This is a genomic window from Cardiobacteriaceae bacterium TAE3-ERU3, assembly GCA_019218315.1.
Lineage (GTDB): Bacteria > Pseudomonadota > Gammaproteobacteria > Cardiobacteriales > Cardiobacteriaceae > JAHUUI01.
The window spans coordinates 1-57,671 of the sequence record JAHUUI010000007.1 but is presented as its reverse complement, the minus strand read 5'-3'; the positions used below and the strand labels follow the sequence as shown (position 1 = coordinate 57,671).

Below are 57,671 nucleotides of genomic sequence, written 5' to 3'. Positions count from 1 at the left end.
TTCACCATTCCCGATCACCGACCCGCTTGCCTACCGTCAATCACTGGCGCGGATTCGCGCCTTGCCGGTGCGTGATTACCTACTCGCGCACCACGACACATTGCCCGCTGACGAGGTTGACTGGTCGCTATTTTCAGCGCAAATACCCGATCAGCGGCGCACGATTCGCGAGCTCATCCGCAGCAAATTACGCTTTCGCATGTGAGGCAATTGGCTGCACGGTCGGGTCGATTTTAAAGCGACGCTGGCTGAGCAAGGGCATGCTGTGGCGGGCTTGCGCAATCATGTCGGGATCGATGGTGCCGATCAGGTCGGCAGGCGTACTGCCAACTTGTGCAGTCGTCACGCCGTAAGGATCGACCAGGCGGCTGAGGCCGATGCGCTTGGTGCCACAAGCATCTACGCCAAGTACATACACGCCGTTTTCCAACGCCCGCGCGGCGCAGAGTACCTGCCAATGCCACTCTTTCAAATCACCGGCAAACCACGACGTCGGCAGAATAATGGCATCCGCACCTTGTTCGGCGAGCAGGCGGGCAAGTTCGGGAAAGCGCAAGTCGTAGCAAGTCATCACGCCAAAAGTCAGCCCTTGATGGGTGAACGTGACCGGCGCATTGTCGCCGGGGATGAAGCTGTCCGATTCCTTGAACGCAAACGCATCGTATAAATGCAGCTTGCGGTACGTGCAGCTCAGTGCGCCGTTTTGGATGACGACCGCGGTGTTATAGATGCGTTCTTCGTCGCTTGGTTCAGTGATGCCCGCGACGATACACACGCCGAGCTCGGCCGACAATGCACACAATGCACTGACAAATTCGCCATCGAGTGGTTGTGCGTAGAGCGTGGTTTCACCCGGTTCACGGGTATGCAGTGCGCATTCGGGCAGGACAATCAGGCTTGCGCCTTGTGCGGCGACGCGGCGAATGGCAGCGCTGCAATAGTCGAGATTGAGCTGCCAATTGCTGCTGGCAGCGAACTGGATGCCGGCGACTTTCAGCGGCAGTTTGTTACGGTCTTGATGGTCGTCTTTGTGCATTTTTGTTCCCTGAGATGATGGCTATTGCTCGGCATTATAAAAATTTAGTGTAATGAGAAACAGTCAACACCTGATTATAAGCATTGCTTATATGATTCTAAGTTATTGATTTATTATTTGATGGCTAGATGAAATGGCTTCTTTAAACCATTCCGTATTAGATGTGTGTGCGGTACGTCTTGCTAGTGCCTTGTTATATACTCGCAAATATGCCGTAGTGATTGGCTGGAAGGTTCGCATTAATTGGAGGGGAGAATGAAAGCAATCGTCGTACGTCAGGAGGTAGAAAGCCGCAAAACGCGGGCTGTGCTTGAGGAAATCAGCGAGTCACAATTACCGCAAGGTGAGGTGCGGGTCGCGGTTGACTATTCAACCCTGAATTATAAGGATGCGTTGGCAATCACTGGTCGCGGCAAAATTATTCGCCACTTTCCAATGGTGCCGGGGATTGATTTTGCTGGTCGTGTACTGGAATCCACAGATCAGCGCTATCGGGTCGGTGATGAAGTGGTCTTGACCGGCTGGGGCGTGGGTGAAAAACACTGGGGTGGGCTTGCTGAGCAGGTGCAGGTAGCCGCCGATTGGCTGGTGCCGTTGCCTGCTGGCTTGAATACGCGCCAAGCAATGGTGCTCGGTACGGCTGGGTTCACTGCGATGCTATGCGTACAAGCATTGCAGCGCCACGGTATTGAGCCGCAAGATGGTGCGGTGCTGGTGACCGGTGCGAGTGGTGGGGTTGGCTCAGTTGCCGTAGCACTTCTTGCAGCACTTGGGTTTGAAGTCTGTGCGGTGACGGGGCGTGTGGTTGAAAATGGTGATTACTTATGTGAGCTTGGTGCGCATGAGGTGCTTGATCGAGCGCAGTTCGATGAGTCAGCCAAGCCGCTCGAAGCAGCACGCTGGGCGGCGGCTGTCGATACGGTTGGCAGCACGGTGCTCGCCAAAGTATTAGCGCAAATACAGGAAGGTGGCGCAGTGGCGGCTTGTGGTCTGGCAGGTGGTGCAGATTTGCCGACGACCGTGATGCCGTTTATTTTGCGCGGAGTATCATTACTCGGCATCAATTCAGTGACCTGCCCGTATGAGCAGCGCGTGGCTGTGTGGTCTGCGCTGGCTGAGCTGTTACCTGCATCTTTTTATCAGCGTATCAGTCGAGACATTAGCCTCGATGAGGCAATTCCCAGTGCGAAAGACTTACTCGCAGGGCGTATCACTGGGCGTGTAGTCGTGTGCGTTGGAGCGGCTAAGTAGCCTGAGGATTTTGCGTCAAAGTGCCGAGAATGTGGCAGTTGGCAACTGTGCCATCGTCACTTTGGCAGCCATCGTTAATCGCGCTTAACTCCTTTTCTAATTGCTGTAATTGCGAGATACGCTCGCGTACATTGGCGAGTAGGTCACCCGCGAGTTGTGCGGCTTCGGCGCAGGATTGATCCGGATAATTTTGCAGTTGAATGAGGTTGGCAATTGCGTCGATCCCAAAGCCCAAAGCTCGAGCATGGCGAATGAATGCAAGGCGAGCGATGGCCGATTGTGGGTAGCGGCGCTGGTTGCCGGCGCTACGCTCGGGCGCATCGAGCAAGTTAATGCTTTCATAATAGCGAATAGTGGTGGCTTTGACGCCGCTCAGCTTCGCGAGTTGTCCTATCGTGTACATGGCACTTGACCCTCCAGTCACTGGAGGTTTTAGCATAGCGGCTTTTGTGATGGGAATAAACATGGCCGGATGTTGTAATCAAAATGCGTGCTTTGATGGCGTTTCAGCCAGCTATAAGCGTCGCCTTTGGGCTGTCATTGCGATTAATGCGCTGATGTTCGCCTTTGAAATTGCGGCGGGGCATCTTGCCGGTTCGCAGGCGTTGCAGGCCGATGCACTGGATTTTCTCGGTGATGCGCTGACTTATGGCTTGTCGCTATGGGTGATTGGATCGTCGATCCGCGTGCGTAGTAATGCTGCGTTGTTCAAAGGCGCAAGCCTTGCATTGATGGGGATGTGGGTGCTCGGCGATACGCTCTATCAAGTGCTGGTGCTCGGTGTGCCGGAAGCAAAGATCATGGGCGGCGTTGGGCTGTTGGCACTGGCGGCAAACTTGCTCAGCGTGGCACTTCTTCTGAAATACAAGGATGGTGATGCCAATGTGCGCTCGGTGTGGCTGTGCTCGCGCAATGATGCGATTGGTAATATTGCGGTGATGGTTGCTGCTTTTGTGGTGTATCAGACGCGCAGCGCATGGCCGGATATTGCCGTGGCACTACTGATGGCAAGTTTGTTTTTGTCCTCCGCGCTGCGCATTGTGCGTCAGGCACTTGATGAACGCCGTGTTGGCTCAGTTATGTAGATGGCGTAGGTATTTGACGCTCATCAATATCTCTCATTGTGATGCGGTATAAACCATTACCAATTATGGTGCGTTTGCAAAAAACGTTATATCAGTGAAGGTTTATCTGATCACCAGAGCTACTATGGAGGCATTACGATTCATAATCAGGTAAATAAACCTTGAGCTTGCACGGAGCACAGATATTGGATAACCCGGCCCCGAAAGGGATTAAGTTGATAGCTCACCCAACCTAAAGTAAATAAAAATTAACTATTTCAGTAAGGTAATCAAGTTGTCGAACGATTTTCGTCCTATATAATATGCGCCCCGCCGCTCTCTGGCGGGGCTATAGCGACCAAGTTTGAGCCTGATGCGAATGATTGTTCAGGTTTCATTAAAACAATTGCACTTGTGTCAAAACTATAGTTTAAGAAACCCCACTAAACTAACTCAGGAGTTAACTTGATGAAAAGCATCATTTCTGCGCGTGCCTCACGCCCATTCAGCTGGGGCGCGGTTTTTGCCGGCGTTGTCGTCGGTGCAGTAGCATCTATGGCCATCCTCGCTATTGGTGCATTTATTACTTTCTTATTCGGTCTGTCTTTTAGCCTGACCGGTTTCATGGGGTTATTCTGGTTTGCTTTGTCTGCAATCGTTGGCGCATTTGTTGCGGGTAACGTTGCTGTTAATGCCCAAGCTCCAGCTCGTGATGACAATTTTGCCTATCAAGTCGTTTCTAAAGCGCACGCTACTCTGACTGGCGGCGTAACTGCTGCGCTGTTGGTTCTGTTCACTACGTTTTTCACTGTTAGCAGCATCGGCGCAATCGTCGGTACGACAGCTAACGCCGTTGGTGGTGCTATAGGTAATGCCGTTGGTGGTGCTGCACAAACTGCGGCAATTGCTGGTTCAAATAGCGACTTCAGCATGGATGATCTGCCTAATGTGAAAAATGCGCTGGGTAACGTCAGTGAAGAAGATATTGCCAAGTTTGTTGCCAACAACAACGACGAACTCAACGAAGAGCAGATTCAGGCTATTGCCGGAGTTGTTAAGAGCACGATTGAGCAGAGCAAAGAGCAAGTTTCCAAGGATTTCAAAAATAAAGAAATCACTTTGGATAACGCACAAGAATACGTCAAGACCCGTTATGAAGCAGTGAAAAACCAGCTGACTGATGATGAATTGATTACTCGTTTGCAGCGTGAAGGCTTGACTCGTGCTGAAGCGGTTGACGTTCAGCAGTACTTGGTTAAGCAGGCAAATGAGATCGAGAAAGAAGCTGAGCAAGCAGTTGCTAAAGCGAAGCAAGCTGTTGAAGAAGCAGAAGCTGCTGCTCGTAGTGCAGCGCGTTGGGCTGCGTTAAGCTGGCTGATCAGTGCGTTCCTGACTTTCATGGCGACACTTGCCGGTGCACACAGTGCTGCAGGTCGTATCCGCGATTAAGTTCACGATACGCATAGTGCCACTGTTTGGCATTGGAAAAAGCGCGGTTCTACCGCGCTTTTTCTGTATATTAAGTGCAATAAAGCTGGGCTATTTCAGTGTATGATATGCGACCTTATACGGTTAAAACCCGGTAAGACAGATGTTGAAATAAAAGAATAAGACATTGTCTTGTTTCATATAATTTGATTGTTTGCATCTGTTCTTTGGGGTTGGCTGCGAACAGATAATCATCGCTTGGAGGATGTTATGTTATTTGCCGTGATCGGTCTTGGTGTACTCGGTCGTAGTGCAGCGTTGGAGCTGCAGCGCATGGGCAATACAGTGATTGGTGTTGATATCGATAGTAAAGAAATCGACAAAGTCAGTGATATTTTGCAGTATTCCGCCATCGCTGATGCGACGGATAAAGGCATGCTCGAAGAGTTGAATTTGACCCGCTGTGATGGGGTCCTCGTCAGTATTGGTGATAACCTCGAGGCGAGCGTATTGTGTACGCTTAACTTGCGCGAGATGGGTATTCGCAACGTGTGGGTAAAAGCGAAAACAGAATCTCATGGTGCGATTCTTTCAGCGCTGAAAGTACGCCACATCATCCAGCCAGAGCACGATATGGGCATCCGTATTGCGCAGGCAATGAACTACCCAATCGTTGTAGACCATATGGCACTCGGTGATGATTTGTATCTGATTCAGGTTATTGCCAATGATATTTTAAATGGTCAGACCATTGAGCAGGCATTTACCGGGCACGATTCTATTGAGGTCTTTATGATTAAGCGTGGGGCAAGCGTCATGCGCTGCGATCAGCGTGATTTTGTGATTGAGCAGGGCGATCGTCTGGTGCTTTCAGGGCCGCTTGAAGCGCTCAAGCAGCTAAGCAAGGCATTTAAAGTGATTGAGCGCAATCGTGAATCAGGCGATCAGTTGTCGTCATGAATTTCTTTAGTAAACACCCGCCAGCAATTCTGACGCTGGGTTTTTTGGCGCTGGTTCTGGTCGGCGCTTTTTTGCTGTCGATGCCATTTGCTGCGATTCGCGACATCAGCATTATTGAAGCCATTTTTACTGCAACTTCTGCGGTAACCGTCACCGGCTTGGCTGTGGTGAGTACTGATGAGTACACCGTATTCGGGCAAATGGTGATTGCGGTGCTGATTCAGCTTGGCGGGCTTGGTTTCATGACTTTTGCGGTCTTGGCGGTGATGAGCTTGCACGGCAAATTCAGCATGACCGGGCAGATGGCAGCGCAAGAAGCATTGGGCAATGTCGGGCTTAACAAGATATTTAGTACCGCTAAGTCGGTGGTGGTATTTTCCCTGATCTTTGAAAGTATTGCCTTTGTCATTATGACGCTCTACTGGTGGGGAGATGTCGGGCTTGGCCGGGCAATGTATCAAGCGCTTTTTTATTCTATTTCTGCATTTAATAACGCGGGGTTTGCCCTGTCGTCAGATAGCTTGATCCCCTACGCTGGCAGCTTTGTGATCAATATGACGGTGACGTTGTTGATCATCATCGGCGGCTTGGGCTTTTTGGTTCTGGTCGATATTCGCGATCAGCGCCGTTGGTCGAAGCTTAGCCTCAACAGCCGCTTGGTGATCATGGCCACTGTGGGGCTGAACCTATTTGCATTTGCCGCTATTTGGCTGATGGAGCGTAACAACATCAATACCATGGCCGATATGTCGTGGTACGATCAGGCATTGCGCTCATGGTTCCAGGCGGTCACACCACGTACTGCGGGCTTTAATACCATCCCGACGGACTTAACTACTGATGGCACGACGTTCCTGACCATCTTGCTGATGTTCGTCGGTGGTGGTTCACTCTCAACTGCCAGTGGTTTGAAAATAGGCACATTTGTCGTGCTGCTTTTAACCACATGGTCGTATTTGCGCCAGCAGGAGCAAGTCACGGCAATGGGGCGCACTATTCCTGAGCGCTTGGTGAAAAAAGCACTGGCAGTGACGATTATTTCGTTGTTTATGATGGTGATTGCAATCTACACTTTGCTGGTGATTGAGGATGAGCACAACTTCCTTGATGTGACTTTTGAGGTCATTTCAGCACTGAGTACGGTTGGTTTGTCACGCGGGATCACCGGTAGCCTCTCTGAGCTGGGTGAGTTTGTCATTATCATCATGATGTTCGCCGGGCGATTAGGGCCACTAACTCTGGCGTACTTCATCGCTCTTCCTAAAAAACGTCGTATAAAATATCCGGATACCAATGTTCAAGTCGGTTGATACAGCGCTGTTGCGCAGCAAACTAGGGCGGACGGTCAGCTTAGGGCTGCCGCTGATTTTTACCCAGTTGCTCGGCTATATGCCGCAAGTGGTTGATACGGTTATGGCAGGTTGGCACAGCCCATTGACTCAGGCGAGCGTTGGGCTTGCCAGTCAAGTCTATGCGCTGGTATTCCTGCTCATGATTGGGGTGACGATTGCTATTTCCGCGACCGTCTCCAGCTACCACGGCGACGACAACGCTAAAGGCATTCGCCGCAGCTTCCAGCAAGGCTTGTGGATGTCCGGTATGCTCGGTGTAGTGACTTTTATCTTGACCATCATCAGCGCCTATATTCCGGGCTGGATCGGCAGTGCACCGGATATCGCCCACGAAGCGAAAATGTATTTGCTCACTTTAGCGCCGGGTGCTGCGGTATTCGTCTTTGCCCTTGGCGGGCGCTATTTCCTCGAAGGCATGGCGTGGCCGCGCAGCAATATCATTATTCAGGTCGCGCTGATACCGGTCAATATTCTCGGCAACTACGCATTCCTCACCGGCTGGTGGATTTTCCCACAGCTTGGGGCGCAAGGGATGGCAATTGCGACAAATGTCGCGAGCTTTCTCTACGCGATTTTGTTGTTTGCCGGCATTTACCGCAATCCACGCTGGCGGCGCTATCGCTTGTTCACCCATTTTGGCGCACCGGACTGGGTCGATTTACGCCTGTTCTTACGCCTCGGTATTCCCATTTCCTTGGCGATCGTCATGGAAGCGGGGCTATTTAATGTCATCGGTATGATCGTCAGCCGTACTAATGAAACACTGACCGCAGCTAATCAGATTGCGATCAACTTCTCGGCGATGGTCTTTATGTTGCCATTGGGGCTGTCGTCGGCAATGACTATCCTTGCCGCCAACGAACGCGGGCGCAAGGACTGGCGCGGCGTGCGCTATGTGTCGTTTATCGGGCTTGGTTTGTCGGTGTTGCTGATGTTGGTTACCGCTACCGTGATTGCGGTATTTAGTCGCCAAATTGCCGAAGTGTATAGCGACGTGCCGGAAATTATCGAGATTGCCTCGACTATCCTGCTCTTTGCCGCCGTGTTCCAAATTGGTGATGGCATACAGGTCGTTGCGGCTGGTGTGATGCGTGGGCTAAATGACAGTAAGATGGCGATGATCTACGCTCTGATCGGCTATTGGATGCTCGGCTTTCCTTCTGCATTGATTCTCGCCTACGTCTTTGATTATGGTATCTATGGATTGTGGTCGGGCTTGGTGATCGGGTTGAGCGTCAATGCGATCCTTGGCGCGCGGCGCGTGTGGCAGCTGGCGCATCTTGATCGCAGTGTTCCGCAAGCATAGACGCGAATTAACGCACAGACTAATATAACCCCTTTGTATATTGGAGCCGTCATATGATTCATCATCGTCATCCCGTCGTATTCCTGAGCTTGCTGCTGTTTGGCTGCGCGACCGGTGCGCCGACGGTGGTTTCTGATGGTGAAAAATTACCCGTCAGCTCAGCTTCAGTTCCGGTTGTAACACAGCAATACAGTAGTTTTGCTGATTGGCGGCAAAGCTTTATCCAGCGGGCAATCGCGCGCGGCATCAACCCGCAAACCGTCAATGCCGTCATGGCTGGCGCGGACTACCAGCAAAGTATTGCCAATCTCGATGGCAAGCAGCCAGAATTCAGCAAGCATATTTGGTCGTATCTCGATAGTGCCGTGTCCGATAGCCGTATCCGCCAAGGGCAGCAAAACTTTAATCAGCAGCGCAACCTGCTCAATAATCTCGCTCAGCGCTATGGGGTACCGCCTGAAATCGTCACAGCTATTTGGGGCTTGGAAACGTCGTATGGTGCGAATACCGGCAATAGCGATCTCGCTTCGGCACTCTCGACGCTCGCCTATGATGGCCGCCGCCGTGATTTTGCTGAAAATCAGCTGATTGCGATGATGCAGCTGGTCGAATCAGGGGATATTGAGCCGCAACAATTGCGTGGTTCATGGGCAGGTGGCATGGGGCAAACCCAGTTTATCCCGACCACTTACGCCGCGCATGCCGTTGATGGCGATGGTGACGGCCGCCGTAACCTGTGGACGACCGCAGATGCACTTGCCTCGACAGCCAGCTATCTCAGTGAGTCTGGCTGGCAACTTGGCTTGCCGTGGGGGATTGAAGTCAGTTTGCCCATAGGGTTTAGCGACCAATATGTCGGTGCAACGTTGCCTTGGTCTAGCTGGCAAGCACTCGGTGTTCAAGCCACGAGTGGCGGATTACCAGCCAATGCCCAAGCCACGCTGTGGCTACCGGGTGGTGTGCATGGTCCGGCATTTTTGACCACTAAAAACTTCGATGTCATCAAGGTTTATAACAACGCATCGAGTTACGCGCTTGCTGTTTCGCTACTCGGGGATGCCATTGTAGGGCGCGCATCGCTACATACGACATGGCCACGCAGTGCACAGCCGCTTTCCACTGCGCAAGTCACCGCTTTGCAGCAACGTTTGCAAGCACTTGGCTTTGATCCCGGTAAAGCTGATGGCATCCTTGGTGCCAACACGCGTAGCGCTTTTCAGGCATGGCAACGCAGCCAAGGCATCTTTGCTGATGGCTTCGTCGCCGAGCAAACCACACAAGGACTTTTCTAATGACCACCACACTTAACGTCAACCTACCCGTCGGGCAGGCACGCACTTACCCCATCGTCATTGATGCGGCGATACTTGGTGACAGCAGCGTAGTACAGCAGCACATCAAAGCGCAGCAAGTGTGCATCGTTAGTAACGATACCATCGCGCCGTTGTATCTCGATACGCTCAAATCCGCACTTGATGGCAAAACCGTGATTGAAGTTATTCTCAAAGACGGCGAACAATACAAAAACCTCGACGCAGTTAGCGCTATCCTCGACGCACTGGTCGATGCACGCTTTAACCGCGACGCAGTGATTGTCGCGCTTGGCGGCGGGGTCGTCGGCGACATATCCGGCTACGCGGCAGCGAGCTATCAGCGCGGCATCCATTGCGTGCAAATCCCGACCACCGTACTCGCGCAAGTTGATTCTTCGGTTGGCGGCAAGACTGGCGTTAACCATCCACGCGGCAAAAACATGATCGGTGCATTTCACCAACCACAAGCGGTGCTGATTGATCTCGATGTGCTTGAAACTTTGCCACCGCGTGAATACAGCGCCGGGCTCGCCGAAGTGATTAAGTACGGCTTGATCAACGATCCTGATTTTTTCGTTTGGCTTGAGCAAAATATCGACGCGATCATGGCACACGACCGCGCCACGCAAATTGAAATGATTGCCCACTGCTGCCAGAACAAAGCTGATGTGGTTGCTGCTGATGAGCGCGAAAGCGGGCAGCGCGCTCTGCTTAACCTCGGGCATACGTTTGGCCATGCGATTGAATCACTGACTCACTATCAGCGCTACCTGCACGGCGAAGCGGTTGCCATCGGCATGGTTATGGCCGCACATTTGTCGCGCAACCTTGGCTATATCACAGATGCCGATATTGAGCGTATTGTGGCGCTGTGCCAGCGCGCCAACCTGCCTACGGTTCTCGACGCGAACCTCAGCAATGAAGCCGTTTACGATGCAATGCTGCTCGACAAAAAAGTTGCCAAAGGTCAGTTGCGCCTCATCGTCATGCAGGGCTTTGCCGATTGCACCATTATGGGCGCGGATAAAGAGCATATTCTTGCCGCCATTGCCGCAGTAAATGCGATGTAAGTAATTATTTCAAGAGTGGTGCGGTTTGCGCCTCAATCTTGGCAACCAATTCAGGAGATGCTATGGGCTTATTTGAACGCTGGCTGAGTATGTGGGTGGGGCTGGCGATGCTCATCGGCGTCGTGCTGGGTTTGCTTGCACCCGATACGATTGGCGTTGTCGCGGCGGCAGAAGTCGCGCACGTCAATCTTGTTGTTGCCATACTGATTTGGCTGATGATTTTTCCAATGATGTTGCAAATCGATTGGTCTGCAATGAAGGATATTGGCAGCAAGCCTAAAGGACTACTGCTCACGGTCACGATTAACTGGCTAATCAAGCCATTCACCATGGCGCTAATTGCGTGGTTGTTTTTCCGTGGCCTGTATGCGAACTGGGTCAGTGCGGACGACGCACAAGCCTATATTGCCGGTATGATCCTGCTCGGCGTTGCACCATGTACCGCGATGGTGTTTGTCTGGAGTCAGCTGGTTAAAGGTGATGCCAATTACACCCTGATGCAGGTCGCGGTGAACGACGTCATCATGATCTTTGCCTTTGTACCAATCGCCGGATTATTGCTTGGGATCAGCGACATCCATATTCCGTGGGCGACTTTGTTGCTCTCGACGCTACTGTACGTAGTCTTGCCGCTGGTTGCAGGCATCTTGACCCGCAACCATTACCTGCGTCGTGGCAAATCAATTAATGAACTGGCAGCACAACTTAAGCCTTGGTCCATCGGCGGCTTGATGCTGACCGTGGTGCTGCTGTTTGCCTTTCAGGCACAAACCATCATTGCGCAGCCGCTTTTGATCGTGCTGATCGCCATTCCTTTACTGCTGCAAACCTATGGTATTTTTGCCGTTGGTTGGTTGGCCGCCAAAGCCTTGCGCTTGCCGTTTAATATCGCAGCCCCAGCTTGCCTGATCGGCACCAGTAATTTCTTTGAGCTGGCAGTTGCGGTTGCTATCTCGCTCTTCGGTCTGCACTCTGGCGCGGCGCTTGCAACCGTAGTCGGGGTACTGGTTGAAGTACCGGTGATGCTGTCGCTGGTTTGGTTACTCAATCGCACGCATAAGGAGGCATGATCATGACTGAGCGTCACTACCCAAAAGCTGATAGCCGTGAGGCACTTGCAGCCAATTTTGCCGACATTCAACAGCGCATCGATGCTGCCTGCGCCAGTGCAGGGCGTGATCCAAGCAGCGTGCGCCTGTTGCCGGTGAGCAAAACCGTCGATGCCGCCATCATTCGTGAGGCTTACGAACTCGGCTACCACGGCTTTGGTGAAAACAAAGTGCAGGAAGCATGGGATAAATACAACACCATGAATGATTTGCCGATTCAGTGGTCAGTAATCGGGCACCTGCAAACCAATAAAATCAAATACGTCGCGCGCTTTGCCAGCGAATTTCAGGCGCTCGACAGCCTGCGCGTCGCGGAGAAACTCGACGAACGCTTAGGCGCAGAAGGGCGGACGCTTGACGTGCTGGTTCAAGTCAACACCTCTGGCGAAGAAAGCAAATACGGCCTCGCACCTGCTGATGTACACGATTTTGTGCAACAACTCGCACGATATCAAAACCTCAATATCAAAGGATTGATGACGCTGGCGCTACTGTCGAATAACAATGAAAAAGTACGCGATTGCTTTGTCCTGCTGCGCCAATTGCGCGATGAATTGCGCCGTGATTTACCCGCAGGTATGAGCATGGATGAACTATCGATGGGCATGTCTGGTGATTTTGAAATGGCGATTGCCGAGGGCGCAACCATCGTCCGTATTGGGCAAGCAATCTTCGGTGTGCGCGATTTACCGGACAGCCACTATTGGCCGGAACAAAGGTGAACACATGAAAACTGCACTCGTTATCCGCCATCTCCATTTTGAAGACCTCGGCATCATTGCTGGTGTCCTGCACGAACAAGGTTATCAAGTCCGTTATGTCGAAGCCGGGTTGTGTGATTTTTGTGCGCTAGATCCAGTTGCCGATGATTTGCTGATTATCCTTGGTGGGCCGATTGGCGCGTATGAAGAAGCAGCTTACCCATTTCTGCGTGATGAACTCGGTTTTATCGAGCAGCGCCTGCAAGCGAATAAAGCCATGCTTGGCGTGTGTCTTGGTGCGCAGTTGATTGCGCGGTTGCTCGGTGCAAAAGTAAAAAGTATGGGGCATAAGGAAATTGGATTTGCGCCTTTGCAACTGAATGAAGAAGTGCAGAATAATCCCTTGGCTGGATTGGCAGATGTACCAGTATTGCACTGGCACGGCGACCAATTTGCCATTCCCGATGGTGCCGCCCACCTTGCAGCCAGTGCTGCTTGCCCAAATCAGGCATTTAGCTATGGTGAGAATGTACTTGCACTGCAATTTCATCTCGAGGCTGACCCGCACAAGCTGGAGCAATGGCTCATCGGCCACGCCTGTGAACTCGCGCAAGCGGGTATTGACCTACAGCGATTACGCGACGATGCACAACAGTATGGCGCGGCGCTTACTGCAGCTGGTGAGCAAGTGATGATGAGCTGGTTTGCAGGTATATAAAAATATTTTCGTAAAACGGGTATGAATTAGGGTAAATAAAGCAGAATTTTGCTTTAGTCGTTATAACAAAAATGCCGCAGGATGAGTATCCTGCGGCATTTTTGCTAATAGTGTAGTGTAGACTTACCAGCTATGGCGAATACCAACCTGACCAGTAATACCACGACGGGTATTGTTGTTCAGGGTGTGTAAGTATTGTGCACTGCCATAGATATAGGTTGACTTATTGATTGGGAATTGACCACCAGCGCCAATTTCAAGCCAGGTATCTTTACCTATATCTTCTTTGATGTCGGTACCACCAACGGTTACTTGTGTAGGAGCAATCAGTTCGTGAACGATACTGGCTGTGAGGTGGAAGTCTTTTGCTGCTTCCCTATCAGCTGGCTTGTCGTTATATCCAAAGCGTAAGCCAAGGCGAGGGCGCAGGCTGTGGCTGTTGTAACCATCAATTTCAGTGATGCCGTCTTTGAAACTATGGTAGTTGGTCATTTGCCAAGTCAGCTCAGCTTGTGGCTCAATAAACCAGTTACCATGATCACTGTCGCTAACAGTTATCGGCATGCCGGCTTCTGCTGATGCAGACAAACCCCAACCTTTTTGGTTACTGTTACCATTGAGTACATCGCTGTATTTGTTATTGATGAAGTGTATGCCACCGATCAGATCAACGTAATTGCCATCTTCATCATAGCGAGTATGGTAGCCACCAACGCCGTAGATATCGCCTCTGATCTTGCCAGTGAAACTTTGTTGCCCCAGAGTGATACGTGCACGATCAGAAATATCGGCATTGGCGTGTGCATAGGCTACGTAAATACCGCTATGTTGGCGACTGTTCTGGTTGTCGCGATTGATATCTAAATCCCAGCCAAGTTGTGCATATTGTGTTTTCTGATCCAAATCAAAACGCTGTTTTCCATTGAGAGAGAGTGACTCATGGCGAATACGACCCCATATCTGTTGATCATTGTGGTCATCATTCCAGTTTAGGACTTGCTGTTCATCGACGCGTTGGTGCAGGTGATTGCCCAACATACCTATAACAGCATTACGGTTGGCGAGTTGGGCAACGCTATAGCCTGCTACAGCTGGGCGATAGACTTCGGGCTGATAGGCACCATGATTACTATCATTGCTGTTACCTTTGCCAGATTTTTGTCCTTCGTCGGGGGTTTGTCCTTCGTCGGGGTTTTGTCCTTCGTCGGGTTGGATAGAGTTGTCATCAGAAGGCTTACGCTTACTTTGTAGATAGAAGCCTTCATTCTTTTTATAAGCTAATTTATTGTAAAGATACGCACCTGCTTCAACATCACTAGATAAAGTGAAAGATTTATCCGCATCAGTTATTGGCATTGTTGCTGTACTTGTATCAATTAGCTGAATACCATTTGTATCGGCTTTTGTAGGTTCTTCACCTGGTTTGTTTACTTTAACAACTTCAACTTCTGTCTCGCCGGATACGTTACCTTTCAGAATAAGTTTATCTGTTTGTGGATTATCAGTAAGTAGCGTATGTAGCTTAACTTTGCCACCGCCTTCGTAGTCACCATCAATAGTTAGAGTGTTAAACGTAGGGGAAGCAGCACCTGAATCATTATCGAGTTCGATAGTACCTTGGTTGGAAACATTGCCGACAATGGTAGTGCTATCGCCTTTGGAAATAAGTGTTGTATTTTGATCAATAAATAGGCCGCTGTCATTTTGTTTATCACCAATTTTCACTGGATCTGGCCCAGTTAATGCAAGCGTGGCTTCTTCTGTTAACTCAATTTTTTCCCAATTTGTAAGTTGGCTACCATTAAAACCATTTGCTGGGTTTATGATGTTGCCAATAAGCGTTAGGGTGTCAAATTCGTTGTTACTATTAGAATCAAGGCCTCCATTAAGTTCAGTTAGTTCAGAGATATCTACAGCCTTTGTCGATCCATCGAATTTGACTGTATCCCAACCATTTTGCATATCAATTTTGCCAACTAGTTTGCCACCATTTGAGGTGAAACTCTCATTGTAGTTGCTGCCATATAAAGAATAGCCACTTTGGGCACTGAGAGTAGCACCATTAATGATATTAATGGTACGAGCTGCAGTTAGCTGTGCTTTATCATCTTGTATACTTGGATCTGGCTCTAACAAACTTAAATCAATTGCATCTCCGTTTTCTGCGGTGATTATTCCAGTATTATTGATATTGATGTGTTTGATATTGTCTTCGGGTATATTGGCAATGTTGATACCATCACCATTGTTAGTAGTAATCGTGGTATTTTCACCAAGCCCGATAGTGAGTTGATTTGGTGCATCTGACTGAGTCTTGCCGTCTACAAAAGTGAGCGCACCACCAGCAAGTTGAATCCAGTTGAACTTGCTTTTTGTTGTATTATCAGCAAGTAATCCACCTGCTTCATCAGTGATTGCAATGCCATGACCGTCACCACTAACATTAATGGTTGCCTTGCTACCACTTTGCTCAATTTTGCCATGAGTAAACTGAATAGCAGCGCCATTGTGGGTATTAATGGTTAGGTCTTTGTTAAATGTGCTTTGAGGTATTGCGTCGTCACTGCCTTCACCGGTCCCTCTAGCATGCCCAAAAAGGCTTTTTTCATATTCATAGGCATGTGATATTAGGCCAGCACCTTCACTAGGTGTCTGTGTGAGGTCGCTGATGTCCGTATTAATTGTAACTTTTCCAAACTCAGCAGTACCACCGCTAATAAGGATAGCTGCATTTTGACGTTTTATTGCTCCGAGGGAGTCAAGTTGGCTTATTTGACTATTAATAGTGAGATCTTGCTCAAATATCAGCTTACCATAGTTTTGGTTAATACCATTGACTGTACCAGTGTTATTGATTGTTGTTTTATAATCTGAGTTTAATGCCGCAAAATAATTGTAATTGGCTATAGCAGCACCTGTATAAAAATATGGCGTTGCATTAGCAGCAATACTCAGTATGTTGTTATCCCCTTTGAATGTTACGCCTGAATTTTCTTTTTCAACTCCTCCATAATTATCCTTTTTATTACGTATAAGAATTAAACGAGGACTTCTTTGGCGATCAGCGTTCTCTGTATCTTGAATGGTTACGGTGTCATTAAAAATGAGGTTGCCGTGGTTGCCAGACGTGATAGCGCCTTTGCCTCTACCTGGAACATTAGGTGCGTTAGCAATGCTTGTAACAGTTAAAGGTGTATTAAACTCTATGGTTGAATAGTCTAAATTCATATAGAATCGACCATTATCAATGGTGCAGTTTCCTTCGTACTCTCCATTATTTATATGAAATAAGGAAAAATTAGAGGGAGAGTTGAGAGAACAAGAATAAGCTTGGATATCTGGTGTATAAATTGCTGCAGTAATGACGCTGGCGAGTAGTGTAGGTTTGAGATTAGGTATGTGCATGATTGCTCCAAATATGCAATGGATTCTTTGTAGAAAAAGATTGCCAGCTTGATTGCTGGAAAATTCGTATTTTATAGTTATTTTTTAAATTACTATAAAACGGTAATGGTTACCTGATTTTTGTTAAAAAGTTCGCTTATGTGATGTAATTTTTATACTAAATTTATTTTCTCAGTGGTAAAATTTTTTAAAAAAGTTGAACTGATATTAAGATGTTGCCATCTAGATAGCTATTTTAGCTTACCTGGCATAACTTGCAAATATTTAGTTTAATTTAATTTGTATAAATTTTATAATGCATACTATAGTTGTATTATTTGTGGCAGTGACGATTTTGCCGCTGTTGTGCTAGGATATTACGAATATTATTCTAAAAACGATAGCAGTCTTCATGAAGCCAAATATTGAATTACTCGCGCCCGCCGGGTCGCTAAAAACCATGCGCTATGCCTTTGCTTACGGTGCGGATGCGGTTTATGCCGGTGCCGCGCGCTACTCTTTGCGCATGCGCGGCAACGAGTTTAACGACGACAACCTGAAAACCGGGATTGATGAGGCGCATGCGCAAGGCAAGCAGTTCTTCCTCACCGTCAATACCATGCCGCATAACTACAAGTTGCAAACGGCGATCCGCGACCTGACGCCATCGCTATCAGCTAAGCCGGACGCGGTGATTATGTCCGACCCCGGCTTGATTATGCTAGTGCGCGAAGCATTTCCTGACTTGCCGATCCATTTGTCGGTGCAGGCCAATACGGTCAACTGGGCGACGGTCAAGTTCTGGCAGCAGAACGGTATTAGCCGCGTAATTTTGTCGCGTGAACTGTCGCTCAAGGAAATCGCTGAAATCCGTGAACGTTGCCCGGACATTGAGCTGGAAGTCTTTGTTCACGGCGCGCTGTGTATCGCTTATTCAGGGCGCTGCCTGCTTTCGGGTTACTTCAATAACCGCGATCCCAATCAGGGCACTTGCACCAATGCTTGCCGCTGGCAATACAGCACCCACGGCGCGCAAGAGGAAAGCGACGGCAGCTTTATTCCTACGCCTGATCAGATCTTCTCCCCTGATGCACTGCAAGGCATCACGGACAGCCGCGAGCGCCATCCGGCAGCAGATGGCGTGTATTTTCTCGAAGAAAAAGAGCGCCCCGGTGAATACATGGAAATCAGTGAGGACGAGCACGGCACTTATATTATGAACAGCCGAGACCTGCGTGCCATTGAGCACGTTGGTGAACTGGTGCGGATTGGCGTGGATTGCCTGAAAATAGAAGGGCGCACCAAGTCGTATTACTACGCCGCGCGTACCGCGCAGCTCTACCGCCAAGCAATAGATGATGCACTGGCGGGGCGTGAATTTAATCCCATACTTAATGACAAGCTCGAAGGGCTGGCGAACCGTGGTTATACCGATGGCTTTTTTGTGCGCCGTCAAATCAAGGCACAGCAAAATTACGCCAATGGTTCATCCAATGCCGCGACACAGCAGTTCGTCGGTGAAATTACCAGCTATGATCCGGCAAGTGGTCGCGCGACGATTGAAGCAAAAAACCATTTTGCGATTGGCGACCGCCTCGAAGTGATTACGCCAAGTGGTAACCGCGAAATTACCCTTGATCAATTGTGGCTGGCAAAAAATGGTGAAGCAATTGATGCAGCCAAAGGCAGCGGCTGGATCGTGCAAGCCGATATTGGTGAGATTGATCAATACGCGTTGTTGGCAAGGAATTTGTGAGGAAAGCATGAGTCAAATCACCATTTACCACAACCCGAAATGCAGTAAATCGCGCAATACGCTGGCGGCTATTTGTGAGCGTGGTATCGAGCCGCAGATTATTCACTACCTCGACAATCCGCCGGATGAGGCAACATTGCGCAAGTTGATTGCCGACAGCGGCATCAGCGTACGCGAGGCTATGCGTGAAAATGAAGCGCTGTATCAGGAGCTCAATCCACAAGGGCGTGAATTAGATGACGGCGAGCGCATCGCGATGATGCTCGCCCATCCTGTGCTGATTCAGCGCCCGTTTGTGACGACGGAGAAAGGCACGCGCCTGTGTCGGCCGGAAGCGTTACTTAACGAGATCCTTTGATCGATATTTTCTACAGTTCTTTAGCACCTGCTGTAGAAAAGCACTTGCCAGTTTCAGGTATTGCGATGCGATTACCTTCCTCGTCGCGGATATCGCTCAGCTGAAAGGGTATGCCGGCTGCGGAGGCGGCGTACTTGCGATCCATCAGCTGGAAGTGCAAATGCGGTTCCGAGCTGTTGCCGGTATTGCCAATTTCGGCTATGACTGCGCCTTGCGAGATGCTGTCGCCAATCTTGACCCATGCGCTTCCTTTGCGCAGGTGTGCATAGAGCGAGTACACGCCATTGCCGTGATCGATGACGATATGGTTGCCGAGCGTGAAGCGTGGCGGCAGTATGCTGCGCACCAGTGCTTCCAGCGTCATCATAAACAGCAGTGCAGGATAGCTGCTGCGGCTGCGATGGTCGTTGAGCTGTTGATCGCAACTGACCACCACACCATCAGCAACGGCGTAAACCGGTTCACCGAATGAGGAGAAAGACGTGGCGGGTCTGAAGCCGTTGCACCACGGTACTGTGCCGAAGTCTTCGCGTCTATGCAAAAAATCAATGCCCCAGGTTTGCCCCAAGTGGCGGGTGCCGTGGCTGGGTACTTTATCAGCCGGGCTGTTTAATGCCATGAATGTGCCTTGCACGGGAGATGTAATCTCGACAGGGTCATAATCTACTTTGCGCGGCTGGATGAACATCATCGCTAGCAGCAGGACAAATACGGTAAAGAACGGTGCATGTGGTGGTATGTTCAAAGCTGCTGCCAAGCCTATCCAGCCAATAAACAGCCAGAATGGTAGGGGCGTTATGCCGGAGATGGCACGTCGTGCGCGGTCTATGACGGTTGGCTTTTGCATAATCGTTCTCCTCAGTGAAGAAATGATGATGGTGATGAAAGATTAGCGCTGCGCAGCAAGTAGAATAACCAGCAGCGCAATCATGCGCTCTGCCGGGACGTTATAGCCTTCGGCTACAGTGCGGCGAATCCAGCCGGCACTCTGTAGCGCGTTGAGATGGTGATAAACCTGCCCCGTCGAGCCTAGCCCGAGCTGGGCTGCCAAGTTTGCGGCTGTGGTTTCGCCTTGAAAAATCCCTTGCAGTAAAGACAAACGCACCGGATGAGAGAGGGCGGCCAGCGGCTCGGCTAATGATGCCCAGTCACTAGCTAGCAGTTCGCTGTTTTCCACCGTATATTGCCATTCGGCTTCATTTTTACTGCCTGCATTCTGGCGGTAATAGCCGCTGAACATCACAGCGCCTTGTGCTGCATCTGCTGTTTGTTGCTGTAGGTTATTGAGTGCGGCAAATGTCTTGTCGGTTGCTTTAGTTGTTGGCGCAGGTGTATTGAGTTGTGCCAGTAGTTGCGCAACTTGATCTTCGAGTATCCGTACGCGTTCGTCAATATTCTTAACTTGCATAAAGTCTCCTATACCTTCTCTGATTTTGTTAAAAATAATATCGTAATTCCAAAATTCTATAATTACGGAATAATTAAACCGGTTTGGAGGGGGCGTTATTTGCTGTATCTGCTCGTGGTCATGGGGTGAAATGGGTAATGGTTGCCTGAGGATATCTTCGCCTCGCCCTAAATTGCGCTGTTCTGCTATGATGCAGCCTGTTTATTTGTCAATAACTAAGGAGTTGGCATGGCTTATACGCTTGTTTTATTGCGCCACGGGCAGAGCACCTGGAATCTGGAAAACCGCTTTACCGGTTGGCATGATGTTGATTTGACTGATCAGGGTCGTGAAGAAGCAAAGCGCGCCGGTCAGCAGCTTAAGGAAGCTGATCTGGGGATTGATACCGTATTCACCTCGGTACTCAAGCGCGCGATTCGCACCATGTGGATTGCGCTTGATGAAATGGGCTTGATGTATCTGCCGGTTGAGCGCAGCTTCCGCTTGAATGAGCGCCACTACGGTGCACTGCAAGGCCTGAATAAAGCTGAAACGGCTGAAAAGCACGGCGAGGATCAGGTGAAAATCTGGCGCCGCAGTTTTGACGTGCCACCTCCGTTCCTTGAAGATGGCGACGAGCGCCTGCCGCAGAATGATGCGCGCTACGCAAAAATGGACGCTAAATCGTTGCCACGCGGGGAAAGCCTGGAAATGACCATCGAGCGCGTATTGCCTTATTGGCAGGATCGCATCGTGCCAGCACTGCGCAGCGGCAAAACGCCACTCATCGTCGCACACGGCAACAGCCTGCGTGCATTGGTTAAATACCTCGACGATATGAGCAACGAAGAAATCCTTGAGTTCAATATCCCGACCGGCGTGCCGATCGTTTATGAGCTCGACGACAACCTGCGCCCACTGAACTGCCGCTTCCTCGGTAGTGAGGAAGAAGTGGCGAAGTTGATGGAGGCGGTGGCTAATCAGGGCAAAAAATCTTAATTTAGCTAAATGCCTTTAAAGTTCAGCTATTGCTGAATGAGAGAAAAACGCTCCGTCGTAAATGACGGGGCGTTTTTTTATGGCTTGACGATTAATGTGTGTGCGCCGTGCTCATCTTCATCATGGCTGATGTGGCAAGGCAAAAACTGGCTGATGGTGTTGATCTGCGTGCGGGTATGTTCGCTGATGAAGCGCGAGCTGAATTGTCCGCCACCAGTGAGTGCAAGAGGCAATAGCAACTGATCGGTTAGGTACTCATCGACGCAGGCATTTTGCTGCAAATAGCGTTTGACCTGCCCGGCGAGGCGTTTGCCGACGTTTTCAGCACGAACTTTGGGGTCACCAAGTACGGTAAATGCTTCGCGGTGATGCTCACTCTCGACCGTAGCGCTGGCGACGATGCCTTGCCCAATGCCTTTGAAATGCACAATGTCGTATGTTGCTTCGATATGGTTGAGATGCTTGCTTGCGCTTTTAATGATGCGCTCGGCAATCTTGCGCTCAAGGTTGAGTGCCCCAACGCAGATGCGTACGTTGCGTAAATTGCCGCGTTCACGGCGATCAAAAGGTATTTTCGTGGCACTGCGTGGCTTGATATGTGCGGTTAACGTACCGCCACCGAGTGGATAAAATCCCGCCTGCGAGCAATCGAGGTCGACGTGCAACCCCATGTCCGCAATAGCAGGCGCAAAGGCGTCAATTAGAAAATCGGCAGTAGGTGCAAACGGGTTGTGCGTGCCGCCTTTGATGTTGACGCTGCTGGCATCCTCAGCGCAAAGCAGGGCTGGCAATATGGTTTGTAGTACGAGGGTAGTGCTGCCCGCGCTGCCAATATCAAATACGTAGTCGCCGCCGCGCAGAGCATGCGGATGGAAGTGCAAGGTCTGGCTGTCCAATTCTCCGCCAATGACGTCTGCATCGCTGATGGTTTGTGCGGCGCGGACGCAGGCGAGATGCTGACGCATCAGGCCCGGCTTGGCACGCCCGGCACGGATGTGGTTTAGCGTGAACGGCGTACCGGTGATGACCGATAACGCCAGCGCAGTGCGTAGGATTTGCCCGCCACCTTCGCCGTGGCGGCCATCGAGGATTAGCTTGTGCATGGTTGGTTCCTGAATAAAGAGGGGACACATCGTCAGTACATGGTAATGAATAATAACAAGTATGCAGCCGGGAAGACCGTTTTGCCTTGTGCATGATATTGAGCCTGAGTAGTGAGTGCCTTTTTGCACATTGCACGGCTCACATGCATCGTATTTGCCACTGCGATATATTTTCAATGCCTCGCTTGTGGCGGCAACGGCATCTTTGTACTCGCCCGATGTGTCCGAAAACGTAAAAATACTATTCCATCAGCTCGACTTGCCAGTTCGCAGCTTGAATTGTCATATTCAGGTTGCGCAGCTTGACGGCAATGTCATCGGCCTGCTTTTGCAAAGCAGCGATGTCGAGCATGGTTTGCCAGCGGATTTCGCGGTAGCTATAGCGCCCGTTGCTGGTGTCGCAGCTTGCAATGGCGTGTTGCAGCAAGGCGTGGCGGTCAGCCAGCGTATCACGCTCAATCAACAGATCAAGCATACTGCGCCCATCAGCAGCTTTGGCTTCGGCATTGGTGCGGTGAATACGCTGGATCAGCGTACCGAGCTCGCCAATGACGCGCTGCGCTTCAACCAGCAAATCCTGTGGTGATTCAGCTGGCAGTTCGCCTTCCTGCACTTGGCAGTTGGCGGTAAGGCGCTGCTTGAGCGCGGCGCGCTTTTTTTTGCAAATCCGCGCGGATAATCAGGGCTCCAGCAAGTTTCATGGTTTACTCCGTTTATGGTTAGTTGCCAGTCTTTATTGGTTGGCATCGCGTCGTTATTGCGGTAATTCAGGTGGCAATTGGCGGGCTTGTCAGTTAACAGCTCGGCGAACACATTGGCGGCGTATTCACCGCATAGGGTGACCGTGCCGCGCTGGGTATTGATCCAGTCGCGCAGCAGGGCGATGTCGCTTGGTTGTGGTTCGTGCTCAAAGTGGCAGTAAACGATACTGCCGCTTCCGGTGAGAATAATCGTCATATTTACCTCCTGTTTTATTGCCGCATAAGCTTCGCTTTCAGGCAAAATTCATGATTGAAAGCGAAAGGGCTCGGCAATCATCCTTTAACGCATACGACTTGCTTTAGCGTATGCACAATTTCGACAAGTTCATTCTGCGCCTGCATGACAGCATCGATGTCTTTGTATGCTGCGGGGATTTCATCAATCACCGCAGCATCCTTGCGGCACTCGACGCCTTCGGTCTGCGCAATTTGGTCGTCAATGCCAAAGCGCTTTTTCGCTTCGGTGCGCGACAGCACCCGTCCTGCGCCGTGCGAGCACGAGCAAAACGATTCGGCGTTGCCTTTGCCGCGCACGATGAACGACTTTGCACCCATCGAGCCGGGAATAATCCCGTATTCACCAACTCTTGCACGCACCGCACCTTTACGTGTGACGAGTATTTCCTCGCCGTAGTGTTCTTCGCGCGCCACGTAGTTGTGGTGGCAATTCACCGCTTTCACCGCAGCGTCAAACGGCTTATCGATCACCTTGCGCAGTGCGGTAATCGCGCTTTCCATCATGATTTCGCGGTTGGTGTAGGCAAAGCGTTGTGCCCAGCCGACCGCAAACCAGTAGTCGTCAAAATGCTCAGTACCTTCGGCAAAGTAAGCCAAATCTTTGTCTGGCAAATTGATGAACCATTTGCGCATGTCTTCCCGCGCCAGCTCGATAAAGTAGTTGCCGATCGCGTTACCAACTCCGCGGCTGCCGGAATGCAGCATGATCCATACTTGCTGATGCTCATCGAGGCAGACTTCAACGAAGTGGTTACCCGTCCCCAGCGTGCCGAGATGCTTGCGGTTGTTGGTGTTTTTCAGGCGCGGATGCTTGTCGCAAATCAGCGCGAAATCATCGGCCAGCTTTGCCCAGCCGTGATCGACGCGCTCGGTCGGGTTTTCCCATGCACCTTTGTCGCGCTTGCCGCCGCGTCTGCCGGTGCGGCCATGTGGGATCACGCGCTCGAGTTCGCTGCGCAAACCGTGCAAGTTGTCGGGTAAGTCATTGGCATGCAGGCTGGTTTGCACCGCCATCATGCCACAGCCAATATCAACCCCAACCGCTGCTGGAATGATCGCCTCTTTGGTCGGGATGACACTGCCAATCGTCGCACCAATGCCGACGTGTACATCCGGCATCACCGCCAGCCATTTGTAGATAAACGGCATTTGTGCGGCTTTGGTGAGCTGATCTTTGGCTTTTTCATCGACCGGCACACCATTCGTCCACAAGCGGATTGGGTGTGCGTTGTCCGGTTGTAAGATTGAGTGTCCGATTGGTTGTGTCATGTTGTGTTCCTTCTTTTTATCGTCAATTTCTTTCGTTATTAGCGGATTTGGTCTTTGCCAGAGGCATTATGTGTTGCTTGGCATAAAACCAACTCGGTGCTTACTTTGCTGTGGATGTGCCAAAAAGCGTAAAGTAGCAAAATAAATTCATATCTATTTGAATATTATTTTATTTTGCAAAAATAAATTTTATGAATGGAAATCTGTTTTTGTTGGTAAAATAGAAATTAATCTATCAATATAGAAAAATATCTCGATGAAAACCTGTGTGATTGGCTTTCTTGGCACAACGCTTGATAACGGCTTTAGTGATAACCGCTGGTTGCGCTGGCGGCCAAATGTCGGCCTGTGTATGCAGGATGATTTATTGATCGATACGCTGTACTTACTCCACCAACCGGAAGCACAGCGGCTGTTTAAGCAAGTTGCAGAAGATATTGCTCTGGTTAGCCCGCATACGCAGGTTGTCTCGATCCCCGTGCGAATGCCCAACCCGTGGGATTTTGCTGACGTCTATCAGCTGCTTTACGACTTCTGTGCGGATTTTACTTTTGAGCGCGATGCGCGCTACTTGCTGCACCTCACCACCGGCACGCACGTGGCGCAGATTTGCTGGTTTATGCTCGTCAATGCCGGTTATCTTCCGGCGCAATTGATTCAAAGCTCACCAGTGCCGCGTAATCGTAGCGACATCCGCGGTGAGTACCAGATTATCGACCTCGATCTATCGCGCTACGATCAGCTTACCGCCAGTGTGCAGGCGCGCTTGGAAGAAAACTGGCAGACGCTGAAAGCCAATATTGCGACCGAAAATCCGGCGTATAACCGCATGATTCGCGAATTGGAAACCGTCGCGCAGCGCTCCACTGCACCAATTCTGCTGATTGGTGCGACTGGTGCGGGTAAGTCCCAGTTGGCGCGCCAGCTTTACCGGCTCAAGAAAAGCCGCCATCAGCTGAGCGGTGAGTTGGTTGATATTAACTGCGCAACTTTACGCGGCGATACCGCAAGCAGTACGCTGTTTGGTCATGTGCGCGGTGCATTTACCGGCGCAGTGCAGGCACGCGACGGTTTGCTCAAAAAAGCCGATGGTGGCTTGCTGTTCCTCGATGAAATTGGTGAGCTGGGGTTGGATGAGCAGGCGATGCTGCTCACTGTACTGGAAGAAAAGCATTTTTATCCGGTCGGTAGCGACAAGCCGGTCAAGGCGGATTTTCAACTGATGGCCGGGACGAATAAAGACCTGCGCGACGCAGTACGCGAGGGCAGCTTCCGCGAGGATTTGTTCTCGCGCTTGAATACATGGACGTTCTTCTTGCCCGCGCTGAAAGACCGCCTCGAAGACTTACCGGCTAACCTCGACTTTGAGCTGGCGCGCCTGAGCCAGCTCGATCAGCGCAATTACCGCTTTAACACTGACGCACGCGCTGATTATCTTGATTTTGCCACCAGTGCGGAAGCAACTTGGCGCGGCAATTTCCGCGATCTGGCCGCATCAATGACACGCATGACCACGCTTGCTGACAAGCAACGCATCACCCGCGATGACGTCGCCGCTGAAATTGCACGATTGCGCCGTCTGTGGGCTGGAGATGTGGATAGGAGAAATCACGATGAAGCCGAGCAGCTGGGTGAATTACTCGGTGCTGAAGCCGTTGCGGCTATGGATGAATTTGAGCGCATCCAGCTGGCCGGTGTGGTGCGCGTCTGTCGTCAGTACCGTAGCCAAGCCGAGGCGGGGCGTGCATTGTTTGCCGAGTCGCGTAAAAAGCTGAAAAACCCCAACGACAGCGACCGCCTGCGCAAATATTTGGCTAAGTACAATTTGACGTTCAGTGATTTGGCTAGATAGTAAAAGCCCTGCGTAAAGCAGGGCTTGGCGGGTAGTCACTGTGCATTATGTGTTACAGATCAATTGAGCGGGTTTCACCAAGATCATCGGCGGTTTTGTCGCCGGTTAATGCTGCTTTGGCGAGTTGGAAGGCGCTATTTACTTTGCCGCCGCTTTTCCAGTATTGCGCGCTGTTTGCTTCGATGCAGACCAGCTGGATGTCTGAGTCGTGGGCGCCGTCAAAAAAGGCTTCATAGGCATCGCTCCACAATACATCAATTTTTGCTTGATCATTGAGCAGGGATGCTGTGCCGCTGATTGAGAGATAGTCACCGCCATCTTGATAGGCGAGGTTCACTTGTGGGCGTTCTTGCATGTGCTTGACCGCGTCGCTGCCTTTGCTCATCAAAAACCAAAGCTTGTGTGGCTGGTCGTCGGTTTTTTGAGTGGTCATTGGGCTGGCGTGCAGATGGCCTTTGTCACATTGCGTCGTGAGCATGGCAAACTTGGCGTCTGCAATGATGCTGCGGATAATTTCGATCGTGTCGTGATTGCTCATGTCTTTATCCTCAAAAATATGAAAGATTTATCTTCACATAGCCAACGCTGTTTGACTATGAACATTGTGCAACACGCTTTACTTCTTCTCCGTTGTAATTGGCTTTGGGGCATGCTGTTTTTCAGTGAGGTAGCGCCAGTAACGCAGCGGCATATGCTGGATGTGCAGGCGGCGGTTGGCGCGCTCTGCAATGTTGGTAGCGCGGAAATAGTCTTGCCACAGGCGCTGGTAGAAAGGTTCTTCGGCATCAACATTTTGCTGCTCCCAGCCTTGAATAGCCAGCTCATCTAGCGCAAGTAAGGTTGTGCTGGTGAGGTCGTAGTAAACGGCGTATTGGCGGCGCATGTCGGCAATTAACCAACGCTGATCTGCGTAGCGGCGGGCAAAGAAGGGCGCGATCAGGGGCAGGACGTCAAAATCCGGTGCAACGGGGGCGCAATAAATGCCGTCTGCGGCTTTGGCAAAGCGGACAAAGGCTTTCATGCGGTGCATTTCTCGCTGGACGCTTTTGACCCACTGGCTGAGGGTCAGGATGTCGTCGTGGGCGTAATCAGTAAAAACGCTGCGCGGTGCATTGGCAATACTGTGGCGGATCACGCCGAGCAGTACGGTGTCGCGTTCGGTGCAGTCGTAGAGTGCGCCTTTGAGAAAATAGCGTACGCCTTCTGCGCCCCACAAGGCATGGAGCCGACGCCATACACGCTGCGCTTTTTCAGGGTCGGTTGTGAGCTCAAAGCTACGTGCAAAGAGGTCTGCTGGCGCGTTTGTATTGGTGATGCGCAAACGTATGTCACTTTTGATGAGTTTGCGTTCGTAGGCGGTGAATACGGCGCTAAGGAATCCGTCGAAGCTGCCGTCGTGGCGCAGGATGACGTCTTTCATGTGAACAGCGGCATTTGCCCGGATAATGCCTGCTTGTATTTACTGTGGCTGCCAGTTGCGAGGCGCTGCTTGAGGTCGAGGTCGTCAAGCTGGTGCAGGTGCGGATTGTGTTCGTTGGTGATGATGAAGTATTTTGCGCGATTGACTGCAGCGCCCATTTTGCGGATGTGCTCAAGGGTGAGACGTTCGTTACGCCGCGCGGCGACGATCTTATGTGCGCTTTTGCTGCCGATGCCGGGGACGCGCAGAATCATTTCCAGCGGCGCGTATTGGATGTGGATGGGGAATTGGTGGCGGTGGCGTAGTGCCCACGCAAGCTTGGGGTCTATGTCGAGGTCTAGAAACGGGCTTTGTCGGTCGAGAATTTCATCAGCCTGAAAGCCGTAAAAGCGCATCAGCCAGTCAGCTTGATAGAGGCGGTGCTCACGCACTTGCGGTACGGCAGTGCCGATGGCCGGCAGGCGACTGTCCTCAAGTACAGGAACGTAGCCGGAATAATAGACGCGCTTGAGCTGTAGCTTTTTGTAGCAGTTATTGGCGACGTCGATAATTTGGCGGTCGGTTTCCGCAGTTGCGCCGACGATGAGCTGGGTGCTTTGCCCGGCCGGGGCGAATTTTGGGGTGGATTTGATCGTCTTGCGCATGTCTTTGAGTGCGACGATTTCATCACGCACGGTTTTCATTGGTGCGATCATGTCTTGATGGTCTTTTTCCGGCGCGAGTTTGGCAAGACCTGAAGGAGTGGGAATTTCCATGTTGATGCTGAGGCGGTCAGCGTAAAGCCCGGCTTCGCGGATCAGCTCAGGCGCAGCTTTGGGGATGGTTTTTAAGTGGATGTAGCCGTGGAAGTTTTCCTCTTCGCGCAGCTTTTTGGCGATCAGGATCATGCGCGACATGGTGTGATCAGGATTTTTGAAGATGCCTGAGCTGAGAAAGAGCCCTTCGATGTAGTTGCGGCGGTAGAAGTTGATGGTTAGCGCGACGACTTCTTCGACGGTGAATGCAGCCCGCTCGACATCATTGCTGCTACGTGAGACGCAATAGGCACAGTCGTAGATGCAGTGATTGCTGAGCAGAATTTTCAGCAGGGAGACGCAGCGGCCGTCTTCGGTGTAGGTGTGGCAAATGCCGCTTTTTGAAGCATTGCCGAGGCCGCCTTTATTATCGCGCTTGCCGCCGCTGGATGAGCATGAAACGTCGTATTTTGCTGCGTCGGCGAGGATGGTGAGTTTGTTTTGCAGACGGTCGTGATTAATCATCTGCGTCAGTCGTCTTGCTGATCGTCGTCTTTATGGTTCTTTCTGTTGCAAGCGCGGGCAGCGCGCTCAGCGATGAGGCTTTTCAGGCGTTTTTGTTTGCCGCGGCGGTAGAACCACCAGTAAATAATGGCGACAGCGATCAGTGCAAAAATAGCCCATTTGAATTCGTGAATGACTTTCAGCAGCCAGTCGTGGTTTTCTGCGCCGTAGTCACCGATATAGACCCAGACAGGCACGGAAATCAGTGCCGCGAGGCCGTCCATGACCAGAAAGCGCCAAAATGAAATGTGCGGATTCATCCCCGCCATGACGAATACAGGTGCGCGCAAGCCGGGCATAAAGCGCGCCATGAATAGCACGCGGTTGTTGTAGCGGCCGTAAAGGCTGTCGATTTTCATCATCCGCGGCGGGCTGAGAATTTTTGCGAACCAGCGGCTTTGGCGCAGGCGATCATTAAAGAAATAACCAAGGCCAAACATGATGGAGTCCCCGGCCATGACGCCGAGATAGCTGACCAAGACCATGATATGCACATTCGCTGCGCCAAGCCCGGCAAGTACGCCGCCTGCAACGAGGGTAACGTCCTCAGGGATAGGAACGCCCATGCCGCATAGCAGCAGTATCGAGAATACTGCAACGTATCCGTAGTCCATGAAAAATGACAGCAGTGAGTCGAGCATAAATTAATCGCTGAAAAGGATTTATTTTACAAAATTTATCAATTTAATACCATTAAAGCACGATAAATGTTACGAATTTTCGATCTTGATAATGTCATTATATATTTGATGGTGAATTACTTTTCCGTTGATTCTGGCGTTGATGCAGTAGCCTCACTTTGTGGTGCTTCAATGATATTTAGTGTGAGCTTGCCGGATTCAGCCCACAATTCACTTTCCTCTTGCAAGTCGGCCATGGTGAGTGGGTGTGCATCGAGGTAACCAGCCGGGAAGGTGAGGGTGTAATTCTTGTGTTCATCAACGCTGAAAGTGGGGTAGTTTGCCGGGTCAAGGTCGATGCGGCTGCGGTAAATCAAGACAGCAAGGCGCAGGCACAGGCAGAATTGCCAAGTGAACTTACGCTGAGCTTTGGGCAGTTTGTCGAGATACTTGCCAGGTAGTTTTTTACGCTGACCTTTGACCAGCAGAGCCATGATCTGCTGCATGAGGTGGGAGAAGCCGGGCATGTCGAGATGGCGGATCAGGTATGCACCGTGGTTTTGGTGCTTGCCGAGAGAAACAGCAAGGCCAATCTCGTGTAATTCACCGGCGTATTCGAGTAGTGGATCAAAGCGTGGTGGCGCGTTGACGCCAAGACTGCGGCTTAAATGGCGAGCGAGAATGGTTACGCGTGCTGCGTGCGTGGTGTCGATATTAAAGCGTTGCTGCAAAGCCGTGACGGTACGCTCGCGTTCATCGCCGTAGCCGTCGGTGCGCCCCATCAGTTCGAGCAGGACACCTTCGCGCAAGGCTTCCTGTGAGACGACGGCAGCCTCTATATCAAGATGCTTGAATAATGCTGCGAGGATACAGACGCCGCCAGTAAAGCCATAGGCACGCGCGGGGTCGATGCCGAGCGCCGCACTGATTTTATCTGCATGGCCGATCATTTGCAGGGTATCGAGCAGGCGGTTTAAATCTTTGGCGGTGACGTGGTTGGCTTCAGGGCGTTCGTTTTGAATGACGCGCAGTACGCTTTTGGCTGTGCCGGAGCTGAGGATAACGCGCTGGCGCGGGTAATTTTGATAAGCGAGAATGTGTGGCTCGACAGTTTGCCCGACGTGATTCATCGCTTTTTTGATTGCCCCTTTGTTGATTCGGCCTTTGTGGAAAAAGCGTCGTGCCATATTGGCGCAGCCAATTTTCATTGAGCGCAATAGTTCGGGCTGGCTGTTTTGCCCGGCGATCATCTCAGTTGAGCCGCCGCCAATGTCGATGACGAGGTTGTGGTCTTTAAAGTGGTTGTGCTCTGTGATGCCGAGATAGATCAGGCGTGCTTCTTCCTGCCCACTGATGATTTCGATGTTGTGCCCGAGTACGGCTTCACCTTTGGCAAGAAACTCTGCGCCATTCTCGGCGACACGTAAGGTATTGGTGCCGACCGCGCGGACCTGCTCACGCGGAATATTGCTGATCAGCTGCCCCATTTGCGTGAGTGCTTCGAGGCCGCGATCAAAGGCGTCGTGGCTGATGACGCCGTCTTTGGTCAGACCTTCGCCGAGGCGAACCATGTGCTTGACCTTGTCAACTTCCTGTATGCCACTGTCGGTGACTTTAACGATGATCAGGTGGAAGCTGTTAGAGCCGAGGTCGAGTGCTGCGTAATAGGGGTTTATTGAAGTCATGATGATTATTTCGCGGTTGTGACGGCGATGATGCCGACAAAATCAGGCCAATGAAAAGTACTGCTGACGCCTGGGATGTACCAGTTCGAGATTGAGCCATCGAGGTAGAGTGCTTGATGGCAGCCAATGTCTTGTAGAGCACTGGCTAGGCGGTAAAAGCTCGGCCATTCGTCTTGGCGCTTTTCAGTGAGAATAAAGAGCAGCTTGTTGTCTTTGGTCGTGCAGACGGCATTGCGTGAATAGGGGCTGGATAGGCCTTTGATGAAGCGGCTGTTGATTTTACTGTCGATGACGAGCATTGGGCCAGATTGCACAGCGTAGTCGGGCTTGGGTGCGTATTTCGCGTAAGCCGCGGTGGTGTTGATGTGCGCACGGCCATTCTTGAGCCAAAAAACACCGTTGGGCTGGATGTGGAAGTTGCCTTTTCCGGCGTTGCGGTTAAGTGGCGCGATTAACTTGCCGTGCTCAACCCATAGCCCGGCGGGGGTGTAATCCTTACTGTAAATACCGGCATTCATCAGCATTAAAACTTGGCGGTTTTCTGCCGTCAGTGCCGATTTCAGCTTGCCAAGGCTACGGTAGGCTTGGTCGTTGCCATCGCGCCAATGCAGCGATACTTGTGCCGGTTCGGCTTGAAAAATGCCGTAGGTGATGCCGTCAATGGTTTGTTGGCTGTAGTTGGCATAGGCGAGGTTGCTTGCGCCCAGCACGATTGCGCTGAGCAATGCGCAGAGGCTGTTGCGCAGTGTGATAAGAAGAGTAGATATCAGATGGCTATTAATCGGCACGTTTCACCAAGAGTGTGAGGCTGTCGATATCGGTGATGATCACTTTAGTGCCAGCGGGTAAGTCTTCTGCGCAGTGGATCGTCCATAAGCTGTCGTCAATATGCAATTGCCCGTATTGCTGCTCAATCGGCTGGCGCAAGATAAAGGTACGCCCAAGCAAGGCGCGGCCACGATTGTTAAGCTTGCCAGCTTGGTCGTTCGGGTTTTTCTGCCAGTGGCGGGCAAAAAGCCACCAAAAGCCGATGGCGAGTAAAGACAATACCGCGAAGATCAGCCCTTGGTTTTGCCATGATAATGTCGGCCACATGAGCAGGATCACAGCCATGATGGCTGCGGCAGTTGCCCATGTGAGGAAGAAGAACGTGACCGTAAAAATCTCCATCAACATGAACAGCCCGCATAAAATCAGCCAATTCCAAAATACGGGCTCAATCAGCCAGTGGCTCATGATTTGTCTTCCTTGCTGGCTTGCTTGAGCATTTCAGCCATGCCGCCAAGTGCGCCAAGAATGCCGTTGGATTCCATCGGCATGAAGAAGGTTTTTTGCTGATCGCTGTCAGCAAATTTGCCCAGTGCCTCGACGTATTTCTGCGCGACGAAGTAGTTGATCGCGTTCATATCACCTTCGGCAATGGCACGAGAGACCATGGCAGTTGCGCGTGCTTCAGCTTGCGCCATGCGTTCACGCGCCTCTGCATCGAGAAATGCTGCCGCTTTGCGGCCTTCGGCTTGCAGGATTTCAGATTGTTTTTCACCTTCTGCTGCGAGAATTTCTGATTGACGGCGGCCTTCGGCTTCGAGAATTTCTGCACGCTTGATACGCTCGGCTTTCATTTGGCGAGCCATGGCTTCGGCGAGCTCAATTGGCGGCGAAATATCCTTGATTTCAACGCGGGTCACTTTGACGCCCCAAGGGTTGGTGGCATGATCGATGGTTGATAGCAGGCGGATGTTGATGTCGTCGCGTTTGGAAAGCAGGTCGTCGAGTGCCATAGAACCCATTACCGTACGCAAGTTGGTCATGCTCAAATTTAAAATGGCGTATTCGAGCTCATCAACGGCGTAGGCCGCTTTTGCTGCGTCCATCACTTGGAAAAAGACTACGCCGTCAACGCTGACGATGGCATTATCAAGCGTAATGACTTCTTGGCGCGGGACGTCAAGGACGCGCTCTTTCATGTTGATCTTATGGCCAATTTTTTCGTAAAAAGGCACAAGAATATGGAAGCCTGGCTCTAAAGTGCGGTTGTATTTACCAAAGCGCAGGACGGTGTACTCCATCCCTTGGCTGACGATCTGAATGGCTTTTTTACCAAGCCAAAAGACGAGAAAAACAATAATTATGACGAAAATCGGAAAGCCAATTTCTGCGCCGCCGAGTAAATCCTGCATGGTCAAACCCTCAACAAAAATGATCAGGGCGAGTATAGCAAAATTCGTGCCTATAGAGCGTGCATAAGGGTGTATGCAGTACAGGAATTGTGATGTGGGTTCCAGTTTGTTTCGGAAGGAGAAACATTAAGTAATGTATATGATTGTTGTACTTGTACAACAGCCAAAGTGTGCGATAATTCGCGACAAGAGGCCACTGTGGCCTTGATCATCAACCTCGTAGGAGATCATTATGCGTAAATTACTTCCTGTTGTTGCTGCTTTGAGTGCATTCGCAATGTTTGGCTGCAACACTGTTGCTGGCGCTGGTCAAGACGTCCAGAAAGCTGGTGAGAAAGTTACTGAAGCTGCAGTCAAAACAGAAGCAAAAATGTAATTTTTGCTTGCTTGACGCAAAAAAGCCGGGAATCCCCCGGCTTTTTTTGTGCGCTGGAAATGCTTTAATTGGCTTTATTGTGTTCGTGGCTACTGGTCTTGCTCAGGTGCAAGAAAGCGCCCAGCCCGACGAGTAATATTGCAGCCGCGACGATCACTAATATTGGATAGATCAGATTACCGGCCATATCGAGCTGGCTGTACTTGATGATCATGATCAACCCTTCGAGTACCAAAGCAATAGTCACCGTGCCGACGAAGCGGGTAATGGTGCGGCGAATATCGCGATAAATATTGCCTTCTTCGCTGTTGGTGTACTCTTTGCCAACCCCGATGCCGAGCTCGAACATCGCAAGCGCAATCACCAGTGTATTGATCGCTTTGAGCAGTACGGCAATCAATTCTGCAGTGCCATCACTGTATAGAGTCAGCACAAACGAGTGCAGGGTCAAGATGACCATCAATAGTGAGATGCCATGAAAAATAGCAGAGAAAATAATGGCAAGGACTTTGCGGTAGAGGCTCTTCATGTGCAGTTCCGTAAAAAATGCGCGAGTATAACCCAACAATTATCAATTATGTCTGATGAGACGATAATTAACTCTTAACCTATTTTGCGTGATTTTAAATCCTCGGATTTGGTTGGATTGGGCATAGAGCGGGATGTTTTCATGAAGTACTTGTAATGCTGTTGCCGATGTTGATTTGCTTGATAAGCATGATTTCTTTCGGTTATTTTGCTGTCCTGTATTGCTGCGGTTTTGGTCTTTTACCCTTTGCCGTTACAATAGCCGCTTTCTTTTTAGCCGGACAATAAATAATGGCCGATGTGCTCAATTTTCAGGACATGATTTTCACCCTGCAACGCTACTGGGCGGAGCAGGGCTGCGTTTTACTGCAACCGCTGGATATGGAAGTCGGTGCGGGCACGTTCCACACTGCAACTTTCCTGCGTGCGCTGGGGCCGGAGCCGTGGAATGCGGCTTATGTACAGCCTTCACGCCGCCCAACGGATGGACGTTACGGGGAAAACCCTAACCGCTTGCAGCGTTACTACCAGTTTCAGGTGGTGATGAAGCCATCACCGCCGAAGTTTCAGGAACTCTACCTTGGCTCGCTGAAAGCCATCGGTATCGACCCTGCGGTACACGATATTCGCTTTGTTGAAGATAACTGGGAGTCGCCAACCCTCGGCGCATGGGGACTTGGCTGGGAAGTATGGGCAAACGGCATGGAAATTTCGCAGTTTACATACTTCCAGCAGGCTGGCGGTTTGGAATGCAAGCCGGTGATGGGTGAGCTGACTTACGGCCTTGAGCGCATTGCGATGTATTTGCAGGACGTTGAAAGCGTTTACGATTTGGTGTGGACAGAAACGCCGCAAGGCACTGTTTACTACGGTGACGTTTACCAGCAAAACGAGCGTGAACAGTCGACCTATAACTTTGAATATGCAGACGTTGACGATTTGTTTGCGCAGTTTGACGCGGCGGAGAAAATGTCTCTTCGTTTGGCGGAAGAAGGCTTGCCATTGCCAGCGTATGAGCAGGCGCTGAAAGCATCGCATTTGTTCAACCTGCTTGATGCACGCCGCGCAATTTCTGTGACCGAGCGCCAGCGCTACATTTTGCGCGTACGCACCATATCGAAAGCTGCCGCCGAGGCATTTTATGAAAGCCGCAAGGCACTGGGCTTCCCGCTGTGCCGTGAGCAAAAGGAGGCGCAAGCATGAGTGATACAACCAATCTTTTGATTGAACTCGGCATTGAAGAATTGCCGACCAAAGCCGTTACTACTTTATCGACTGCTGGTGAACAACTGTGGCAGCAAGTGTTGAATGATGCTGGCGTGCCATTTGCCAAAATCGAAACCTTTGCCAGCCCACGCCGCCTCGCATGGCGTTTGCGCGATGTTGCGCTCAACCAACCTGATCAGGAAATCGAGCGCAAAGGCCCGGCACTGAAAGCTGCCAAAGATGCAGACGGCAACTGGACGAAAGCGGCACAGGGCTTTGCCGCTTCATGTGGTGTCGCACCAGAAGATCTGACCGTGGCTGATACGCCGAAAGGACAATGGCTGATGTATTACGGCACGGAGAAAGGTCAGGCATTGCGTGACTTGTTGCCAGGTATGTTTGCCGAAGTAATGAACAAGCTGCCGATTGCCAAGCGTATGCGCTGGGGCGACTATGATCAGCCGTTTGTGCGTCCGGTATTGACTTTGGTGGTGCTGGCCGATGATGAAGTGTGGCCATTGTCGTTCTTTGGTGTGGAAGCCGGTCGTGAATCGCTTGGTCATCGCGTACACCATCCTGATGCCGTCGTTATTAATAATGCGCTCGACTATGAAGCCGCACTGGAAAAGGCGTATGTCATTGCGTCATTGCCAGCGCGTGAAAGCAAAATCCGCGCGCAGGTTGGCGCAGCAGTTGATTCACTTAACGCCAAGGCAGTCATGCCGGATGCGTTGGTGACAGAAGTTGCGTCATTGGTCGAATGGCCGGTTGCGGTCATTGGGCACTTTGAAGCGCGCTTCCTCGATGTGCCGCAAGAAGTACTGATTACGACGATGCAAGATAATCAGAAAACTTTTGCGGTTACCGATCACGACGGCAAGATGTTGCCGCACTTTATTGCGATTGCCAATATCGAATCGAAAAAGCCTGATGTGGTACGCGAAGGTAATGAAAAAGTTATCCGCCCCCGCTTTGCTGATGCAGAATTTTTCTGGCAGCAGGATTTGAAAAAGCCACTGTCAACGCATTGCGACAAGCTTGCCAAGGTGGTTTATCAAGAGCAGCTTGGCTCACTGGCTGATAAATCAGCCAGTGTCGCGCAAGTTGCTGGTGAACTTGCGCCGCTGTGTGGTGCTGATAGCGCACAGGCACAGCAGGCCGCCAAGCTTGCCAAGTGCGACTTGCTCAGTGAAATGGTGATGGAATTCCCTGAGCTGCAAGGCTTGATGGGGCGTTACTACGCCAAGCATGATGGCTTGGGCGACGAGATTGCCGCCGCACTGGAAGAGCAGTATTTCCCGTTGAATGCTGGTGGCGCATTGCCGGAAACCCGTACCGGCTTAACCCTCGCATTGGCGGAAAAATTTGATACTCTGGTCGGTGGCTTTGCCATCGGCGCGAAGCCAACCGGTAGCCGAGATCCGTACGCACTGCGTCGTATGGCGATTGGTGTGATTCGTTTGGTGGTTGAAAATGACCTCAAGTTGCCACTTACTGAATGGTTGGATAAAGTCGCCGAGACTTTCCCAGCCGAGCTCAATGCCAAGGCGCAAGTCAGTGAAGTCCGTGACTATATTCTTGAGCGCTTGCTTGCCTATTATCGTGAGCAAGGCGTTGCTGCTGAGGTTTATCAGGCTGTCAGGGCACTTGAAATTGACGATCTGCGCGATTTTGATCACCGTGTTCAGGCGCTCAATCGCTTCACTCAAGACAGTAATGCGCATAGCTTGCTCGACAGTGCTAAGCGTATCCGCAATATTCTGAGAAAGAATGGCGGTGGTGATGCACAAGTCGATGAAGCAGTGTTTGCCGAGGCTGCAGAGAAAGATTTGTATCAGGCATGGCAAGGTGTGGCTAGTGATATTGACGCAGCGGTTGCTGATGGCGACTACGATGCAGCACTCAAAGCCCTTGCAACCCTTGCTGCACCATTGGCGAGCTTCTTTGAAGATGTGATGGTCATGGCGGATGATCCTGCCTTGCAGCGCAATCGCCTTGCTTTGCTCGCAACGCTACAAACCGGCTTTGATCAGATTGCTGATCTGTCGCTGTTGTCCGGTTGATTTCAATGCTGATGGGATTGCGTACCATATTGTTTAAACTTGCCTTTGTGGTGTTTACGCTGCTGTGGGCGATTTTAATTATGCTAATGATCGTGCTGCCGTTTCGCGTACGTCACCGTTTGGCAACGGGATGGGGCGATACGGTGGTATGGTTGGCACGGATTATTTGCGGTATCCGCTGGGAAGTTCACGGGATAGAAAATTTACCGAAGCAGGCTTCTGTGATGGTGCTCAATCACCAATCGACATGGGAAACTGTATTTACGCCGCTGTTGTTACGCGATCAGGTCTGGGTATTAAAAAAGGAATTGATCCATATTCCTTTTTTTGGCTGGGCAATGGGTTCGCTGCGCCCAATTGCAATTAATCGCAATAAGCGCAAAGCGGCTATGGCGCAAGTGATAGATCAAGGGCGGCAACGGCTCTCGATGGGCTTTTGGGTGGTGATGTATCCGGAAGGAACGCGCAGCCTGCCTCACCAGCCACGACCATTTAAAACCGGAGCGGTTAAATTGGCGAATGAGCTTGGTGTGCAAATTGTGCCAATTGCGCACAATGCCGGTCAGTTTTGGCCCAAGCGCGGCTGGATGCATAGTGGTACGGTTCAAGTCGTGATTGGCGAGCCTGTTTTGGCTGTTGGCAAACCAATTGAGGAGCTAAATGACGAGATTGAACAGTGGGTGCACACTACTGTAGCCATGCTGGAGCAGCGCGAAGATCAGCGCAGGGAAAGTTAATCAATGATGATGCTCAGAAGTTTGGTATTTAAAGTGGCTTTTATACTGGCTACGTTTTTTTGGTCTACGTTGATCTTAATGATGTTGGTTTTGCCATTTAAATGGCGGCATTATATTGGTACTTTTTGGGCTGATACGGTCATCTGGTTAGCGCGTGTCATTTGCGGGATTCGCTGGGAAGTACACGGTCATGAGCATATTCCTGATCAGGCGTGTATTTTGGTGGTCAATCACCAATCGAATTGGGAGACTTTTTTTACGACGCTTTTACAGCGCAAGCAGGTATGGCTGCTGAAAAAAGAACTGGTGAAAATGCCTTATGTCGGTTGGGCGATGCATGCGATGGGTCCGGTTGCTATAGACCGTAAGCAGGGGCGTGAAGCGTTGAAAATGCTGATGGAAGAAGGTAAGCAGCGTCTCGATAGTGGTTATTCATTGGTGATTTATCCTGAGGGTACGCGCAGTGCCGTTGATGCGCCACAGCCATTTAAGGTTGGTGCAGGGCGTTTGGCGCATGATGTGGGTGTGCCGGTTATTCCCATTGCACACAATGCTGGTCAGTTTTGGCCAAAAAAAGGGTGTATGCATAGTGGTACGGTTCAAATCATCGTTGGTGAACCAATCAATATTGAAGGAAAATCCGCTAAGGAAATTAACCAAATGGCCGAAACCTGGATCAGTACTGAGCGAGCCAGAATCGTCAATGCAGAAAAAGCCAGACGTGGAGAAGCCATTGCCAGCATCTAACCCATGGACGTTCAGCGTTGCACCCATGATGGACTGGACGACAAGTGAGTGCCGGCAGTTGCACCGTTGCTTGAGTAAGCACGCCAGGCTTTATAGCGAAATGGTGACGACAGGGGCGCTGATTTATGGTGATGTCGCGCGTCATCTCGAATATCAATCCAGTGAGCATCCGGTTGTATTGCAGCTCGGTGGTGGAGACCCTGAGCAATTGGCGCGCGCGACAGCAATAGCACAGCCCTACGGCTATGATGAAATTAACCTGAATGTTGGCTGCCCCAGTGATCGCGTGCAGAATAACCGTATCGGCGCGTGCTTAATGGATGATGCTGATCTGGTGGCGCGTTGCCTTGCGGCGATGCAGCGCGAAAGTGATGTGCCAGTGACGGTTAAGCACCGCTTGGGTATTGATGAACAGCCTGAGCGTGGCGTGCTTGATTTTGTCGATACTATTGCTTCGAATAGTGAATGCCGCGTGTTTATCGTTCATGCGCGCAAGGCGTGGCTGGAAGGGCTTAGCCCAAAAGCGAACCGCGACGTGCCGCCACTCAATTATGAACTGGTCTATGAGATCAAGCAGCGTTTCCCGGATTTAACCGTGGTGATTAATGGCGGGATTGATACGATTGCACAAAGCAAAGCCCACTTGCAGTATGTGGACGGCGTGATGCTTGGCCGGGCTGCCTACCAACAGCCTGCTTTGTTGCTTGAAGCTGATGCGCTATATGATGCGCCAGTTGTGCCGATGGCAGATGCTTTGGCTGATATTCGTGCGTTGCTCATTGCGGCATTGGCTCAAGGAGATGCGTTGAGTCGTTACACACGACACATTCTGGGGCTCTTCAATGGTTGCTCTGGTGCGCGCCGTTTTCGCCGTGTGCTCAGTGAGCAAGCACGTATTGATGGCGCTGGTATTGAGGTGTGGGACGAAGCACTGTCAGCTGTAAGCCAAGGTTGATATAACGGTTGGTAATAAAGCCTTTTTAGCAGCAGTTAAGATAGGCCTATTATCAAAAATTTGTTACTATATGTGGTGTAGGCTAATGCTGTGATGGCTATGATATAAATTATTAAAGCGACAACAATCTGCATCATTAGCATTGGTTTCAACCGTTTTCTAATCACATAGAGGCCACAGCCATGAGTCAGGACACTCGCCATACACTTAATCTTTCCAGTTACGGCATTGATCACACTGCATTGCGAAATCTTCCACCAGCAGTTCTATATAAGGAAGCTTTGGAGCGCGATAGTGAATCTGTCATTTCTTCAGCTGGTTCTTTGATTGCTTATTCAGGTGCTAAAACCGGGCGCTCACCAAAAGACAAGCGTGTTGTTGAGCATCCTGATTCAAAAGACAATATTTGGTGGGGTAACATCAATATTCCTTTCCCTGAGGCGTCTCATATCAAGAATCAGGAACTGGCGGTCAAGTACCTGAATGAAGCTGAGCAGATTTATGTGTTTGATGGTTTTGCCGGTTGGGATAAGGAGCACCGCATCAAAGTACGCGTGATCACGACTCGCCCTTACCACGCACTGTTCATGAACAACATGCTGATTCGTCCAACTTTGGAAGAGCTCGATCAGTTTGGTGAGCCAGAGTACGTTATTTATAACGCGGGTCACCGTCCTGCTGATACCTCGGTTGAAGGGGTTGAAAGTGAAACTTCTGTTTCGCTGTCTTTCGAGCGCGGTGAAATCGTCATTCTCGGCACTGAATATGCCGGGGAAATGAAGAAGGGTGTATTTACGGTAATGAACTACCTGATGCCGCTTAAAGGTGAGTTGTCGATGCACTGTTCAGCGACAGCTGAATCCGGTGGTGAGCGCTCTGCGATTTTGTTTGGCTTATCCGGTACCGGTAAAACCACGCTATCTGCGGATCCAAACCGTGAATTGATCGGCGATGACGAGCACGTATGGACAGATAAAGGTGTGTTCAATATCGAGGGTGGCTGCTACGCCAAGGTGATTGATTTGTCCGCAGAAAAAGAGCCGGACATCTTTGCTGCACTCAAGTTCGGCGCAGTACTCGAGAACGTCGTGTATAACGAAGAGCACGAAGTTGACTACGAAGATACTTCGATCACTGAAAACACCCGCGGTAGTTACCCGATTGAACACATCGGCAATGCGCGTATTCCATGTGAAGCTGGCCAAGCCAGCGATGTGATTTTCCTCACTTGTGATGCCTTTGGCGTATTGCCACCAGTTGCTAAACTCAGCCCTGCACAAGCGATGTTCCACTTTATTTCCGGTTATACCGCGAAAGTTGCCGGTACTGAAGTTGGCGTCACTGAGCCTGAAGCTACTTTCTCAGCCTGCTTTGGTGCGCCATTTATGGTTTGGCACCCAACTAAATACGCAGAATTGCTGGCTGATCGTATCCGCAAGCACAACGTCAATGTATGGCTGGTCAATACAGGCTGGTCCGGCGGTGCGTATGGTGTTGGTTCACGAATCAAGCTCAAGTACTCGCGTGCGATTATTGATGCGATCAATAGTGGTGAGCTGGCGAAGGCTCCAACCAAAGAGGATCCACGCTTTGGCTTTGAAATCGTGACTGAATGCAGTAATGTGCCTGCAGAAATTCTCGATCCACGCAATGCTTGGGCAGATCAAGATGCGTATGATAGCCAAGCTAATGCGCTAGCTAAGATGTTCAGCGAGAACTTCTCCAAGTACCGTGATCAGGCAAGCGATGATATTTGTGCTGCTGTGCCGGTAGAAGTATAAATAGCGTTTGGTGCGGCAACATAATGCCTGCGCCAACAGTTAAAATAAAAGCAGGTGTCTAGACATCTGCTTTTATTTTTGTATGATTAAAAATCCATGACGTATAATCTTTTAATGATTGGTTATGATAATGGTAATTGCAGCGCCTAGGGGAACACGTTGCGCCCTGATACAATATGCCCATTATTACAGAGACACGTTTTAAATCGCATGAGACAACTTCCTAATACAGCAAAAACTGCTGTCCTACTCATTAATTTGGGATCGCCTGAGGCTCCGACGAAGCAGGCTTTGCGCCCATATCTCGCTGAGTTTTTATCTGACCCACGCGTTATTGATTTACCTCGGTGGCAATGGCTGCCTATTTTGCACGGTATTGTGCTCAATGTTCGTCCGAAAAAATCGGCACATGCCTATGAGCAAATTTGGTGGGATGAGGGATCGCCACTGATTGTGATTACTGAGCGACAGGTCAGTGCATTGCGTGAGCAATTGGCTGCATGTGGCTTGGGTGAGGTGATCGTCGATTATGCGATGCGCTACGGTCAGCCTTCGATTGCGGATAAGCTAAAAGCACTTGCGGCGCAGGGCGTCGAGCGGCTGATGGTGGTGCCGATGTATCCGCAGTACGCTGATGCAACGACGGCAAGTGTGTTTGATGGTGTGGCGCAAGCATTGGCCAAGCAGCGATTTATTCCCGAGCTGCGAGTGATACGAAATTGGCAAGATCATCCGCAATATATAGCAGCGCTGGCTGAGAGTGTGCGCAGACATTTTGCTAAATACGGCAAGCCGCAAAAATTGCTGATGTCATTTCATGGTGTACCCAAGCGCTATCTGGATGAAGGCGATCCATATTATTATCATTGCCAGCAAACAGTAGCTCTTCTGGCAGAAGAGCTTGGGTTGAGTGCTGATGAATACCAGCTTGTTTTTCAGTCGCGCTTTGGTAAAGAAGAGTGGTTGCAGCCTTACGCGGATAAGACAATCGAGGCCTTGCCTGGTCAAGGTGTTAAGTCAGTCAGTGTGATTTGCCCGGGCTTTAGCGCGGATTGCCTAGAGACATTAGAAGAAATGGCAATGGGTAATCGCGATTTATTTATGGCAAATGGCGGTGAACGCTATGACTATATTCCGTGCTTGAACGAAGATGCTGCGCACATTACATTGTTGCGCGATTTGGTGCGTCAGAATGGGCAAGGTTGGCCTGAATTTAATGCATTTGATCAACATGCTAATGAGCGCAACGATCATGGATTATCTCACCACCAAGACCGGACAAACAATACCGAGGCTTTAAAATGAATGCCGCAGAGCAACCCCTTAAATCAGACAAGCAACGCAGTATTTTAATTACCGGCTGCTCCAGCGGCATTGGTTATACAGCGGCACACACATTGCATGATCGTGGCTGGCAGGTTGTTGCTAGCGCGCGCGATGCGGCTGATGTTGAGCGGCTCAAGGATGAAGGGTTGTCTGCTGTACAACTGGATTTGGCATCGCCGGATTCAATCACCATAGCCCTTGACTGGACGCTTAAACACACTGGGGGGCGACTTGATGCACTGTTTAATAATGGTGCTTTTGCCATTCCCGGGGCGGTCGAGGATTTGCCACGTAATGCACTGGCTTATCAGCTAGATAACGGCTTGCTTGGCTGGCATGACCTGACCCGTCGTATCGTGCCTTTGATGCGCTACCAAGGGCATGGTCGAATTGTGCAGAATAGTTCGGTGTTGGGGCTTGCGGTGATGCGTTATCGTGGCTCGTATTGTGCGATGAAATTTGCGTTGGAAGCGTTGTCTGATGCACTGCGTTTGGAATTAAATGGCAGTGGTGTTCATGTCAGCTTAATTGAGCCCGGCCCGATTGTCAGTAAGTTTCGCGAAAATGCTTTTGTGGAGTTTCAGGATTGGATTGATGCCTCAGGTAGCGTCCATAAGCAGCAATATTTGAATATGATCCAACACTTGGAAAGTGATAAGCGTGAGCCATTTACGCTGGGGCCTGAAGCCGTTGTCGATAAGCTGATCCATGCGCTTGAAGCCAAGAAACCAAAGCCGCGTTATTACGTGACTAGAGCAACGTGGCTCATGTCGCTCGCACGTCGTCTTTTACCGACGACGATGATGGACCGCGTAGTATTGCGACTTGCCGAAAAAGAAAGGAGCCGTTACAGCAAGTAATTGCTGGTAATGGTGGATCATGGGCAGCCAACAGATTTGCTGTATAATGCCCGCCATTTTTATTTGCCAGAGTGCTTTTCATGACAGAACACCATCCTATACCCGACGTACAGGGCAGCCCGGATACGCGCAAAATTGCGATTACACGAGTTGGCGTCAGTGATATTACTATTCCTCTATCTGTACAGAGCGAAAGCGGCATACAGCATACGGTCGCTAAGGCTGAGATGACAGTTGCGTTACCGCATGACCAGAAAGGAACGCATATGTCGCGCTTTATTCAGCTGATCAACCGCGAAAAAGCGCTGGATTTGGCGAGCTTCGCTGAGTTGCATGCTGAAATGCTTGAGTTGCTACACGCTGAAGAGGGAACTATCTCCTTGAGCTTCCCATTTTTTATCAATAAGCCTGCACCAGTCAGTGGTGTGCCTGGCTTGCTGGATTACGAAGTCAGTTGGATCGTTGATGGTTCGCGTGAAGATGCTGAGCTGAGTGTTGAGGTGACTGTGCCGGTAACCAGCCTGTGCCCGTGTTCAAAGGAAATTTCTAAATACGGTGCACATAACCAACGTTCTCATGTCATCATTATGGCAACATTTGATCCTCAGAAGCCGTTTTCGACAGAGGATCTGATTGTTATTGGTGAAGAAGGTGGCTCTTGCCCAATTTGGTCAACATTAAAGCGACCGGATGAAAAGTACGTTACCGAGCGCGCTTATGAAAATCCGAAATTTGTTGAGGATATCGTGCGTGATGTTGCCGCTGTATTGAATGCAGATGAGCGTATTTCGGCATATCGCGTCTCATCAGAGAACTTTGAATCCATTCACAGTCACTCTGCTTATGCCATGATTGAACACGTCAAGATCAGCTGATGACTATTCGCAGTTTTGTACTTCGTCAAGGGCGAATGACGCCCGGGCAAGAGCGTGCTTTTACCGAGTTATGGCCAAAATATGGCATTGATCTTCAAGAAGGAGATGTCATTAATGCATCAACTGTCTTTGGTGATGATCGTGATTTGGTTATTGAAATAGGCTTTGGCAATGGTGAAACACTGGTTGAAATGGCCAGTGCTGAACCGGAAAAAGGCTTTATTGGTATTGAAGTGCACCGCCCTGGTGTTGGTCATGCTTTATTAAAAATAGAGCAGGCTGGAATAGAGAATTTACGCCTGATTTGCCATGATGCAGTAGAAGTGCTGCGTGATTATGTTGTGGAATCTTCCTTGTCTCGTGTTCAAGTATATTTTCCGGATCCATGGCCAAAAGCACGGCACCACAAGCGACGGATTATCCAGCAGCCTTTTACTGACTTGATATATGCAAGATTACGTGATGGGGGAGAGCTGCATTGCGCGACAGATTGGGAAAATTACGCAGAGTGGATGCGTGATGTCTTTGTTGCAGATGAAAAATGGGTTAACCTAGGCGGTGAAGACGGATTTGCACCACGCCCATCGTGGCGTCCGCTAACCAAATTTGAGCAACGTGGCATCAATAAAGGCCATGGTGTTTGGGATTTGCGTTATGGTAAAACCCTAAATAACTAGCTAGACCAAGCATTGCTTGTAAATGGTTATTTGTTTTCGATTTTAATCTGGAGGAGAGTATTCATGATGAAAAAATATATGCTAATCGGTGCTGTTGCGCTGGTACTTGGTGCTTGCGGTGGTAACGCAAATAAAGATATGACAGATACTGCCCAACAAAATAATCCTGAAGCATTACTGGTTCAAGCTCAAGAAGCTTATGAAAGTGGTGATAAAGCTGCAGCGATTGAAGCATGGAAAATGGCAGCTGAGGCTGGTAATGCTGCAGCGCAGCACAATCTGTCAGTCGTTTATCGCACTGGTGATGGTGCTGCACAAGACGAGCAAATGGCGCTTGATTTCTTGGTTAAGTCTGCAGAGCAAGGTTATGTTCCTGCTGTTTATGATATGGGTAGCTTTTATTTGCAGCAAGGCGATGCCACACAAGCAGCACCTCTGTTTCAAGCAGCAGCAGAGCAAGGCTATGCACCTGCCCAGTTCAACCTCGGTGTCATGCTGGTTCGTGGTGATGGCGTAGAGCAGAATAAGGATGTAGGTATTGCACTGATTCAGCAAGCTGCTCAGCAAGGCTTTGCACCTGCACAGCAAGCATTACAGCAGGCACAGTAATTTCCGCATTTTGTAACTGTGATAAAAAGCCACCTAAGGGTGGCTTTTTTAATGAATTTAATTTGATAGGAATTATGTGGTATTGGTAGCCTCAACTCATTGCGCTATAATATCCGGCTAACTAAAAAATGGTGACAAGTCATGGCGCAAACCCTCAAAAAACTCTATATCGAAACACACGGCTGCCAAATGAACGAGTACGACTCTTCAAAAATGCAGGCGGTTTTGAACGTATCACACGGTATGGTGCGTGTAGATAATCCTGAGGAAGCAGATGTATTGTTGCTCAATACTTGCTCCATTCGTGAAAAAGCACAAGATAAAGTGTTCTCACAGATTGGCCGCTGGAAGCCATTAAAAGAAAAAAATCCACATGTTATCATTGGTATTGGTGGCTGTGTTGCTTCGCAAGAAGGTGAAGAATTGCGCCGCCGCGCTCCAGTTGTTGATGTCGTATTTGGCCCTCAGACATTACACCGCTTGCCGAATTTAATCTCTGAAGCTCAGCTCAAGCGCGATGGTGTCGTGGATGTATCCTTCCCTGAAATCGAAAAATTTGACCATTTACCAGAACCCCGAGCTGAAGGACCATCGGCGTATGTGTCGGTCATGGAAGGGTGCTCAAAATACTGTACATTCTGTGTGGTGCCTTATACGCGTGGTGAAGAGGTTAGCCGTCCATTTGATGATGTGATTGCAGAATGTGCCTCTTTAGCGGCACAAGGTGTTCGTGAAATCAATCTATTAGGTCAGAACGTCAATGCTTATCGTGGTGAAATGCACGATGGTGATGTGGCAGACTTGGCGTTTTTGATTGAAATGGTAGCTGCGATTGATGGAATAGATCGTATTCGCTTCACTACTTCTCACCCCCTTGAGTTCAGTGACAGCCTGATTGAAGCTTACCGCAGAGTGCCAGAGTTGGTTAGTCATCTGCATTTACCGGTTCAAAGTGGATCGAATAAAGTACTTGCGCTGATGAAACGCGGTCACAAAGTAGATATTTATAAAGAAAAGTTGGCGCGTATTCGTGAAATTAGGCCAAATATTAGCTTCTCTTCTGATTTTATCATTGGCTTCCCAGGTGAAGAGGATGCTGATTTTGAAGATACGATGCAGCTAATTGAAGATGTATTTTTCGATACTTCGTTTAGTTTTATTTATAGCCCGCGCCCAGGTACACCAGCAGCGGCAATGCCAGATCGGATTTCTATGGATGTGAAGAAAGCTCGCTTGGCTCGTTTGCAAAAGCGTATTCTCGAAATGGCGGCTGATATTTCAGAAAATATGGTAGGCACGGAGCAGTGGGTGTTGGTCGATCGTGTATCGAAAAAAGATGCTAGCGAAGTATCAGGGCGTACGGAAAACAACCGTGTGGTCAACTTCCAAGCACCTAAGGCACTGATAGGCCGCTTTGCTAAAGTGCAAATTACTGCTGCATACAAAAATTCTCTACGTGGGCGTTTGCTTGAGGCTGAAGGTATGGCCGCACCAGCGATGTATCAAACTGCATAACACAATGGTATGCGTGTAACGTTGCAAGTATAATCAGCTTTGCCATAATGGCAACCATTATTCATCGACAGGATTTGCATGCAACATACTCTCGCTTTCCAACTTGCGCCGCAAGATCAACAGCGTCTCGCCGAATTGTGTGGTCAAATGGACGCACATTTACGCCTGATTGAAGACCAGCTTGGGGTCAATATTCACAATCGTGGTCATTTGTTCCATGTTAAAGGGGATGAAGGTCGCGTGGTACAGGCACGGTTTGTCATAGAGACGCTTTACGAGCAAACTGGCAGTAATGTTTTGAATAATGATGATGTGCACCTAGCCTTGCGTGATGCAGGCGCAACTTTGTCTACGGAGTTTGCGGCAAAGGATGAAGGCAAGGATATCTTCATTGAAACCAAGCGTGGCACTATTTCAGGACGTGGATCAAATCAGCGCCGCTATCTTCGCCGTATCTTTTCTCATTCGGTAAACTTTGGGATTGGCCCAGCTGGTACGGGGAAAACTTACCTCGCGGTTGCGGCTGCAGTGTCCTATCTTGCAGAAGATAAAGTTCGTAAATTGGTGCTGGTGCGTCCGGCCGTTGAGGCTGGTGAACGCCTGGGTTTTTTACCCGGAGATATGACGCAAAAAGTCGATCCTTATCTTCGCCCTTTATATGATGCACTCAATGATATGCTCGGGCCTGAGCGTGTAGCTAAGCTAATGGAGCGCAATGTGATTGAAATTGCACCACTTGCCTTTATGCGAGGGCGCACGCTAAACGACGCATTTATCATTCTTGATGAAGCACAAAATACCACGGTCGAGCAGATGAAGATGTTTTTGACCCGGCAAGGATTTGGCTCTACAGCAGTGATCACTGGAGACGTTACGCAAATTGATTTACCACGTGGTGTGATGTCTGGCTTGCGCCATGCAGCTAAAGTGCTCGGTGATGTAGAAGGCATTTCTTTCACGCGTTTTGAATCGCAGGATGTGGTGCGCCACCCGTTGGTTCAGCGCATTATTGAAGCGTATGATCACGCACAACAATCAAACCATGAGGATGCTTAATAAATGACGCCAATCGTTATTGACTATCAGGTAGAAGATGTACCCGATGACTGGCTGTACCCTGGCGAAAAACGCTTGCAGCGTTGGCTAGATACGGCACTTGAAGTGCTTGAACATGACGAAGCACTGGAAGTGACTGTACGCTTGGTCGATGATGATGAAATCACAGAGCTCAATGACGAGTATCGTGATAAACGTAAGCCGACCAATGTATTGGCTTTCCCTTGCGATTGGGATTTGCCGGAAGAGCCGCGCTTGCTCGGTGATGTTGTTATCGCTGTGAATGTGGTTAATCAGGAGGCCAAAGCGCAGAGGAAAACCATGGAGCAACATTGGGCACACATTGTTATTCACGGCTTTTTACACTTGATGGGCTTTGATCACATTGAGGATAATGATGCAGAAGTGATGGAATCAACTGAGCGAAAGATTCTTGCAAAGCTGGGCTTTCCTGATCCTTATGCAATCGAGTGCGGTACAGTAAAAAAAGAAGAGAGTAATTAATTTATGGCCGCCAGTTTTTTCGCCCTGTTTGATGACATTGCCGCACTGTTGGACGACGTTGCACTACTTACTAAAGCCGCAACCAAAAAGACAGCTGGCGTTTTGGGCGATGATCTGGCGCTTAATGCCAATCAATTGACTGGAATTAGTGCCAAGCGTGAGCTTCCAGTAGTTTGGGCGGTTGCAAAAGGCTCGATTGTCAATAAAGTAATTTTGGTGCCAATCGCGTTACTGCTGTCCTTTTTTGTGCCGTGGGTCGTGCCGTATTTACTGATGGTAGGTGGTGCGTATCTTTGCTATGAAGGGATAGAAAAAGTGATGCACATTCTATTTCATCGTCAGCAGGAGATTGAGCGCCGTGCCCTGCGTGTTGCGGCCAATGCTCAGGCTATAAACTTTGTTGAGTTTGAGCGCGCTAAAATCCGTGGTGCAATCCGTACGGACTTTATTCTCTCAGCAGAAATTATCGTGATCGCATTGGGAGAAATTCTCAAATACGATATGTCTTTGACCATGAATATCATTGCATTAAGTATCATTGCATTGCTGATTACTTTTTTGGTTTACGGCGTGGTTGCGATGATTGTCAAGATGGACGATGTCGGTAAATATTGGGTCGAAAACCGCGTTGGCTTGATGCACAAAGTTGGTCGTGGTCTTCTGTGGTTTGCCCCACGTATGCTGAAGGCACTTTCAGTCATTGGCACAATAGCCATGTTTATTGTCGGGGGGCATATTTGGGTTGAAGGCGTACCAGCTATTCATCACACGATTGCCCATTGGCTTGAAACTATTCAGATTGGCCTATCATGGTTGTTGACGGCCTTAGCTGATATCGCTGTTGGTATCTTGGTAGGATTAGCGGTGTATGCTTTGGTTGCACCTCTTACTGCACTATGGGGAAAGCTGCGTGGTAAACCTGCAAAAAAACAGCATGCCTGAATGGTATATTCGCCAATATCAAGAGAGTGACGCGGCTGATATTTGTCGTATCTATAACTACTATGTGCTGGATACAAATATCTCTTTTGAGACGGAGCCAGTTAGCGTCAGGGAAATCGCTGAGCGTGCAGAGAAAATCCGTAAAAAATCCCCTTATTTTGTTGCAGAGTTGGATGGGCGGGTTGTTGGTTATGCATACGCAAAGCCGTGGCATAGTCTGGCTGCCTATGCCCATACTTATGAAAGTACTATCTATCTCGATCACCAGCGAGACCCACAGATTTGTAAAGGCTTAGGTACAGCGCTATATCAAAAATTAATTGAAGTACTGCGTGAAGAAGGCTATGTAAAAGTCTTATTTGGCGTACCAACTCTGGGTAATATTGCCAGTGAGCGTTTACATGAAAAACTGGGGTTTAAGAAACAAGCTGTATTTCATGATGTAGGCTTTAAAAATAATCAGTGGCTCGGTGTTACCTATTGGGTATTACATTTTTGAGCGTAATTTAAATTCTTGTAAGAGTTACATAACTAGCTTATAGTCTTAGGCTAAAGGTGATTAAAAACTTATGATTGTAGATTGTTATAAAATAGGAATATAGTGATAAGGGAATAGATATGAATAAAATTAATGGCTTTAAATTACTTGCTATTAGTACATTATGTGCTACTGCTCTTAATGCATGCGGCGGAGGAGAAGCTAGTTTTCTAGGTGTTCCTAAGTCTTCACAAACAGGTAGTACTACTAGTACTTCTGATCCTGCTGGAGGAGAAGTCGTTCCAACAGTAAATGTATTTTTGTCGGATATGTCCGGAAAAGGACAGCAGGTAAACCCCAGTGTGGCTTCGATTGCTAATAGAGGATCAGCAAATATTGCCATTCCTCCCAATACAAGCAATGAAGTACGTTTTAACCAACCTGCTATGGTTAGTGAAGTATGTGGTTGGGGGGCAGACTGTCGCGATGAAAATGCTGTCAAATTTGTAGAGAAACTTCGTGAGCAAGCTGATAAATTAGAGGAGGACAATCCGCAGAAGGCTCACTTGAATGCATGGGCTAACAAAATAGAGTCTCAATTTCCTGGTGATGGGAAAAGAGTGATTCGGGATATTAATGACCGTATTTTAATTCTTAAGTCATGGTCAACGGTTGACTTGGGTAATCAGCCGTCTATGGATCTTGGGGTTGCAAAGATTAATAAAAAACGAATGCCTGATGGTAGCTTAGTTGATTATGGTGGTGTGGTTGATAGAAAGTTTAACGGCGTACTTGGATTTAAAGTAATAGATATCAGCCCGCCAGGGCAAAAAGCGCCAGAATATTTGAACTCATATTATCGTGACCCATCTGTGGCTGGATGGAGCTTCCAAACTTTTGGTTATTATCTTTCTACTAGTAGAGATCCACTTTTAGGAAATTTGCGTGATCAAGTTGTTGGTTATCAGACAATTGGCGATAATACAGCCCAACTGCCTAATCAAAATAGCTTCACCTATAATGGTATCTCTCATGCATTTTATAATGGTAATCAAGTAACTAGTGAAAATATAATTGATGTGGATTTTGGGGCTAGGACTCTGGATTATAAAACTACTGGGTCTGCAATACTCCATACCCTCAAAGGGGGAGAGCACATTATTCAAGAGCGTCCAGATTTAAATGTGTCTGCAAGTGCTACATGGGCTGGCAAGAATCGTTTTGAAGGAAAGGCTAATACAGCAGGAGGCCTAAATGGGCATATTGAAGGCCAATTCTATGGGCCAAATGCGGAAGAGGTTGGGGGTGTATACGGCCTACAAAATGATACTACGCAATATGTCGGAGGCTTTGGCGCAAAGCGTTAAATGACTCACTGAATAGATAGTGTCTTAAAAGGCAGGATATTAATCCTGCCTTTTTTATAAAAAAGTTATTATCAGTTACAGCACGGCATCTGAATGCAGTATCATATCGCTTTGGTTGATTGTCAGATTAACAGTTGATTTATGTAAAGGATATTGTATGGATAAAATGGCGCTTGAGCAGATTGTTTCTGAAGCACAGTCTAAAATTGATGAGTTTGCTAATAAAAAATTGGCACTGGATATAACGCGTGGGAAACCGAGTCAGCAGCAGCTTGATTTATCAATGCCTATTCTGGATATTTTGTCAGCTGATGATCTTCGCGCTTACCAACCTGATGTGCGAAATTATGGCGGTATTGATGGTTTGGAAGAAATGAAGGCGTTATTCCGTGATATGACGGGCGCCAGTTCGCAAGAGAGTGTCTTGATTGGTGGGAATTCTAGCCTTAACTTGATGCACGATACGATTTCAACCTATTTGCGCTATGGTGCTGGTGAGGCGCGTCCACCATGGGGTAAACAACAAGCGAAATTTATTTGTCCTGTGCCTGGTTATGATCGCCATTTTGCAGTTTGTGAGCATTTGGGTGTCGAGATGATAGCCGTTGGCATGGATGAGAATGGTCCTGATATGGATGCAGTCGAAGCGCTGGTTTCTTCTGATAACAGTATCAAGGGTATGTGGTGCGTGCCTAAGTATTCTAATCCAACAGGTATAACCTATAGTGATGATGTGGTTCGCCGTTTGGCCACAATGCAGACAGCAGCAGATGGTTTCCGTATTTTCTGGGACAATGCTTATTGTGTTCACCATCTTGGTGACGAACATGAACAGCTAGCGGATATTTTTGAAGCATGCCGTGCAGCAGGTCATCCACAGCGTGTGGTCATGTTTGCTTCAACATCAAAAATCACTTTCGCGGGCTCTGGTGTTTCTGCCATTCTTTCAAGTCCTGAAAATGTAGCGTGGCTGGTCAAGCATTTTGGTTTTCAGACCATCGGGCCAGATAAGGTAAATCAGTTGCGCCATATTCGTTTTTTTGAGCGTTATGGGGTCGAAGAGCATATGAAGCGTCATGCGGAGCTGCTTCAACCACGCTTTTCCAAGATGCTTGAGCGGTTGGAAAGTGGGCTTGGCAATACTGGTTTGGCTAAATGGACCAACCCTAAGGGTGGGTATTTTATTAGCTTAGATGTTTTGCCAGGGTGTGCAAAAGAAGTGGTAGCCAAATGTGCTGAATTAGGTTTAAAGTTGACACCGGCTGGTTCTGCGTTTCCATATGGACGTGATGAAAAGGACAGCAATATTCGTATTGCACCATCTTTCCCGTCGTTAGATGATGTTGCTTTGGCAGCTGATGTGTTGGTTGCAGTTGTTCAGCAAGTATGTGGAGAGAAGCTGCTGTCGCAGCAATAATTTGAACTGTCTAAAAAATGGCGTCTGCTAAAAGACGCCATTCAAAAAATTATTTTTTTGGTAGCTCAATTTTTGGTTTTTCAGGGTTGCGACGGAAAAAAACGGCGGTGTGGCCAATTTTTTGAACACACTCTGCATGTTGTTCCGTACTGATATGCTCAATCATTTTAGCTTGCTCAGTATCATCAAGGTTGCCAAGTTTTACTTTGATTAATTCATGAGAAATTAATGCGTTATTAATTTCTTTATCTACAGCATCAGTAATGCCATTGCTGCCGATTAATATGACTGGTTGCAGATGATGTGCCAGTGCTTTGAGATGACGAATTTGGGCTTTGTTTAACATTGCAGTATCCTGTTCGATCGTAAAAACCTACAGCATAGCAGAACCAATACATGGCACGCAGTAAAACCAGTAAACGCTGGCTAAAAGAACATCATAATGATATGTACGTACAGCAGGCTCGAGAGGAGGGGTATCGCTCTCGTGCGGTGTATAAACTCAAAGAAATTCAAGCAAAAGATAAATTGATCAAGCCAGGCATGACTATAGTTGAGCTAGGTGCGGCGCCGGGAGGGTGGTCGCAGTATGTGGCGGAATGTATGCAGGGGCGAGGTCATATTTTTGCACTGGATATTTTGCCTATGGATTCATTGCCAGATGTAACTTTCATCCAAGGTGATTTTCGTGAGCAGTCAGTACTCGATGAGCTTGAGAAAACTTTGGGCAGTGATGTTGCAATTGACCTTGTAATTTCTGATATGGCCCCCAATACCAGTGGAATAAAGTCGGCTGATCAGGCCAAAAGCATGCATTTGGTCGAGCTTGCAGTTGAGTTTGCTTGTTCACACTTAAAGCGTGATGGCAATTTATTAACCAAGGTTTTTCATGGCCCTGGTTTTGATACACTAATGCGTTCGCTTAAACAGGATTTTACCGCTGTTTTAACGAGAAAACCTCAAGCATCAAGGCAGCGTAGTCAAGAAACATATTTGCTTGCTAAAGGATTTAAGGGTAACGGTCGGTGATCACTTTGAAGAGGAAATTATTTTGAACGATATGAAAAAATCCATATTAATTTGGGGCGGCTTGATCTTGCTGTTTCTATTTTTGGTGGGTGAAGTAGATAATCTGGGATTAAAGGGCAATACCCGAGAAGTTAGTTACTCCCAGTTTTTGGATCAAGTTGAGGATGGTCAGGTAAGAGCTGCAGATATTGATCTGCAAGAGATGAAGATCAACTTTACTGATAACTCTGGCAAGCGCTTCGTTACTAACAACCCAGAAGTGAATACAGCTGCACTTATCGGTGATCTGCGCAATCACAATGTGACTATTAGTGCTGATCCAATTGAAAAAGAAAGCCTGCTCAGCAAGATTCTGATCAATTTGTTGCCGATCATCATTTTGATCGCACTGTTCATTTTTGTCACTCGACAAATGCAGGGCGGTGGTGGCAAAGGCGGCGCATTTTCTTTTGGCAAAAGCCGTGCCAAACTGATTCCTGAAGATAAAATCAAAGTGACTTTTGCTGATGTTGCAGGTGCTGAAGAAGCCAAAGAGGATGTCGTTGAGATGGTTGAGTTCTTGCGTGATCCAACCAAATTTAGTCATCTTGGCGGTCAGATTCCTCGTGGCGTTTTGATGGTCGGTCCTCCTGGTACCGGTAAGACGTTACTCGCAAGAGCCATCGCAGGTGAAGCTAAAGTGCCTTTCTTTACTATTTCGGGTTCTGATTTTGTTGAGATGTTTGTTGGTGTCGGTGCGTCGCGTGTTCGTGATATGTTCGAGCAAGCGAAAAAGCATGCGCCTTGTATTATTTTCATCGATGAGATCGATGCTGTCGGTCGACAACGTGGTGCTGGTGTTGGTGGTGGGCACGATGAGCGTGAGCAAACACTGAACCAGTTGCTGGTTGAAATGGATGGCTTCGAAGGCAACGAAGGTGTGATTGTGATTGCGGCAACCAACCGTCCGGATGTACTCGATCCTGCATTATTGCGCCCTGGCCGTTTTGACCGTCAGGTTGTGGTCGGCTTACCAGACCTCAAAGGACGTGAGCAAATCCTTAAAGTGCATATGCGCAAGAAGCCAATTGATGACGACGTCAAGGCTCGTGATATTGCACGTGGTACACCTGGTTTTTCAGGTGCCGATTTGGCTAACTTGGTTAACGAAGCTGCACTTTTTGCTGCACGTCGTGATCGTAAAACCATCACCATGCAAGACATGGAGGATGCGAAAGATAAAATTATGATGGGTGCAGAGCGCCGTTCAATGGTGATGAGTGATGCAGAGAAAGAAATGACTGCTTATCACGAAGCTGGACACTGTATCGTTGGTCGCATCGTTCCATCACACGACCCTGTGTATAAAGTGACTATCATTCCTCGTGGTCGGGCATTGGGTGTAACGATGTTCCTGCCTGAGCAGGATCGTTATAGCTACTCGCGTGAGCGCCTAGAGAGTCAGATATCCAGTCTCTATGGTGGTCGGATCGCTGAAGAGCTAATTTATGGTCACGATCATGTGTCGACAGGTGCATCTAATGATATTGAACGTGCCACCTCTATTGCACGTAATATGGTGACGCAATGGGGTTTGTCAGATAAGCTCGGTCCATTGGCTTATGGTGAAGAAGAAAATGAAGTCTTCTTAGGACGTTCGGTTACTCAGCATAAAAATGTATCCGATGAAACAGCGCATATGATCGATACAGAAATTCGAGCCATTATTGATCGTAACTATGATCGTGCTGAGCAAATCCTTAAAGATAATATGGATATTTTGCATGAGATGACCAAAGCACTGGTTAAGTATGAAACCATCGATGAAGATCAGATCGATGACTTGATGAATCGTCGTCCTGTTCGTGAGCCTAAAGATTGGACGGACTCTTCTACAGATGATGGCAATGGCAGTGATGATAGCAATCGCCGCGATGGTATCATCATTGGAGGCGATCATCCGGTTATTGAGAATGACAGTTCACCGAAAGGTGGATCGAATGCTAATTTTGCAGGATGAGTTAAATGTCTAACTATTTGCGAGCTGGTCGTTTCCAGCTTGATCTAAGTGAAACCAAAATTATGGGCGTGCTGAATTGCACGCCCGATTCATTTTCGGATGGTGGTCATTTTGTCACACCGCAAGCAGCTTTGGAGCGTGCGGCGAAGATGATTGACGAAGGAGTCGATATTATTGATGTTGGTGCGGAGTCTACCCGTCCTGGGTCAAAGGCTGTATCCATTGAAGAAGAACTTGCACGTTTATTACCAGTGGTAGAGGTGTTGGTGAGAGATGGGCGTGTTCCAATTTCAATAGATACAAAAAAAACAGCAGTGATGCGTGCGGTGCTGGAGCTTGGTGTAGACATGATTAATGATGTACATGGCTTTGAAGATGATGGAGCGCTAGCGACTGCCGCAGCCTCAAATTGTGCATTGTGCATCATGCATATGCGCGGTATGCCTGAAAATATGCAAACTAATACCCAATATAGTGACGTGGTCGGTGAGGTAGAGCGTTATCTGGAAGAGCGCATAATAAGTGCTGAAAAAGCAGGTGTTGCCCAAAATCGGATTATTGTTGATCCTGGTTTTGGTTTTGGGAAAAATCCTTCGCAGAATATGATGCTGATTAAGCAAATTGCATCTTTTGTACCAGCATTGCCAAAATTGATTGGAGTGTCTCGTAAATCAACTATCGGGTACTACCTCGGCGATGCTCCAGTTGAGCAGCGCTTGCATGGCAGTGTTACATTGGCAGCATTAGGGGCTTGGCTAGGCGCTGCGGTAGTTAGGGTGCATGACGTAAAAGAGACAGGGGATGCCTTGAAAATGGTTAAAGCGCTCAAAAATTCAAAGTAAAAATATATTAAAAACAGCGCCAAAAGAAATAATATAATTTTTTTTTGGCGCTGAGGCTTGCGTAGGCATGAGAAATGTCTATAATACGCCTCTCGCTTCACGGGGCGGCCACTAAGGCGGCACTAATGAAGCAGATCTTTAACAACAAAATAAGATAGTTTGTGC

56 protein-coding genes (1 of these 56 running past the window's edge) are annotated in these 57,671 nt (G+C 49.2%); 38 read left to right on the top strand and 18 right to left on the bottom strand.

Annotated features, from left to right (window positions below; genetic code table 11):
• A protein-coding gene (locus KRX19_11375) for an MBL fold metallo-hydrolase (GenBank protein MBV7435621.1) crosses the window boundary here: on the top strand, window positions 1–205 show its end. It extends 542 nt beyond the left edge of the window; 205 of the gene's 747 nt are visible here — the last part of the coding sequence; the start codon falls outside the window, past its left edge; it ends in the stop codon at window positions 203–205.
• Here the strand turns inward: KRX19_11375 and KRX19_11370 are convergent.
• The gene (locus KRX19_11370) at window positions 188–1,036 is read right to left on the bottom strand and encodes a carbon-nitrogen hydrolase family protein (protein ID MBV7435620.1); all 849 of its coding nucleotides are present in this window, start codon (window positions 1,034–1,036) and stop codon (window positions 188–190) included. The two genes, KRX19_11375 and KRX19_11370, sit on opposite strands and share 18 nt — an antisense overlap.
• A gap of 255 nt (window positions 1,037–1,291) precedes the next feature.
• Here KRX19_11370 and KRX19_11365 point away from each other — a divergent pair, with 255 nt between their 5' ends.
• Window positions 1,292–2,287: an oxidoreductase gene (locus KRX19_11365; GenBank protein MBV7435619.1), complete on the top strand. Its 996-nt coding sequence runs from the start codon at window positions 1,292–1,294 to the stop codon at window positions 2,285–2,287.
• On the opposite strand, the gene KRX19_11360 is transcribed toward KRX19_11365, so the two are convergent.
• Complete coding sequence (locus KRX19_11360; protein MBV7435618.1) at window positions 2,280–2,690, bottom strand: helix-turn-helix domain-containing protein; 411 nt, start codon at window positions 2,688–2,690, stop codon at window positions 2,280–2,282. The genes KRX19_11365 and KRX19_11360 overlap by 8 nt on opposite strands.
• 61 nt (window positions 2,691–2,751) lie before the next feature.
• Between KRX19_11360 and KRX19_11355 the strand changes: the two genes are divergently transcribed.
• The 10 genes from KRX19_11355 (at window position 2,752) to KRX19_11310 (ending at window position 13,308) form a co-directional block, all read left to right on the top strand.
• The gene (locus tag KRX19_11355) at window positions 2,752–3,372 is read left to right on the top strand and encodes a cation transporter (protein ID MBV7435617.1); all 621 of its coding nucleotides are present in this window, start codon (window positions 2,752–2,754) and stop codon (window positions 3,370–3,372) included.
• 447 nt (window positions 3,373–3,819) lie between these two features.
• Window positions 3,820–4,800, top strand: a complete 981-nt coding sequence (locus KRX19_11350; GenBank protein ID MBV7435616.1) for a hypothetical protein — start codon at window positions 3,820–3,822, stop codon at window positions 4,798–4,800.
• 249 nt (window positions 4,801–5,049) lie between these two features.
• Entirely contained in the window at window positions 5,050–5,739 is a 690-nt protein-coding gene (locus tag KRX19_11345; protein ID MBV7435615.1) for a TrkA family potassium uptake protein, read from the top strand.
• Window positions 5,736–7,049, top strand: a complete 1,314-nt coding sequence (locus KRX19_11340; GenBank protein MBV7435614.1) for a TrkH family potassium uptake protein — start codon at window positions 5,736–5,738, stop codon at window positions 7,047–7,049. The genes KRX19_11345 and KRX19_11340 overlap by 4 nt, the downstream gene beginning before the upstream one ends.
• Window positions 7,033–8,397, top strand: a complete 1,365-nt coding sequence (locus KRX19_11335; protein MBV7435613.1) for an MATE family efflux transporter — start codon at window positions 7,033–7,035, stop codon at window positions 8,395–8,397. The genes KRX19_11340 and KRX19_11335 overlap by 17 nt, the downstream gene beginning before the upstream one ends.
• Window positions 8,398–8,450: 53 nt before the next feature.
• The gene (locus tag KRX19_11330; protein ID MBV7435612.1) at window positions 8,451–9,689 is read left to right on the top strand and encodes a lytic murein transglycosylase; all 1,239 of its coding nucleotides are present in this window, start codon (window positions 8,451–8,453) and stop codon (window positions 9,687–9,689) included.
• Window positions 9,689–10,780 (top strand): 3-dehydroquinate synthase, encoded by a 1,092-nt coding sequence (gene aroB, locus KRX19_11325; GenBank protein ID MBV7435611.1) that lies wholly within the window; start codon window positions 9,689–9,691, stop codon window positions 10,778–10,780. Before KRX19_11330 ends, aroB begins: the two co-directional genes overlap by 1 nt.
• Window positions 10,781–10,842: 62 nt before the next feature.
• Entirely contained in the window at window positions 10,843–11,850 is a 1,008-nt protein-coding gene (arsB, locus tag KRX19_11320) for an ACR3 family arsenite efflux transporter (protein MBV7435610.1), read from the top strand.
• Between the two features lie 2 nt (window positions 11,851–11,852).
• Window positions 11,853–12,611 (top strand): YggS family pyridoxal phosphate-dependent enzyme, encoded by a 759-nt coding sequence (locus KRX19_11315; protein MBV7435609.1) that lies wholly within the window; start codon window positions 11,853–11,855, stop codon window positions 12,609–12,611.
• 4 nt (window positions 12,612–12,615) lie between these two features.
• On the top strand, window positions 12,616–13,308 hold the full coding sequence (locus KRX19_11310; protein ID MBV7435608.1) for a glutamine amidotransferase: 693 nt from the start codon (window positions 12,616–12,618) through the stop codon (window positions 13,306–13,308).
• 123 nt (window positions 13,309–13,431) lie between these two features.
• Here the strand turns inward: KRX19_11310 and KRX19_11305 are convergent, their stop codons facing one another.
• Complete coding sequence (locus tag KRX19_11305; GenBank protein ID MBV7435607.1) at window positions 13,432–16,713, bottom strand: autotransporter outer membrane beta-barrel domain-containing protein; 3,282 nt, start codon at window positions 16,711–16,713, stop codon at window positions 13,432–13,434.
• Between the two features lie 391 nt (window positions 16,714–17,104).
• On the opposite strand from KRX19_11305, the gene yegQ reads away from it, so the two are divergent.
• Window positions 17,105–18,448, top strand: coding sequence for a tRNA 5-hydroxyuridine modification protein YegQ (yegQ, locus tag KRX19_11300; protein MBV7435606.1), 1,344 nt, complete (start codon window positions 17,105–17,107; stop codon window positions 18,446–18,448).
• Between the two features lie 7 nt (window positions 18,449–18,455).
• The gene (gene arsC, locus KRX19_11295) at window positions 18,456–18,806 is read left to right on the top strand and encodes an arsenate reductase (glutaredoxin) (protein ID MBV7435605.1); all 351 of its coding nucleotides are present in this window, start codon (window positions 18,456–18,458) and stop codon (window positions 18,804–18,806) included.
• A gap of 10 nt (window positions 18,807–18,816) precedes the next feature.
• Here arsC and KRX19_11290 read toward each other — a convergent pair whose 3' ends face one another.
• Window positions 18,817–19,653, bottom strand: a complete 837-nt coding sequence (locus KRX19_11290; GenBank protein MBV7435604.1) for a M23 family metallopeptidase — start codon at window positions 19,651–19,653, stop codon at window positions 18,817–18,819.
• Between the two features lie 42 nt (window positions 19,654–19,695).
• A complete protein-coding gene (locus tag KRX19_11285) occupies window positions 19,696–20,214 on the bottom strand; it encodes a helix-turn-helix domain-containing protein (protein MBV7435603.1) in 519 nt (172 codons plus the stop codon).
• Window positions 20,215–20,442: 228 nt separating this feature from the next.
• On the opposite strand from KRX19_11285, the gene gpmA reads away from it, so the two are divergent.
• Window positions 20,443–21,192, top strand: a complete 750-nt coding sequence (gene gpmA, locus KRX19_11280) for a 2,3-diphosphoglycerate-dependent phosphoglycerate mutase (GenBank protein MBV7435602.1) — start codon at window positions 20,443–20,445, stop codon at window positions 21,190–21,192.
• A 77-nt stretch (window positions 21,193–21,269) separates the two neighbouring features.
• Here the strand turns inward: gpmA and rtcA are convergent, their stop codons facing one another.
• From rtcA to KRX19_11265, 3 genes are all read right to left on the bottom strand, one after another.
• Window positions 21,270–22,295 carry an RNA 3'-terminal phosphate cyclase gene (gene rtcA / locus KRX19_11275; GenBank protein MBV7435601.1) on the bottom strand — a complete coding sequence of 342 codons (1,026 nt, stop codon included), beginning with the start codon at window positions 22,293–22,295 and terminating at the stop codon, window positions 21,270–21,272.
• A 241-nt stretch (window positions 22,296–22,536) separates the two neighbouring features.
• Window positions 22,537–22,962 carry a DIP1984 family protein gene (locus KRX19_11270; GenBank protein ID MBV7435600.1) on the bottom strand — a complete coding sequence of 142 codons (426 nt, stop codon included), beginning with the start codon at window positions 22,960–22,962 and terminating at the stop codon, window positions 22,537–22,539.
• 367 nt (window positions 22,963–23,329) lie between these two features.
• A complete protein-coding gene (locus KRX19_11265) occupies window positions 23,330–24,550 on the bottom strand; it encodes an RtcB family protein (protein MBV7435599.1) in 1,221 nt (406 codons plus the stop codon).
• Between the two features lie 268 nt (window positions 24,551–24,818).
• On the opposite strand from KRX19_11265, the gene rtcR reads away from it, so the two are divergent.
• On the top strand, window positions 24,819–26,414 hold the full coding sequence (rtcR, locus tag KRX19_11260; protein ID MBV7435598.1) for an RNA repair transcriptional activator RtcR: 1,596 nt from the start codon (window positions 24,819–24,821) through the stop codon (window positions 26,412–26,414).
• Between the two features lie 52 nt (window positions 26,415–26,466).
• On the opposite strand, the gene KRX19_11255 is transcribed toward rtcR, so the two are convergent.
• From KRX19_11255 to KRX19_11220, 8 genes are all read right to left on the bottom strand, one after another.
• Window positions 26,467–26,952, bottom strand: a complete 486-nt coding sequence (locus tag KRX19_11255; protein ID MBV7435597.1) for a pyridoxamine 5'-phosphate oxidase family protein — start codon at window positions 26,950–26,952, stop codon at window positions 26,467–26,469.
• Between the two features lie 78 nt (window positions 26,953–27,030).
• Entirely contained in the window at window positions 27,031–27,834 is an 804-nt protein-coding gene (locus KRX19_11250; GenBank protein MBV7435596.1) for a TIGR03915 family putative DNA repair protein, read from the bottom strand.
• A complete protein-coding gene (locus KRX19_11245; GenBank protein MBV7435595.1) occupies window positions 27,831–29,093 on the bottom strand; it encodes a putative DNA modification/repair radical SAM protein in 1,263 nt (420 codons plus the stop codon). Before KRX19_11245 ends, KRX19_11250 begins: the two co-directional genes overlap by 4 nt.
• A 5-nt stretch (window positions 29,094–29,098) precedes the next feature.
• Window positions 29,099–29,773, bottom strand: a complete 675-nt coding sequence (locus tag KRX19_11240) for a DedA family protein (GenBank protein MBV7435594.1) — start codon at window positions 29,771–29,773, stop codon at window positions 29,099–29,101.
• 116 nt (window positions 29,774–29,889) lie between these two features.
• Window positions 29,890–31,428: a Ppx/GppA family phosphatase gene (locus KRX19_11235; GenBank protein ID MBV7435593.1), complete on the bottom strand. Its 1,539-nt coding sequence runs from the start codon at window positions 31,426–31,428 to the stop codon at window positions 29,890–29,892.
• A 14-nt stretch (window positions 31,429–31,442) separates the two neighbouring features.
• Entirely contained in the window at window positions 31,443–32,225 is a 783-nt protein-coding gene (locus KRX19_11230; GenBank protein MBV7435592.1) for a phosphodiester glycosidase family protein, read from the bottom strand.
• Window positions 32,215–32,673 (bottom strand): NfeD family protein, encoded by a 459-nt coding sequence (locus tag KRX19_11225; protein MBV7435591.1) that lies wholly within the window; start codon window positions 32,671–32,673, stop codon window positions 32,215–32,217. Before KRX19_11225 ends, KRX19_11230 begins: the two co-directional genes overlap by 11 nt.
• Window positions 32,670–33,617: an SPFH/Band 7/PHB domain protein gene (locus tag KRX19_11220; protein MBV7435590.1), complete on the bottom strand. Its 948-nt coding sequence runs from the start codon at window positions 33,615–33,617 to the stop codon at window positions 32,670–32,672. The genes KRX19_11225 and KRX19_11220 overlap by 4 nt, the downstream gene beginning before the upstream one ends.
• 232 nt (window positions 33,618–33,849) lie before the next feature.
• Between KRX19_11220 and KRX19_11215 the strand changes: the two genes are divergently transcribed.
• A complete protein-coding gene (locus KRX19_11215) occupies window positions 33,850–33,993 on the top strand; it encodes an entericidin A/B family lipoprotein (protein MBV7435589.1) in 144 nt (47 codons plus the stop codon).
• A gap of 64 nt (window positions 33,994–34,057) precedes the next feature.
• Here the strand turns inward: KRX19_11215 and KRX19_11210 are convergent, their stop codons facing one another.
• On the bottom strand, window positions 34,058–34,522 hold the full coding sequence (locus KRX19_11210) for a hypothetical protein (protein ID MBV7435588.1): 465 nt from the start codon (window positions 34,520–34,522) through the stop codon (window positions 34,058–34,060).
• 299 nt (window positions 34,523–34,821) lie between these two features.
• Between KRX19_11210 and glyQ the strand changes: the two genes are divergently transcribed.
• The 18 genes from glyQ (at window position 34,822) to KRX19_11120 (ending at window position 53,636) form a co-directional block, all read left to right on the top strand.
• Window positions 34,822–35,724: a glycine--tRNA ligase subunit alpha gene (glyQ, locus tag KRX19_11205; GenBank protein ID MBV7435587.1), complete on the top strand. Its 903-nt coding sequence runs from the start codon at window positions 34,822–34,824 to the stop codon at window positions 35,722–35,724.
• Window positions 35,721–37,790 (top strand): glycine--tRNA ligase subunit beta, encoded by a 2,070-nt coding sequence (gene glyS / locus KRX19_11200; protein MBV7435586.1) that lies wholly within the window; start codon window positions 35,721–35,723, stop codon window positions 37,788–37,790. The genes glyQ and glyS overlap by 4 nt, the downstream gene beginning before the upstream one ends.
• Before the next feature lie 8 nt (window positions 37,791–37,798).
• The gene (locus KRX19_11195; GenBank protein MBV7435585.1) at window positions 37,799–38,527 is read left to right on the top strand and encodes a 1-acyl-sn-glycerol-3-phosphate acyltransferase; all 729 of its coding nucleotides are present in this window, start codon (window positions 37,799–37,801) and stop codon (window positions 38,525–38,527) included.
• Between the two features lie 3 nt (window positions 38,528–38,530).
• Window positions 38,531–39,274, top strand: coding sequence for a 1-acyl-sn-glycerol-3-phosphate acyltransferase (locus KRX19_11190; GenBank protein ID MBV7435584.1), 744 nt, complete (start codon window positions 38,531–38,533; stop codon window positions 39,272–39,274).
• Complete coding sequence (gene dusA, locus KRX19_11185) at window positions 39,231–40,229, top strand: tRNA dihydrouridine(20/20a) synthase DusA (GenBank protein ID MBV7435583.1); 999 nt, start codon at window positions 39,231–39,233, stop codon at window positions 40,227–40,229. The genes KRX19_11190 and dusA overlap by 44 nt, the downstream gene beginning before the upstream one ends.
• A 182-nt stretch (window positions 40,230–40,411) precedes the next feature.
• Window positions 40,412–42,010 (top strand): phosphoenolpyruvate carboxykinase (ATP), encoded by a 1,599-nt coding sequence (gene pckA / locus KRX19_11180; protein MBV7435582.1) that lies wholly within the window; start codon window positions 40,412–40,414, stop codon window positions 42,008–42,010.
• 210 nt (window positions 42,011–42,220) lie between these two features.
• Window positions 42,221–43,315, top strand: a complete 1,095-nt coding sequence (gene hemH, locus KRX19_11175; GenBank protein ID MBV7435581.1) for a ferrochelatase — start codon at window positions 42,221–42,223, stop codon at window positions 43,313–43,315.
• On the top strand, window positions 43,312–44,196 hold the full coding sequence (locus KRX19_11170; GenBank protein ID MBV7435580.1) for an SDR family NAD(P)-dependent oxidoreductase: 885 nt from the start codon (window positions 43,312–43,314) through the stop codon (window positions 44,194–44,196). The genes hemH and KRX19_11170 overlap by 4 nt, the downstream gene beginning before the upstream one ends.
• Before the next feature lie 80 nt (window positions 44,197–44,276).
• Window positions 44,277–45,071 (top strand): GTP cyclohydrolase FolE2, encoded by a 795-nt coding sequence (gene folE2 / locus KRX19_11165; GenBank protein MBV7435579.1) that lies wholly within the window; start codon window positions 44,277–44,279, stop codon window positions 45,069–45,071.
• Window positions 45,071–45,748: a tRNA (guanosine(46)-N7)-methyltransferase TrmB gene (trmB, locus tag KRX19_11160; GenBank protein ID MBV7435578.1), complete on the top strand. Its 678-nt coding sequence runs from the start codon at window positions 45,071–45,073 to the stop codon at window positions 45,746–45,748. The genes folE2 and trmB overlap by 1 nt, the downstream gene beginning before the upstream one ends.
• 63 nt (window positions 45,749–45,811) lie before the next feature.
• Window positions 45,812–46,357 carry a sel1 repeat family protein gene (locus KRX19_11155; GenBank protein MBV7435577.1) on the top strand — a complete coding sequence of 182 codons (546 nt, stop codon included), beginning with the start codon at window positions 45,812–45,814 and terminating at the stop codon, window positions 46,355–46,357.
• A 141-nt stretch (window positions 46,358–46,498) separates the two neighbouring features.
• Window positions 46,499–47,872: a tRNA (N6-isopentenyl adenosine(37)-C2)-methylthiotransferase MiaB gene (miaB, locus tag KRX19_11150; protein MBV7435576.1), complete on the top strand. Its 1,374-nt coding sequence runs from the start codon at window positions 46,499–46,501 to the stop codon at window positions 47,870–47,872.
• 72 nt (window positions 47,873–47,944) lie between these two features.
• The gene (locus KRX19_11145; GenBank protein MBV7435575.1) at window positions 47,945–48,928 is read left to right on the top strand and encodes a PhoH family protein; all 984 of its coding nucleotides are present in this window, start codon (window positions 47,945–47,947) and stop codon (window positions 48,926–48,928) included.
• Window positions 48,929–48,931: 3 nt separating this feature from the next.
• Window positions 48,932–49,432 (top strand): rRNA maturation RNase YbeY, encoded by a 501-nt coding sequence (gene ybeY, locus KRX19_11140; GenBank protein MBV7435574.1) that lies wholly within the window; start codon window positions 48,932–48,934, stop codon window positions 49,430–49,432.
• A 3-nt stretch (window positions 49,433–49,435) separates the two neighbouring features.
• Window positions 49,436–50,374: a DUF808 domain-containing protein gene (locus KRX19_11135; protein MBV7435573.1), complete on the top strand. Its 939-nt coding sequence runs from the start codon at window positions 49,436–49,438 to the stop codon at window positions 50,372–50,374.
• Window positions 50,367–50,873, top strand: a complete 507-nt coding sequence (locus KRX19_11130; GenBank protein ID MBV7435572.1) for a GNAT family N-acetyltransferase — start codon at window positions 50,367–50,369, stop codon at window positions 50,871–50,873. The genes KRX19_11135 and KRX19_11130 overlap by 8 nt, the downstream gene beginning before the upstream one ends.
• 119 nt (window positions 50,874–50,992) lie before the next feature.
• Complete coding sequence (locus tag KRX19_11125) at window positions 50,993–52,219, top strand: transferrin-binding protein-like solute binding protein (GenBank protein MBV7435571.1); 1,227 nt, start codon at window positions 50,993–50,995, stop codon at window positions 52,217–52,219.
• Window positions 52,220–52,376: 157 nt separating this feature from the next.
• Window positions 52,377–53,636: an aminotransferase gene (locus tag KRX19_11120; protein MBV7435570.1), complete on the top strand. Its 1,260-nt coding sequence runs from the start codon at window positions 52,377–52,379 to the stop codon at window positions 53,634–53,636.
• 49 nt (window positions 53,637–53,685) lie between these two features.
• On the opposite strand, the gene yhbY is transcribed toward KRX19_11120, so the two are convergent.
• Window positions 53,686–53,982 (bottom strand): ribosome assembly RNA-binding protein YhbY, encoded by a 297-nt coding sequence (gene yhbY / locus KRX19_11115; protein ID MBV7435569.1) that lies wholly within the window; start codon window positions 53,980–53,982, stop codon window positions 53,686–53,688.
• Between the two features lie 50 nt (window positions 53,983–54,032).
• Between yhbY and KRX19_11110 the strand changes: the two genes are divergently transcribed.
• Genes KRX19_11110 through folP form a run of 3 tightly spaced genes read left to right on the top strand, consistent with a single transcriptional unit; the run spans window position 54,033 to window position 57,506 of the window.
• Window positions 54,033–54,665 carry a 23S rRNA methyltransferase gene (locus KRX19_11110; protein MBV7435568.1) on the top strand — a complete coding sequence of 211 codons (633 nt, stop codon included), beginning with the start codon at window positions 54,033–54,035 and terminating at the stop codon, window positions 54,663–54,665.
• A gap of 31 nt (window positions 54,666–54,696) precedes the next feature.
• Entirely contained in the window at window positions 54,697–56,664 is a 1,968-nt protein-coding gene (ftsH, locus tag KRX19_11105; GenBank protein MBV7435567.1) for an ATP-dependent zinc metalloprotease FtsH, read from the top strand.
• A gap of 5 nt (window positions 56,665–56,669) precedes the next feature.
• Window positions 56,670–57,506 carry a dihydropteroate synthase gene (folP, locus tag KRX19_11100; protein ID MBV7435566.1) on the top strand — a complete coding sequence of 279 codons (837 nt, stop codon included), beginning with the start codon at window positions 56,670–56,672 and terminating at the stop codon, window positions 57,504–57,506.
• Window positions 57,507–57,671: the final 165 nt, after the last annotated feature.

Coding starts and splice junctions, on each gene's coding strand:
- KRX19_11110 (MBV7435568.1), top strand. CDS start 54,033: ATGGCACGCAGTAAAACCAGTAAACGCTGGCTAAAAGAACATCATAAT.
- miaB (MBV7435576.1), top strand. CDS start 46,499: ATGGCGCAAACCCTCAAAAAACTCTATATCGAAACACACGGCTGCCAA.
- KRX19_11170 (MBV7435580.1), top strand. CDS start 43,312: ATGAATGCCGCAGAGCAACCCCTTAAATCAGACAAGCAACGCAGTATT.
- KRX19_11365 (MBV7435619.1), top strand. CDS start 1,292: ATGAAAGCAATCGTCGTACGTCAGGAGGTAGAAAGCCGCAAAACGCGG.
- KRX19_11370 (MBV7435620.1), bottom strand. CDS start 1,036: ATGCACAAAGACGACCATCAAGACCGTAACAAACTGCCGCTGAAAGTC.
- KRX19_11310 (MBV7435608.1), top strand. CDS start 12,616: ATGAAAACTGCACTCGTTATCCGCCATCTCCATTTTGAAGACCTCGGC.
- arsC (MBV7435605.1), top strand. CDS start 18,456: ATGAGTCAAATCACCATTTACCACAACCCGAAATGCAGTAAATCGCGC.
- folE2 (MBV7435579.1), top strand. CDS start 44,277: ATGACAGAACACCATCCTATACCCGACGTACAGGGCAGCCCGGATACG.
- KRX19_11315 (MBV7435609.1), top strand. CDS start 11,853: ATGACTGAGCGTCACTACCCAAAAGCTGATAGCCGTGAGGCACTTGCA.
- KRX19_11330 (MBV7435612.1), top strand. CDS start 8,451: ATGATTCATCATCGTCATCCCGTCGTATTCCTGAGCTTGCTGCTGTTT.
- KRX19_11360 (MBV7435618.1), bottom strand. CDS start 2,690: ATGTACACGATAGGACAACTCGCGAAGCTGAGCGGCGTCAAAGCCACC.
- dusA (MBV7435583.1), top strand. CDS start 39,231: ATGCAGAAAAAGCCAGACGTGGAGAAGCCATTGCCAGCATCTAACCCA.
- yegQ (MBV7435606.1), top strand. CDS start 17,105: ATGAAGCCAAATATTGAATTACTCGCGCCCGCCGGGTCGCTAAAAACC.
- rtcR (MBV7435598.1), top strand. CDS start 24,819: ATGAAAACCTGTGTGATTGGCTTTCTTGGCACAACGCTTGATAACGGC.
- KRX19_11250 (MBV7435596.1), bottom strand. CDS start 27,834: ATGAAAGACGTCATCCTGCGCCACGACGGCAGCTTCGACGGATTCCTT.
- KRX19_11345 (MBV7435615.1), top strand. CDS start 5,050: ATGTTATTTGCCGTGATCGGTCTTGGTGTACTCGGTCGTAGTGCAGCG.
- glyS (MBV7435586.1), top strand. CDS start 35,721: ATGAGTGATACAACCAATCTTTTGATTGAACTCGGCATTGAAGAATTG.
- KRX19_11125 (MBV7435571.1), top strand. CDS start 50,993: ATGAATAAAATTAATGGCTTTAAATTACTTGCTATTAGTACATTATGT.
- rtcA (MBV7435601.1), bottom strand. CDS start 22,295: ATGCACAAGCTAATCCTCGATGGCCGCCACGGCGAAGGTGGCGGGCAA.
- KRX19_11285 (MBV7435603.1), bottom strand. CDS start 20,214: ATGCAAGTTAAGAATATTGACGAACGCGTACGGATACTCGAAGATCAA.
- yhbY (MBV7435569.1), bottom strand. CDS start 53,982: ATGTTAAACAAAGCCCAAATTCGTCATCTCAAAGCACTGGCACATCAT.
- gpmA (MBV7435602.1), top strand. CDS start 20,443: ATGGCTTATACGCTTGTTTTATTGCGCCACGGGCAGAGCACCTGGAAT.
- KRX19_11120 (MBV7435570.1), top strand. CDS start 52,377: ATGGATAAAATGGCGCTTGAGCAGATTGTTTCTGAAGCACAGTCTAAA.
- KRX19_11290 (MBV7435604.1), bottom strand. CDS start 19,653: ATGCAAAAGCCAACCGTCATAGACCGCGCACGACGTGCCATCTCCGGC.
- KRX19_11210 (MBV7435588.1), bottom strand. CDS start 34,522: ATGAAGAGCCTCTACCGCAAAGTCCTTGCCATTATTTTCTCTGCTATT.
- aroB (MBV7435611.1), top strand. CDS start 9,689: ATGACCACCACACTTAACGTCAACCTACCCGTCGGGCAGGCACGCACT.
- trmB (MBV7435578.1), top strand. CDS start 45,071: ATGACTATTCGCAGTTTTGTACTTCGTCAAGGGCGAATGACGCCCGGG.
- ftsH (MBV7435567.1), top strand. CDS start 54,697: ATGAAAAAATCCATATTAATTTGGGGCGGCTTGATCTTGCTGTTTCTA.
- KRX19_11340 (MBV7435614.1), top strand. CDS start 5,736: ATGAATTTCTTTAGTAAACACCCGCCAGCAATTCTGACGCTGGGTTTT.
- pckA (MBV7435582.1), top strand. CDS start 40,412: ATGAGTCAGGACACTCGCCATACACTTAATCTTTCCAGTTACGGCATT.
- folP (MBV7435566.1), top strand. CDS start 56,670: ATGTCTAACTATTTGCGAGCTGGTCGTTTCCAGCTTGATCTAAGTGAA.
- KRX19_11240 (MBV7435594.1), bottom strand. CDS start 29,773: ATGCTCGACTCACTGCTGTCATTTTTCATGGACTACGGATACGTTGCA.
- KRX19_11225 (MBV7435591.1), bottom strand. CDS start 32,673: ATGAGCCACTGGCTGATTGAGCCCGTATTTTGGAATTGGCTGATTTTA.
- KRX19_11305 (MBV7435607.1), bottom strand. CDS start 16,713: ATGCACATACCTAATCTCAAACCTACACTACTCGCCAGCGTCATTACT.
- KRX19_11135 (MBV7435573.1), top strand. CDS start 49,436: ATGGCCGCCAGTTTTTTCGCCCTGTTTGATGACATTGCCGCACTGTTG.
- KRX19_11255 (MBV7435597.1), bottom strand. CDS start 26,952: ATGAGCAATCACGACACGATCGAAATTATCCGCAGCATCATTGCAGAC.
- KRX19_11245 (MBV7435595.1), bottom strand. CDS start 29,093: ATGATTAATCACGACCGTCTGCAAAACAAACTCACCATCCTCGCCGAC.
- KRX19_11220 (MBV7435590.1), bottom strand. CDS start 33,617: ATGCAGGATTTACTCGGCGGCGCAGAAATTGGCTTTCCGATTTTCGTC.
- KRX19_11190 (MBV7435584.1), top strand. CDS start 38,531: ATGATGATGCTCAGAAGTTTGGTATTTAAAGTGGCTTTTATACTGGCT.
- hemH (MBV7435581.1), top strand. CDS start 42,221: ATGAGACAACTTCCTAATACAGCAAAAACTGCTGTCCTACTCATTAAT.
- KRX19_11215 (MBV7435589.1), top strand. CDS start 33,850: ATGCGTAAATTACTTCCTGTTGTTGCTGCTTTGAGTGCATTCGCAATG.
- KRX19_11155 (MBV7435577.1), top strand. CDS start 45,812: ATGATGAAAAAATATATGCTAATCGGTGCTGTTGCGCTGGTACTTGGT.
- ybeY (MBV7435574.1), top strand. CDS start 48,932: ATGACGCCAATCGTTATTGACTATCAGGTAGAAGATGTACCCGATGAC.
- KRX19_11350 (MBV7435616.1), top strand. CDS start 3,820: ATGAAAAGCATCATTTCTGCGCGTGCCTCACGCCCATTCAGCTGGGGC.
- arsB (MBV7435610.1), top strand. CDS start 10,843: ATGGGCTTATTTGAACGCTGGCTGAGTATGTGGGTGGGGCTGGCGATG.
- KRX19_11355 (MBV7435617.1), top strand. CDS start 2,752: ATGGCCGGATGTTGTAATCAAAATGCGTGCTTTGATGGCGTTTCAGCC.
- KRX19_11335 (MBV7435613.1), top strand. CDS start 7,033: ATGTTCAAGTCGGTTGATACAGCGCTGTTGCGCAGCAAACTAGGGCGG.
- KRX19_11130 (MBV7435572.1), top strand. CDS start 50,367: ATGCCTGAATGGTATATTCGCCAATATCAAGAGAGTGACGCGGCTGAT.